Source organism: Streptomyces sp. SolWspMP-5a-2 (assembly GCF_900091845.1).
In the GTDB taxonomy this organism is placed as follows: domain Bacteria; phylum Actinomycetota; class Actinomycetes; order Streptomycetales; family Streptomycetaceae; genus Streptomyces; species Streptomyces doudnae.
Map to the genome: position 1 here is coordinate 1 of NZ_FMCI01000005.1, position 40,770 is coordinate 40,770.

Annotated in this window: 47 protein-coding genes and 3 pseudogenes; 26 read left to right on the forward strand and 24 right to left on the reverse strand. The window is 70.1% G+C overall.

From position 1 onward, the window contains the following. Positions 1 to 81: 81 nt before the first annotated feature. The 16 genes from GA0115242_RS00165 to GA0115242_RS00245 form a co-directional block, all read right to left on the reverse strand. Complete coding sequence (locus tag GA0115242_RS00165; protein ID WP_093823193.1) at positions 82 to 303, reverse strand: hypothetical protein; 222 nt, start codon at positions 301 to 303, stop codon at positions 82 to 84. Positions 304 to 340: 37 nt separating this feature from the next. Beyond that, on the reverse strand, positions 341 to 1,531 hold the full coding sequence (locus GA0115242_RS00170; protein WP_093823195.1) for a hypothetical protein: 1,191 nt from the start codon (positions 1,529 to 1,531) through the stop codon (positions 341 to 343). Further along, entirely contained in the window at positions 1,528 to 1,986 is a 459-nt protein-coding gene (locus tag GA0115242_RS00175; RefSeq protein WP_093823196.1) for a hypothetical protein, read from the reverse strand. Before GA0115242_RS00175 ends, GA0115242_RS00170 begins: the two co-directional genes overlap by 4 nt. Positions 1,987 to 2,023: 37 nt before the next feature. Further along, a complete protein-coding gene (locus GA0115242_RS00180) occupies positions 2,024 to 3,130 on the reverse strand; it encodes a hypothetical protein (RefSeq protein ID WP_093823197.1) in 1,107 nt (368 codons plus the stop codon). Positions 3,131 to 3,341: 211 nt separating this feature from the next. Next, positions 3,342 to 4,115 (reverse strand): hypothetical protein, encoded by a 774-nt coding sequence (locus tag GA0115242_RS00190; protein ID WP_161352889.1) that lies wholly within the window; start codon positions 4,113 to 4,115, stop codon positions 3,342 to 3,344. Between the two features lie 289 nt (positions 4,116 to 4,404). Then, a complete protein-coding gene (locus GA0115242_RS00195; RefSeq protein WP_093823199.1) occupies positions 4,405 to 5,175 on the reverse strand; it encodes a hypothetical protein in 771 nt (256 codons plus the stop codon). 29 nt (positions 5,176 to 5,204) lie between these two features. Next, positions 5,205 to 6,131: a hypothetical protein gene (locus GA0115242_RS00200; protein ID WP_093823201.1), complete on the reverse strand. Its 927-nt coding sequence runs from the start codon at positions 6,129 to 6,131 to the stop codon at positions 5,205 to 5,207. Positions 6,132 to 6,462: 331 nt separating this feature from the next. Next, on the reverse strand, positions 6,463 to 7,089 hold the full coding sequence (locus GA0115242_RS41360) for a hypothetical protein (RefSeq protein ID WP_237548513.1): 627 nt from the start codon (positions 7,087 to 7,089) through the stop codon (positions 6,463 to 6,465). 13 nt (positions 7,090 to 7,102) lie between these two features. After that, positions 7,103 to 7,675, reverse strand: a complete 573-nt coding sequence (locus tag GA0115242_RS00210; protein ID WP_093823203.1) for a hypothetical protein — start codon at positions 7,673 to 7,675, stop codon at positions 7,103 to 7,105. 11 nt (positions 7,676 to 7,686) lie between these two features. Then, positions 7,687 to 9,201 carry a VirB4 family type IV secretion system protein gene (locus GA0115242_RS00215; RefSeq protein ID WP_093823205.1) on the reverse strand — a complete coding sequence of 505 codons (1,515 nt, stop codon included), beginning with the start codon at positions 9,199 to 9,201 and terminating at the stop codon, positions 7,687 to 7,689. A gap of 28 nt (positions 9,202 to 9,229) precedes the next feature. Continuing rightward, on the reverse strand, positions 9,230 to 9,691 hold the full coding sequence (locus GA0115242_RS00220; protein ID WP_093823207.1) for a DUF6238 family protein: 462 nt from the start codon (positions 9,689 to 9,691) through the stop codon (positions 9,230 to 9,232). A gap of 100 nt (positions 9,692 to 9,791) precedes the next feature. Beyond that, positions 9,792 to 11,264: an SCO6880 family protein gene (locus GA0115242_RS00225; protein WP_093823209.1), complete on the reverse strand. Its 1,473-nt coding sequence runs from the start codon at positions 11,262 to 11,264 to the stop codon at positions 9,792 to 9,794. Positions 11,265 to 11,346: 82 nt separating this feature from the next. Further along, a complete protein-coding gene (locus GA0115242_RS00230; protein ID WP_093823211.1) occupies positions 11,347 to 12,714 on the reverse strand; it encodes an SCO6881 family protein in 1,368 nt (455 codons plus the stop codon). A gap of 36 nt (positions 12,715 to 12,750) precedes the next feature. Beyond that, a complete protein-coding gene (locus GA0115242_RS00235) occupies positions 12,751 to 13,443 on the reverse strand; it encodes a hypothetical protein (protein WP_093823213.1) in 693 nt (230 codons plus the stop codon). Then, a complete protein-coding gene (locus tag GA0115242_RS00240) occupies positions 13,443 to 13,757 on the reverse strand; it encodes a DUF6112 family protein (RefSeq protein ID WP_054100372.1) in 315 nt (104 codons plus the stop codon). Before GA0115242_RS00240 ends, GA0115242_RS00235 begins: the two co-directional genes overlap by 1 nt. A gap of 138 nt (positions 13,758 to 13,895) precedes the next feature. Further along, on the reverse strand, positions 13,896 to 15,017 hold the full coding sequence (locus GA0115242_RS00245; protein WP_093823215.1) for a C40 family peptidase: 1,122 nt from the start codon (positions 15,015 to 15,017) through the stop codon (positions 13,896 to 13,898). 483 nt (positions 15,018 to 15,500) lie between these two features. Between GA0115242_RS00245 and GA0115242_RS00250 the strand changes: the two genes are divergently transcribed. The 23 genes and pseudogenes from GA0115242_RS00250 to GA0115242_RS00360 all read left to right on the forward strand — a co-directional run bounded on the left by GA0115242_RS00250 (position 15,501) and on the right by GA0115242_RS00360 (position 32,213). Then, positions 15,501 to 16,256, forward strand: coding sequence for a DNA-methyltransferase (locus tag GA0115242_RS00250; protein WP_093823217.1), 756 nt, complete (start codon positions 15,501 to 15,503; stop codon positions 16,254 to 16,256). Positions 16,257 to 16,507: 251 nt separating this feature from the next. Next, positions 16,508 to 17,059, forward strand: coding sequence for a DUF4913 domain-containing protein (locus GA0115242_RS00255; protein WP_161352901.1), 552 nt, complete (start codon positions 16,508 to 16,510; stop codon positions 17,057 to 17,059). Further along, positions 17,056 to 17,541 carry a hypothetical protein gene (locus GA0115242_RS00260; RefSeq protein ID WP_093823220.1) on the forward strand — a complete coding sequence of 162 codons (486 nt, stop codon included), beginning with the start codon at positions 17,056 to 17,058 and terminating at the stop codon, positions 17,539 to 17,541. Before GA0115242_RS00255 ends, GA0115242_RS00260 begins: the two co-directional genes overlap by 4 nt. 18 nt (positions 17,542 to 17,559) lie before the next feature. Beyond that, the gene (locus GA0115242_RS00265; protein ID WP_093823221.1) at positions 17,560 to 18,258 is read left to right on the forward strand and encodes a hypothetical protein; all 699 of its coding nucleotides are present in this window, start codon (positions 17,560 to 17,562) and stop codon (positions 18,256 to 18,258) included. Between the two features lie 25 nt (positions 18,259 to 18,283). After that, positions 18,284 to 19,027, forward strand: coding sequence for a hypothetical protein (locus GA0115242_RS00270; protein WP_093823264.1), 744 nt, complete (start codon positions 18,284 to 18,286; stop codon positions 19,025 to 19,027). Positions 19,028 to 19,174: 147 nt separating this feature from the next. Continuing rightward, positions 19,175 to 19,528, forward strand: a complete 354-nt coding sequence (locus GA0115242_RS00275) for an SH3 domain-containing protein (protein WP_237548514.1) — start codon at positions 19,175 to 19,177, stop codon at positions 19,526 to 19,528. Positions 19,529 to 19,627: 99 nt separating this feature from the next. Next, positions 19,628 to 20,110 carry a hypothetical protein gene (locus tag GA0115242_RS00280; protein ID WP_093823223.1) on the forward strand — a complete coding sequence of 161 codons (483 nt, stop codon included), beginning with the start codon at positions 19,628 to 19,630 and terminating at the stop codon, positions 20,108 to 20,110. Further along, a complete protein-coding gene (locus tag GA0115242_RS00285) occupies positions 20,107 to 20,550 on the forward strand; it encodes a hypothetical protein (RefSeq protein ID WP_107461302.1) in 444 nt (147 codons plus the stop codon). Before GA0115242_RS00280 ends, GA0115242_RS00285 begins: the two co-directional genes overlap by 4 nt. A 10-nt stretch (positions 20,551 to 20,560) precedes the next feature. Next, complete coding sequence (locus GA0115242_RS00290; RefSeq protein WP_161352891.1) at positions 20,561 to 20,974, forward strand: hypothetical protein; 414 nt, start codon at positions 20,561 to 20,563, stop codon at positions 20,972 to 20,974. 47 nt (positions 20,975 to 21,021) lie between these two features. Then, positions 21,022 to 21,864 (forward strand): winged helix-turn-helix transcriptional regulator, encoded by an 843-nt coding sequence (locus GA0115242_RS00295; protein ID WP_093823224.1) that lies wholly within the window; start codon positions 21,022 to 21,024, stop codon positions 21,862 to 21,864. After that, on the forward strand, positions 21,861 to 22,376 hold the full coding sequence (locus GA0115242_RS00300; protein ID WP_093823226.1) for a regulator: 516 nt from the start codon (positions 21,861 to 21,863) through the stop codon (positions 22,374 to 22,376). The genes GA0115242_RS00295 and GA0115242_RS00300 overlap by 4 nt, the downstream gene beginning before the upstream one ends. Before the next feature lie 44 nt (positions 22,377 to 22,420). Beyond that, positions 22,421 to 23,608, forward strand: coding sequence for an MFS transporter (locus GA0115242_RS00305; RefSeq protein ID WP_202554773.1), 1,188 nt, complete (start codon positions 22,421 to 22,423; stop codon positions 23,606 to 23,608). A gap of 27 nt (positions 23,609 to 23,635) precedes the next feature. Then, a pseudogene (locus GA0115242_RS00310) lies at positions 23,636 to 23,827 on the forward strand (hypothetical protein); the annotation flags it as partial. A gap of 49 nt (positions 23,828 to 23,876) precedes the next feature. Continuing rightward, entirely contained in the window at positions 23,877 to 25,121 is a 1,245-nt protein-coding gene (locus tag GA0115242_RS00315; RefSeq protein WP_093823230.1) for an ATP-grasp domain-containing protein, read from the forward strand. After that, positions 25,118 to 26,265: pseudogene (locus GA0115242_RS00320) on the forward strand (MFS transporter). Before GA0115242_RS00315 ends, GA0115242_RS00320 begins: the two are co-directional and overlap by 4 nt. Next, positions 26,262 to 26,891, forward strand: a pseudogene (locus tag GA0115242_RS00325) (HAD family hydrolase). The pseudogenes GA0115242_RS00320 and GA0115242_RS00325 overlap by 4 nt, the downstream one beginning before the upstream one ends. 27 nt (positions 26,892 to 26,918) lie before the next feature. Further along, entirely contained in the window at positions 26,919 to 27,785 is an 867-nt protein-coding gene (locus GA0115242_RS00330; RefSeq protein WP_093823232.1) for a DUF317 domain-containing protein, read from the forward strand. A gap of 28 nt (positions 27,786 to 27,813) precedes the next feature. After that, the gene (locus GA0115242_RS00335) at positions 27,814 to 28,302 is read left to right on the forward strand and encodes a hypothetical protein (protein ID WP_093823233.1); all 489 of its coding nucleotides are present in this window, start codon (positions 27,814 to 27,816) and stop codon (positions 28,300 to 28,302) included. Positions 28,303 to 28,482: 180 nt separating this feature from the next. Continuing rightward, positions 28,483 to 28,875 carry a DUF317 domain-containing protein gene (locus GA0115242_RS00340; protein WP_237548515.1) on the forward strand — a complete coding sequence of 131 codons (393 nt, stop codon included), beginning with the start codon at positions 28,483 to 28,485 and terminating at the stop codon, positions 28,873 to 28,875. 33 nt (positions 28,876 to 28,908) lie between these two features. Further along, on the forward strand, positions 28,909 to 29,928 hold the full coding sequence (locus GA0115242_RS00345; protein WP_093823235.1) for an MSCRAMM family protein: 1,020 nt from the start codon (positions 28,909 to 28,911) through the stop codon (positions 29,926 to 29,928). A 131-nt stretch (positions 29,929 to 30,059) separates the two neighbouring features. Next, positions 30,060 to 30,404, forward strand: coding sequence for a DUF6233 domain-containing protein (locus GA0115242_RS00350; RefSeq protein WP_161352893.1), 345 nt, complete (start codon positions 30,060 to 30,062; stop codon positions 30,402 to 30,404). A 42-nt stretch (positions 30,405 to 30,446) separates the two neighbouring features. Further along, a complete protein-coding gene (locus tag GA0115242_RS00355) occupies positions 30,447 to 31,319 on the forward strand; it encodes an ATP-dependent DNA ligase (RefSeq protein WP_256089308.1) in 873 nt (290 codons plus the stop codon). A 162-nt stretch (positions 31,320 to 31,481) separates the two neighbouring features. Beyond that, the gene (locus GA0115242_RS00360) at positions 31,482 to 32,213 is read left to right on the forward strand and encodes a hypothetical protein (protein WP_093823237.1); all 732 of its coding nucleotides are present in this window, start codon (positions 31,482 to 31,484) and stop codon (positions 32,211 to 32,213) included. 118 nt (positions 32,214 to 32,331) lie between these two features. Here the strand turns inward: GA0115242_RS00360 and GA0115242_RS00365 are convergent, their stop codons facing one another. Together GA0115242_RS00365 and GA0115242_RS42385 are read right to left on the reverse strand one after the other, a co-directional pair. Continuing rightward, positions 32,332 to 33,120 (reverse strand): serine/threonine-protein kinase, encoded by a 789-nt coding sequence (locus GA0115242_RS00365; protein ID WP_093823240.1) that lies wholly within the window; start codon positions 33,118 to 33,120, stop codon positions 32,332 to 32,334. A gap of 36 nt (positions 33,121 to 33,156) precedes the next feature. Further along, positions 33,157 to 33,654 (reverse strand): restriction endonuclease, SacI family, encoded by a 498-nt coding sequence (locus GA0115242_RS42385; RefSeq protein ID WP_093823242.1) that lies wholly within the window; start codon positions 33,652 to 33,654, stop codon positions 33,157 to 33,159. 268 nt (positions 33,655 to 33,922) lie between these two features. Between GA0115242_RS42385 and GA0115242_RS00375 the strand changes: the two genes are divergently transcribed. The 3 genes from GA0115242_RS00375 (at position 33,923) to GA0115242_RS00385 (ending at position 35,509) form a co-directional block, all read left to right on the forward strand. Continuing rightward, positions 33,923 to 34,276, forward strand: coding sequence for a DUF317 domain-containing protein (locus tag GA0115242_RS00375; protein WP_093823244.1), 354 nt, complete (start codon positions 33,923 to 33,925; stop codon positions 34,274 to 34,276). Between the two features lie 105 nt (positions 34,277 to 34,381). Next, positions 34,382 to 34,672 carry a hypothetical protein gene (locus GA0115242_RS00380; RefSeq protein ID WP_093823246.1) on the forward strand — a complete coding sequence of 97 codons (291 nt, stop codon included), beginning with the start codon at positions 34,382 to 34,384 and terminating at the stop codon, positions 34,670 to 34,672. 15 nt (positions 34,673 to 34,687) lie between these two features. After that, positions 34,688 to 35,509, forward strand: coding sequence for a DUF317 domain-containing protein (locus GA0115242_RS00385; protein WP_093823249.1), 822 nt, complete (start codon positions 34,688 to 34,690; stop codon positions 35,507 to 35,509). A gap of 171 nt (positions 35,510 to 35,680) precedes the next feature. On the opposite strand, the gene GA0115242_RS00390 is transcribed toward GA0115242_RS00385, so the two are convergent. The 6 genes from GA0115242_RS00390 to GA0115242_RS41370 form a co-directional block, all read right to left on the reverse strand. Beyond that, positions 35,681 to 36,373: a hypothetical protein gene (locus GA0115242_RS00390; protein ID WP_093823251.1), complete on the reverse strand. Its 693-nt coding sequence runs from the start codon at positions 36,371 to 36,373 to the stop codon at positions 35,681 to 35,683. 79 nt (positions 36,374 to 36,452) lie between these two features. Further along, positions 36,453 to 36,896 carry a hypothetical protein gene (locus GA0115242_RS00395; protein WP_161352897.1) on the reverse strand — a complete coding sequence of 148 codons (444 nt, stop codon included), beginning with the start codon at positions 36,894 to 36,896 and terminating at the stop codon, positions 36,453 to 36,455. 212 nt (positions 36,897 to 37,108) lie between these two features. Further along, positions 37,109 to 38,851: a relaxase/mobilization nuclease domain-containing protein gene (locus GA0115242_RS00400; protein WP_093823255.1), complete on the reverse strand. Its 1,743-nt coding sequence runs from the start codon at positions 38,849 to 38,851 to the stop codon at positions 37,109 to 37,111. Next, complete coding sequence (gene mobC, locus GA0115242_RS41365) at positions 38,848 to 39,225, reverse strand: plasmid mobilization protein (RefSeq protein WP_237548516.1); 378 nt, start codon at positions 39,223 to 39,225, stop codon at positions 38,848 to 38,850. Before mobC ends, GA0115242_RS00400 begins: the two co-directional genes overlap by 4 nt. A 601-nt stretch (positions 39,226 to 39,826) precedes the next feature. After that, complete coding sequence (locus GA0115242_RS00415) at positions 39,827 to 40,018, reverse strand: hypothetical protein (protein WP_007491133.1); 192 nt, start codon at positions 40,016 to 40,018, stop codon at positions 39,827 to 39,829. Further along, positions 40,015 to 40,182, reverse strand: a complete 168-nt coding sequence (locus GA0115242_RS41370) for a hypothetical protein (protein ID WP_237548517.1) — start codon at positions 40,180 to 40,182, stop codon at positions 40,015 to 40,017. The genes GA0115242_RS00415 and GA0115242_RS41370 overlap by 4 nt, the downstream gene beginning before the upstream one ends. Between the last annotated feature and the right edge of the window lie 588 nt (positions 40,183 to 40,770).

The following is a 40,770-nucleotide window of genomic DNA, read 5'->3' on the forward strand; positions in this document are numbered from 1 at the left end:
AAAGAGGTCGGCCGCTCTCGGAGGGGATCACGGGCTGTGCCGACATCGGCGAGCGGGCCTGCCGGGGCGTACCGTCGGCGCTCACCGGCCGGCCGAGGGCTCGGTCCAGGGGCACGGGACGGCCGGCGACGAGCAGCTGGCTGGTTGCCGGGCAGCCCCGTACGCCTGCTCCGTACCGGGTTCCGTCGCTCGGCAGGCGCAGCCGGGCGTTTCTTCGAAGCCGTCCTGGAGCAGGATCCGCCGGGCGGCGGCGTTGTAGCCGGTGGTGGTGATCTCGCCGGTGATGGTGTGCCGGATCGGCATGAACGGCTCTGCTGCTCCTGCGGGCAAAGCGGATCTCCTAACGGTGGCGGGCGGTCTTGCTGGCGCAGGGCGGCGGCGCCGGCGGTGTGGTGTCCACGGCCGGGCGAGGGCGGGCGCGCAGCACGGGGGTGCGGTGCGGAGGCAGGACGGCGACGGTCGCACCGAGGTCCTCGGCTGCCTCTTCGACTTCGCGGGTGAGGAACTCGATCTGCCGGCCCAGCGCTGAGAGGCGGGCGGCGATCTGGCGGCCCTGCACGGTCTCCAGGGCGCTGGCGAACTGGCCGCTCGTCTCCAGAAGTTCCTGCAGGCGGACCATCGGGCCGGCGGCGTAGCCGCGCTGGACAGCTCCCAGGAGAGCGTTCGAGGCGTCACCGGCACTGTCGCCTTCGACGACGTCGCGGATGAGGTCCTGCAGGGACAGCTCCGGGGCCGGAGCCGGACGGTTGAACCGGGAGATGTCCGAGCGCAGCACGCCGGGCGGGACGGGAGCGGGCAGGGCCTTGCACGCCTCGTACTCGTGGGCGAAGTGCCCGATCACCTGCCAGCCCGGTACGCCCGGGTCGCCGCGCAGCGCGACCACGGTGGAGTCGTCGTCCTCGACCAGGTTAGCGAGGGTGATCGGCTGTCCGTCGGCGGCATACCACGACTCGGTCAGCTCCAGCGCACCACGTATCTGTGCGGCCCGGGCCCTGTCGGTCCACTGTTGCTGTTCCTCGTCGGTCAGCGGAGCCTGGTGGTGTCGGCCGTCGCGCTGGTCGGCGAGGTTGCTGGCGATCGGGCTGTGGTCCGCCCAGGCAGTGAGGTGCGGCCACAGGGCCGCGTGCTGAGCACGTTCTGCTGGAGACCCGGGCGCGGTCGGCCGGCCGAGGGCCCGGCGGATCTCGGCGGCGGAGGATGCCAGGCCGTCCAGGACGGCCCGCCACCCGGTCAGGTGCCAGGCGGGCGGCAAATCGTCGAGCGCGAGTCGGGCGGCATCGAGGAGAGCCTCGGCGTGCGGGGCGAGGTGGGTGGCGTACGCCTCCAACGCCGCCTGGTCACGGTGGGCTTGTGCGGCTGCGGCGGCGTCTGCGTGAATGGTGCGGCCGTGGCGGTCGCGTGTCCTGTCGAGGGCGGCATCGGTCTCGCAGTCGATGACGGCCATCCGCAGCCGGAAGTCGCGTGCCTTGCTGGCCAGTGCGGATGCTGTCGGCAAGGGGCTGTCGGGGGCCGGACTGTTCGTGTGGGTCATCGGGACCGCCCGCCGGCCGCGACTGTGAGGTGGACGGTGGGAGCGTAGGTGGGCTTTGGCGGGATCGGCCGGGCCGACGGAGGGGAAGTGGTGGGTGGCGTGAAGCGCTGCGTCGTTCGGCCGGCGGCGGCTTGGGCGGGCTGGCTGCAGCGCTCCTGCAGTTCGTTGGAGCGGACAGGGCGCCGAGGGCCGGTGGAGAGGGCCGGATCGAGGCGGATGTCGGCCTGCACGATGTAGCCCCGACAGCGCAGGTCGTGGTCGGCCTGGCCGGTGCGTCGGGGACCATCACGCTCGGGCTCGCTGAGGCGGTACAGGCCCGGTTCATCGGGGACGGGCTCGAACTGCTCGCGCTCCAGGAACCAGTGGGCGAGGTGCTGGGGAATCAAAGAGGTGAAGGAGGCGACGAAGCCGTGTTCCTCGTGGTCGCCGAAGGAGAAGTGGGTGCCGGGTTGCAAAGGGGCGGAAGTCTCCAGACGTTGTCGGGTAGAACGGTCAGCGGTTACGGTGCGCCGGCCGGGCCGCAGCGAGGGGGCGGGCTGGGGCTGTGACGGGGAGGGCCGGGCGGCGGTGGGGTGCGCTCAGGCGGGCTTGGCGCAAGAACGCGTCGCCGTCGGTGAGCCACGTCTCGATCGCCGGCCACGCGCGTGCTCGGCGCTCCTGCTCCGGTACGGCATCACCGTGGACGATCTCGTCGAGCAGGGCTTGGGCATCGCTCACGGCGTCGGCCAGACGGGAGAGGGCTGAGGCGTCGTCGGGCCACGGGCTGTTCGCGGGCCGGCACCGGTCGAGCAGCGTCGGGGCGTGGTCGACGACGGTCAGGAAACGGCGCCAGGCGTGGTCGAGGAACAGCTCCGATGAGGCGCCGAGGGCGCCGGCGCTCAGCGGGGTGGCGTCGATGTAGCTGCCGGAGGCGCTCGTGGCCTGCCAGGTGTCGTGCTCCGAGCGGATGTCCCCCAGCACACCGGCGATGGCCGCCGTCTGGCGGGCATGGACGGCCTGCTCGTAGGCGGGAAGATACCGGGCGGTGAGGGCCTGGGCAGCCCGCCCGGGAAACGGCGGCAGGACGATGCTGCGCGGAGCGTGGGGATCGCCGTAACCCTCTTCGAGCCCTTCCGGCGAAAATGCGCCCACCAGGTAGCCGAGATGACTGCCGGGCCGCTCGACGACCAACAGCATCGTGCCCTGCGCCACGTCGGTGAGGACCGCGGCGTAGGGGATCCGTTCGCTCTGGACGGCGCGGCCGAGGTCGCCGCTGTCCCAGATCCACGGGACCAGATCCTCCTGCCAGGCCGGGTGCGCATAGATCTCGACCGAGGCGCGCCACTGGCCGGGCAGCAGGCGCGCTAGGTCACGGGCAGCGTCGCCGATAAACCGGCGGCTGCTCGTGTGCACGCTGGCGCGGTGCCGCTTCGCGCACGTGACCAGATCGACCACGGTGGTCTGGGTACCGTCCGCCGGTAGGTGCCAGACCCCGTCGTCGTCCCGCTGGAAGCCACTCTCCGCGAGGGCGGTGTGCGCCCACGGATACTGCTCGCCCGAGGCGATGGCGACGATCCCCGACTCCCGGCTGTGCGACAGGACGATCTGCGCCTCAGCCACGGACCAGGTCCTCGCCACCGAGCAGGAGGAGCGGGAGGTGGTTGCTGGGCACGCCGTCGAGCTGGACGTGTATGCCGCTGTACCCCGTGCCGGCGGTGGGGCGGGCGATGAAGGAGTGTGTGGACAGGGAGTTCTCCGGAGCGAGCAGGGGGCGGGGGATGTCCTCGGTGGCCGTCGAAGTGGCGGGCGGGTGCGGCTACGCGCGGTGTGACTAGGAGGGGACCGGAGGGCCGGAGGCGTCGGTGCGGGCGCAGGTGTAGCCGATCAGACGGGAGGGCTCGGCCTTCGCGGGGACGGTGGCGGCGTCGTTGCACACGAAGGTGTGCAAGATGGACATGCGGGGCGCGTCGTGGAGCCAGGCTCGGTCTTCCTTGCCAGGGTTGATCTGCAGGCCGGAGTGTGCGACGGCGTCGGTCTGGGTGTGCGTGTGGGAGAAGAGAACCAGCGCGCCGCTGTCTTCCGTCTTGAGGGCGTAGGCGTCCGTGAAGCGGTTGTCAGCTTCTTCGAAGACGCTGGTTCCCTTGTCACCGAAGCGTGTTGCGGCATCGCTGTGGACCTTGACCTGCCGCTTGCTGGCCGCGGTCGGCGTGAAGACCTTGCTTCCGGTGTTCGTGCCTCCGGTGGCGAAGTTGTCTAGCACGGCAGTACGCAGAAGGTCGGCGGCCAGGTGCTTGTGGTCGTTGGCGGCGACGGCCATCGCGTATCCCTCGCGGTCAAGGGCGATGTTGGGCAGCCTGTGGCTGTCGAGGTCGACTACGGACACCATCTCCCAGCGCTTGTGCTGGGGCTGTTCGGCGAACACGGCCAGCCGGGAGGGGGCCTTGCCCTTCTCGCTGGAGAGGGCGGCGGCGAACCAGCCATCTTGTCCGTCGGCTAGGCGGGGGATGTACAGCTTGGCGCTGGCGAGGTCGTAGGACCAGGGCTTGTACGGCGCGCGGTCCGCCGCGGGGAGCCCTTCGGTCTCGGTGTAGTCCGAGACGGACATTGCGTACAGCGGGCCGTCCTCGACGGTGTCGAGGAGGACGCGGTTGCGGTCGGCGTTGGCCTCGTTGTTGATCTTCGAGTAGTGGGTGATGACGGCGCGGGCCTGGTCGGTGCTGAGCGCAGGAGCCAGCTTCGGCGTGCTGCTGACGCTGGCCGTCTGCTTGGCGACGGCAGCATCGTTGCCGGTGGCACAGCCGGTAAGGAGCAGGGTGACGCAGGCGGCGCCTACAAGCAGCTGCAGAGTGCGGCGGGTGATTCGGATGAAGACTCCAAGATCTGGGGAGGTCGGGTCAGTGTTTACGGTGGAGCGGGGACATGGTCTTCGCGGCTGCTGGAAGGGCGGCTCTGGTGGTGGGCGCCGACTGGCGCAGGTTGACGCCGATGCCCTTGGCTGTGAGCTGCTGGACCACCGCGTGGACGCGAAGGGCGCGACCGGTTTCCCCATAGGCGGCGGGTAGGAGGAACGCTGCTTGGTGCGGGTCGTACTGGAAGCCGAAGGCGTACAAGGTCATGCGGGCATCCACCGGCACGTTCTCGTCCGGTGCGCCGAGGGCGCCGTCGCTGTAGAGGGTCAGCGTGAGGATCTGGTCGACCTGTGGCGGTTGGGGCCGGTGCGGTGGCTGGGCCTGGTACGCCGCGTTGTTGAGGACGGCTTGGAGGGCTTCTACGTAGCGGGGCAGCAGTCGCCGGGCGACTCGTGCTGCCGCGCGTGCGGGGTCCTTGGGAACGGCGATGCCGTTGGGTTCCTCGACTCCGGCGAAGTGGTGGGGCTTGATGTGCGTGCTGTCGGGTGTGAGCGGGGCGACGAGGAACTGGTGCAGATAGCGGGGGCGGTCAGCTACGTACAGCCTCTGGTCGGCCGGCCCGTGGAGCACGGCGTCGTGGGTGAGGACGTACTGGCTGACGACATAGTCGACGTGACCGGTGTCCCAGAGCTGCTCGGTACGGGGGAACTGGTCCGCGTACTGCGCGTGGCACTGGTACTCGCTGGTCCAGGTGCCGGTCAGGCGCGCGGCAAGGCCGGCGGCGAAGGCGGCCAGGTCGGTGCGGGGTGAGGTCATGTGTTCCTGGAGGGAAGCGATGGTCCGGGTCAGCGCGCGTTCCGCGGCTGCGCCGGCGGGAGCACTCGCGGGGGAAGGGACGGTGTACGGGCTGGCCTGGAGGGCAGTCGCGGCGCCGACGCGAGCGGGGTGAGGGCCCGCATCCGGTCCTCGGCCACGTGCAGGACCTCTGCGAGGTTGCGGATCTCGGCGGCGGCGTCGGCGAGGTCGTAGGACAGGTCGAAGCCGTCGTCCTCTTCCGCTTCCTTGGCCTTCTCTCCGGCTGCTTCAAAGAACTCGCCGATTTGCGCCAGCAGGCCGTCGGTGGGCTCCAGGATCTGGTGCAGCAGGGCAGCGGCATCCGCATGCGACTCGGCTCCATTGAGCCGGTCGGTCAGAGCGCGCAGCGCGTCGCCGTAGACGTAGATGGGAGCGTTGTCGGGTGTGCCGGGGACGTCACGGACCTGGGGCGGGGGCGTCGGCTGGGCTGAGTGCACGTGAGGGCTTTCGCCGGGCAAGACGGGGTGCGGCAGCAGTCCGAGCTGGGTCAGGCGGTGGTTGATCGTCTCGATCAGGGGCTGGGTGCTGCCGCCGTGGCGGGCTTCGGGGCGTTGGGGAGCACCGGGGTCGTCGGAGGGAGCCGAGTCGTAGAGGACCTCGGACAGCGACGGGTCGTCGGGGTGCTCGCGCGTCGCGATCCAGCCCTCGGGGTCTCCGGGCGGGCGCTCGGAGGGCGGCTCCTGCGGCGGACCGATGATCAGGTAACTCTCGTCGGGGAGCGAGACGCGCACGATGTAGGCGCTGAGGCCGAACTCGATGTCGCACTGCAGGCCGCGCGCCCGCAGCGGCGTGGTGATGTGCGCGTGGCGACGCCACAGCTCCTGCCACCACGGGGTGTCCACGTCGCGGTGGTCGGGGAGCGGTGCGGGCGAGGTGACGCGGTGGGAGTCTGGGGTGCTTGCTTCGTCAGCGGCCATAATTCCCCCTGCGGGAGGAGGCGGGCGATCGGTGGGGTGGAGAAGTCTGTCCAGCGGGGGTGACTCCCGGCTCCGACTCCTGGCTGAAGCCGAGTACGTACTCGGCGTGGGCGGTGATCAGGTCGTTTTCCATCTGGGCATCCTGTGCCACGAGGCAGTCGACTTCGGCTCGGCGTTGTTGGTATTCGGCCCATTCGGTGGCGTTGGTGTGAGGCGGACGTTTCAAGATGGCTTCGTGTGCAGGCGGTGGCGGTGCCGTGTCGATCAACAGTGGTGGTCCCTGGGGATCGCGTGGCGAGAGTCGGGCGGAACTGGAATTGCAGCAAGAGAGCTATCGGCGGGGTGAGGTACCGGGGGACGGAGGAACGGGCGGGACGCCTGCGCTGGCCCCAGGCTGGCCGCCGGTCGGTGTCGCGGGGGCTGAAGCCGGGTCGTAGGCGGCGCGCAGCCTGCTCAAGCCGGCCTCGTCGGCGAGGGCCAGTACCGACAGCGCCCGGCTGGCCGCCGTCATCAGCAGGTTGGAGGGAGATCCCTTGGCCGCACCGTGGTTTTCCCGCCGCCACCGGGCGGCAGCGACGAGGTAGTCGCTCACGGCGCGCAGTGCAGGTTCGACGGCGTCCAGGAAGTGATCGGTGACTGCTTCGGTCTCTGCCGGAGTCTGAGCTGTGGTGAGAGCGTCCAGGTAGGGGGTGAGGTCGGGCGTCGGCCAGGGCTGGTCCGGAAGTGGATGTGCGGCGCGGAAGGTCTGCGCGTCGCGTCGTGCCCACCGCTTCAGGTCGCCGCGGGTGGCGAGGTGGTACTGGGCGGAACGGATCTGGTCGGCGTCGCGGCCGACGTTGTCGTAGAGATCGAAGTCAGGGTGGCGGGGGATGATGCAGGCGTCCTTCGGGCTGGTGCGGGCAGCAGTTGTTGCGGTCGAACTGCGCTTGCACGGATATCTGTTGCGCGCACATTTCACGGCTCCGGCGCGGTCAGCGGCGGAGACCGCCAGGCTGGGACGGCGGAGGCTCCGGCGGTCCCTCCCGGCGGGTCGGCGGCGCGAAGAAGCGCTGGACGCCGAGGTGGTCGTCGAGTTCCCTGACTGCGTCGCGAAGGGATTCCGAGGCATTCCGCAGAAAAGCGCGCGCTGAAGCGTGGTCGATGACCATGCGATTCGTGAGGTAGTGCCGGTCTGTGGGGTTGGCGGTCCGATGCCGGGCCAGGGCGTTCTCTGCGGTCTCGGCAAAGTGCGGGGCTGCGTGGCTGGAGATGGTCGCCGCCAACGCGAGGTGCTTCAGGACGGTCCGGCCGGTCTGGGTTGTGTGGTGGGGGCTCTCGGCGAAGTCAGCGGCCAGCCGAAGGACTCTGCGGGAAAGGTCCTGGGCGTCGGTGGCATGCTGGAGCAGCGCGGTGTAAGACGGCGCGGCCGGGACGCGCCCTTTCTCGTCGAGCAGCTCCCACCGCTGGGCGGCGTCGTGCAGTTTGTCCTTCACCGCGTGGAGTGTCTGGATGAGGTGCAGCGCGTCGTCTCGCGGGATCAGGTCGTGCGGGAAGTCGGGGTTCACGGTCCTCTTAGTCAGTGCATCCGGGCGTCGGTGTCGACGAGCGCCAGTTCGTGGCTGTGCAGGAGGTGCTGCACGATGAAGGATCGGCCGGCGACCTTCCACAGGCCGCGCCCTCGGTTGAGGTGGGCGATGGCGTCCATCTCGACGGAGGTCAGGCCGAGCAGGTAGGCCGCGGCGTGGAGCTGGTCGGTCTCCTGGCGGTAGATGATCCGGGTGGAGCAGTCCGCCAGGAGCCCCTCGGCCAGGGCGCGGCCCTGTGATCCGGCGTCGCCTGCGGTAAGCAGGTCGGACAGCCGGTGGATCACCATGAGGTTGGCGATGCCGAGGGCGCGGCTGAGCTTCCACTGGGCCTGCATCCGCTGAAGGAGCCCGACGTGCCGCATCAGGCGCCATGCCTCGTCATACACGATCCAGCGCTGGCCACCGCCAGGGTCGGAGAGCGCGGATTCCATCCATGCGGAAGCGCAAGTCATCGCGAGGACAAGGGCAGTGTCGTCTCCGGAGCCGCCGAGGCGGGACAGGTCGATGGTGAGCATCGGCGCGTGCGGGTCGAAGGCGACGGTGGAGGGGGCGTCGAACATGCCGGCCAGGTCGCCGTGGACCAGGCGCCGCATGGCGTGGGCCAGGTCGCGGGCTGCTTCGCCGAGCTGGCCCGACATCATCCCGGCGGCCTCATCGAGGTCGGTCGGGTTGTTGAGGGTGACGGCGATGTCGCCGAGGAGCGGGGTGCGGTGGGTGTCGGCGGCGCGGGTGACGACGGCGTCGAGGGCGACGTCCAGGGCGGTGTGCTCCATGGGCATCAGGTCCCGGCCCAGTACGGTCCGGGCCAGGGAGCCGAGTAGGAGCAGGCGACGCTTGCGAATCTCGCCGACCCAGTCGGCCTCGGCTACGCTGTCCGGGCGCGGGGCTGCGTCCAGGGGGTTCAGGCGTCCGGGCAATCCGGGCCCGAGGGCGACGGACCGGCCGCCGAGGGCTTCGGCCACCGGCGTCCACTCGCCCTTCGGGTCGCACGGGACGTAGACGCGGTACCCGAAGGCGACCGACCGCAGCGCGAAAGACTTGGCCAGCGCGCTCTTGCCCTGGCCGATCACGCCAGCGAGCAGCAGGTTCGGGTTGGTGAACCCCTCGACCTTGCCGTACAGAGCGAACGGGTCGAAGACGAATGACGCCTCGGCGTGGACGTCGCGGCCGATGTAGATGCCCTCGGCGCCGAGTCCGCCTTCGGCGAGGAAGGGATAGGCGCCGGCCGCGACGGCGGTGGTCATGCGGTGGGCCGGAAGTTTCAGCCGGTTCCCGCGGGCGGAGGCGGGACCGGGGCGTCCGCTCGGTGGGTAGAGCGGGACGGGCATCTGCTGCTCGGGGAGGGTGCTTTCGCTCTGGTGGGCGCTGGCTTCGGCACGGGCTTTGGCGGCGGCCTCGGCGAGCTGGCGGCGTGCGGCCTTGCGGCTGGCGCGGTCGGTGCCGTGGGGGGTGAACAGCGGGCTGGCGGACGCGCGGCGGGCGCGACGGGCGGGCCGGTGGCTCATCGGGGGCCCTCGATTCTGCGGGTGGTGCTCATCGCACGCAGGCCGTGGCATGCGGGCGGAGGTCGGTGGGGGTGGTCTTGCGGCGGACGACGCGTCCGGCGGCGAAGTGGCGTTGGCAGATCGTCAGCACGGGCGGGCCCTCGGGGAGCCGTTCCGGATGACAGGCGCTCGTCGCGGTGGTGACCTCGGTCGTGCCGGGCAGCAGATGGAAGGCGGCGTGGACTTCGGTGGTGACCTGCCAGAGCCTGGTGTGAGCGGCTGCCAGGTGGCGTCCGGCGGCCGGGTGCGGGGGCCGGGTGTGGTCGGCGAGCAGGTCCAGAAGCTGGAGCAGAGCGGTGAGGTGGGCGTGCAGGACATCGAGGTGCACCCGGTCCACGGGCCGGGGCGGGTCTGCGTCCGGCGGCGCCAGGGCTCGTGCGTGGTGGCGGATGCCGGCGCTCGCGGCGCGGAGGTAGGGGTGCGCGTCGTCGGGGCGCGGGGGAGAGGTCAAAGGTGGTGGTCCTTCCTGCCGGTCGGCAGGGCGGCGACGGGTGTTCCGTCGCGGGTGATCCGGAGTGCAGTGGGCCAGGGCGTGCACGGGAACTGCTGGTTCACAGGGCGGTGCGGGCGAGCGGGAGCGCGGAGAGGGCGAAGGCGTCCGGCTGCTGGTAGTTGAGCCTGCGGAGATCGACTCCGGAGGTGACGGCGTGCGTCTCGATCTGAGCACAGGCGGCGTCCAGGAGGGCGTCGGTCTCGGCGGTGACGGTGACCAGGCCGGTCAGGGCCACGTCCGCGTGCCCGGCGATGAGCTGGCGTTCGCGGGTCTTGACGTCGGCGTACTCGACGGAATCCTCTTCGGAGTCGACCTGCCCGCGGCGGGCGCGTTCGTTGGCGTCGGCGATGATCGCGGCCTTTTTGCGCTGGACGTCCCTCAGAGCGGACTCGAGCCCCTGCGGCACATAAACAAGGGACAGGGTGCGGCGCACGCCGGCCGTGAACATGATCCCGTGCAGGAACCCTGCCCCCATCTCGGTGCGCGGCCAGTTCTCCACCCAGTAAGTCGCGTGCCGCGCGCTGTCGGTGGCGAGGCGGTCGTACTCCTCGAACTGCACGACGGGACCGGCTGCTGCGGGGTCGGCCTCAGCGCGGCCGGTCTCGGACCACTGCTGGAGCGCGGCGAGCGCCTTTGGGTCGTAGGCGGTGCGGATGACGGCGGCGATCTCCCGCGCGCTCAGCCATCCGGTGACCATCAGGCCGGCGTTGCGGGCGGCCTGGGCGATGGACGCGGTGGTCTGCTGCATGACGGTGAACGCCCCGGGCAGCCCTCCGCCGGCCTGGTTGATCAGGCGCCGGGCGGCCTTGAGGTCTAGGGAGATGGCGAGGTAGGTCTCGTGCGGAGCGGCGGCCGGGCCGGCCGAGGCGACCAGTTCGGAGTAGATCTGTCCGGCGACGGGGGTCTGGGGCTGCCCGTTCTGGGTCCAGTGGCGGGTGAGCGTGTCACCGCTGTCGGGCACGGTGCGCTCCAGCACCTGCACGGTGGCGACGTGCCCGGTGCGGGCGATACCTGCCAGCGCGCGCCCCCAGCTGCTCACGTTGTGGTTCTGGGTGGCCGGGTCGAGGAGGGCGAAGGCACGGCTGGTGACGCGGGCGATGGCGGTCAGGGTCTGCTGGTGCGGGTCGTGGGCGGCTGCGGCTCCGTTGGCGGAATCGCCGGGGGTGACGACTTTGAGGGAAGCGGCGGTGCCGGGCAGATGGAGGAGGCCGTCCTGCCGGGGCCTGGTGACAGGCTGGGCGAGCCAGAGGGTCTGGCCGGTGTGGCGGCGGTGCGCGTACCGGGTGACGATCGGTGCCCAGTCGATGAGGGAGCGGCCGTGCCGGCGGATCGCGACGAGTGCACCGGATGCCGCCCACAGCGGTGCCAGGGCAACGGCGCCGAGCAACCCGGTGGAGATCACCGTCATCAGCAGCAGGGCCAGTGTGCAGGAGACGAGGACGAGCTGGGGCAGGGAGAGGCCGAGGAGGATGCCGCGGCGGCTCCGGTGAGGAAACTTCACCGTGACCGGGGCGACAGAAAGATCAGACATGGGGGCGGATCCTGGAGGCGCGGGTGGAATTCGGGGGCGGGAGGTCGTGTACACGTCCCGCCCCCGAAAGTCGGGCGGGGGATCAGAGGCCGGTCGGAGGCGGCGGAGCCGAGCCGCTCGACGCGGCGTCATGCGAGCCGGAGGACGGGGGTGCGCCCTGCAAAGGCGGTGTCGTTGTCGGCGGAGTGGTCTGCCATCCGCCGCCCTGGCCGGACGCGGCATTTGCGCCGGATCCGCCGGGTCCGGGGCTGCCTCCCACCTGGCCGCTGGTGTCGTCGGAAACGCTGGTCGGCGCGGGCTGGACGGCCTTCTCCAGGCCGGACTTGACAGCATCACCGCCGGGTGAGCCTCCCGTTCCGCCGCCCTGCGCACCGTCCTTGCCTTCACCGCCACCGCCGGTCGGGTTGGCGGCGACGTCGCCGGGGAAGCCTCCGCCGGCATCGGGACCCTGCGGTGCGGCGCCCGCTCCGGCTGCGGCACCACCGGTGCCGGCGGTGGCCGCGGCTGCGGCGGCCTTGCGGGCGGCCTTCTCGGCGTGCGCCTTGGCGATCTGGGCCCCGGCGCCACCGGCACGGTGGATGGACTCGCCGTCGGTGCCGTCGGCCGCCCAGTGCACGAATTTGAAGACGGCGTACGGGCACAACAGCACCAGGACCATGATCACGATGCCGGACATGACGTCGGCGAGCGCGGCGATGCCGTCATTGGCTTCGGTCTTGCCCATGGCGGCGATACCGAGGACGAAGATGACGGTCATCAGGACCTTGGAGACGACGAGAGTGGCGGTGGCTTCGATCCAGCCCTTGCGCCAGCGCCGGGCGACTTCCCAGCCGCCGCCGGCGGAGGCGAAGACCGCGAGGGTGACCATGACGAGGATGCCGACCTTGCGGACCATCATCACGCACCAGTAGAGGAAGGCGCCGATGGCGGCGCCGAGCCCGGTGACGACCGGGACGAGCCAGCCGAGACCGGACAGCGCCCCGATTTGGCTGACCTTCACCACGCGGCGCACGGCCGATTCGATGTTCAGGTGTGCGGCTTTGAACAGGCCGTCGCTGACGGCGTCCACGACCTCGATGGCGACTGTGGTCAGGGCGATGGCGCAGAAGGCGAACAGGACTCCGGACGCGGTGCCCGTGAATGCTTGGGTAAGGGCTTGCCCGTCGCGTCTGATGGCGGCCCGGACCAGTTGTGCACAGAAGGTGGCGACCAGCAGGACCAGGCCCAGCGGCAACAGCATTTCGTAGTTGTCGCGGAACCACCCGGCGTTCAGATCGACCTCGGTGGTGGTGGTGACGGCTTCGGCGGCCAGGTCGGCTGCGGCGGCTGCCAGTTCACCGGCGGACTTCGCCATCCAGTCACCGATGGCTTTGCCCGGGTCCGAGGCGAAGTCCACCGCGTCGCCGACGGCGCACAGTTTGTCCGCCAGGGGGAAATCACAAAAACCCACGAGGAGTTACTCCTCCTTTCGTGTCTCAGGCGCGGGTCACTGCGTGACGCTCGGTGCGATGGCGGCCAGGGTGCAGTCGTGGTTCGGGCGGCACTGGACGGCCAGGGTCACGGCGCGTTCCTCGGCTCCGCCGCCGCCCTTCTTCCAGCTGAGGGTCTGCTTGCCGTTGACGGTGACGACGTAGATGTACGCCTCGGTGATCGCGGACGGATCCTCGGCCAGCGCCTGTTTGAACGCGCCGGGGTAGTGGCCTTCGGTGATGTGGGCGGTGGCGTGCTGGTCCTGGTCGGCCATCCGTGACCACAGCACGGGGTCGGGGACCTGGCCTGCGACCGAGGTCCAGTCGGCGTACTTGGTCTCGGTGGTCATCCAGGCGCGCATGCCGGCGAGTTGCTGGTCGCGGCTGGTGTCGCGGGTGTCGTAGGACCAGAGCATCTGGGCCGCTGCCTTGGCGTAGGCAACCGGCTCGGCGATCTGCGGCGGCTCGGGCACCGACCCGAACCCGGAGGAAGGCTTGGGAGCAGCCTCGAAGTGGGACGGGCCGCCCGTGGGAGCCGGTGGCGCGGCATCGGGAGTCTGCTGGCCGTTGCCACCGCCGGTCAGCAGGGCAACGACCCCGGCGAGGGCAAGCAAAACGGCGACAACGGTGGCGCCGATCGCGATGCGCTGGTTCGTCGACCAGCCCGAGCCGTACGAGGACAGCGAAGCGGAGGGGAAGCGTTTCCGCATCAGTGGACCTGCGATCCCAGGCCGGAGAAGAAGGCCACGATGCCGTTCGCTGCACCCAGACCGAGGGCGGCGCCGGCGGCGACGACGGCGCCCTTCTTCCCGTTGGCCTCGGCCTGGTGTCCACCGGTGTGGTGGCCCCAGGCCCATACGCCGAGCGAGACGGCGAGGGCGCCGACAACGGCGATGATCCCGAACATGTTGATGCTGTTGACCACGTTCTTCAGCACGGCGAGGCCAGGCAACCCACCGCCTTTGGGCGTGATTCCTGGGTCGTAGGCGAGCTGGATGACGCGGTCTGCGAGAGGGACGGACATAGGTGGCGCAAGGCTCCTTGCATACGCGGGCCCGGCGAGGCCCAACCGGAAAGTGAAAGCGGAGGGAGAGGCGAGCGAAGGGCACGGAAGTGGCCGCGTCAGCCCGGCCCGCCCGGGCTGACACCGGGCGGGGCGGCGTCAGAGGACGCGGCGGACGGCGAGAATGTCCCAGTCCTTGATCGGGGTGATCCGCACCGGCTTGGTGGTGCGCGGAGCCTCGATCACGAGGCCCTCGCCCATGTACATGCCGACGTGCTCAGGCCGTGCGGCGGTACCGCGGCTGAAGATCAGGTCGCCAGGCTTGAGGTGAGCGGGCGAGACAGCCTTGCCTTCGTTGACCTGCGTGTATGTGGTGCGGGTGAGCGTGATGCCAGCATGGGCGTACGCCTGCTGCATCAGGCTGGAGCAGTCGCAGCGGCCCATGGGGTCGGGGCCGTGCGCGTTGGTGCAGGATCCGCCCCACTGGTAGAACGTGCCGAGCTGGTGCATCGCCCACTCGATGGCCTTACGGGCCTTCGCGTCGGCGTCCTTGGGGATCGAATAGCCCTTGGGGACGCTCCCTTCGGGGATGCGGCCGAAGCCGGAACCGTCCTGGCCCGGCGCGCAGCCGGTCGTACTGGTCGACGGCTTCTCGTCCTTGTCATCCGTGGCATTCCCGGCGCCGGGGAAGGTCTTGACGACGGCGGCCTGCAGCGCGGTGGCCAGGTTCTCCCACTGCGCGTACGCGTCCGGCAGGCCAGACTTCTGCACGGCTTGGGCGGCCTGGGTGACGGTCATCTGCTGCCAGCCGTCCACCTTGAGTAAGTGCTTGAAAAACTGCTCGCTCGCGTAGGTTGGGTCGCGGATCTGCTGGGCGCTGCCCCACCCCTGGGACGGACGCTGCTGGAAGAGACCGAGGGAGTCGCGGTCCCCGTAGCCCAGGTTGCGCAGCCGGCTCTCCTGCATCGCAGTGGCGAGCGCGATGATCTGTCCCTTCTTGGGAACGTCGAGCGAGAGGCCGGCGGCCACGATCGTCGCCGCGTTGGGGACCTGCTCGGCGGGCAGGTCCAGGCCCTCAATGGCAACGTCCTTGCCGGACGAGCCGTCGAGAATCTTGGTGACCTGCTCGGCGACCTTGTCGCTGTCGATGTCGGTCAGGCAGTTGCTGAAGGAGCTGCTGCTCTGTACGGCTTCGGCGGAGGAGGCGAGCATCATGCCGGTGCCGGCGAGCAGGATCGGAGAGAGGAAGACGACGCCGATGCCGGCGGCGAGTGCCTTCAACCCGAGCGGACCGCTCGCCGGTCAGCGGGCTCGGGCATGGATGGGTGGTCAGACGTCATGAACGAGTCCTTCGGGATGTGGTGTCCGGCGTGTCGCGTGCGCGAGGCGTGGTGGAAGGGCGCGGCAGCCGGGGTGGGCGATCGGAGGCGGGCAGGTGCGGGGGAGTTGCCGCTCGCTCTGCGCGGCCGTGCTGTGAGCTAGGTGTGGCGAGGATGTAGCCAGCGGCGGTGTGCGCCGGGCGGTTCAAAAACAGTAGGTGCGGATCGGCGGTTGACCAAAAAGCTCGGCGTGAGGTGCCGGAAACCGGTACATCGATAAGGGCTTCTTGGTCGTCGGCGGATTCGCCTCTACAGTTTTTTGACTCCGCCTCGCCCTCCTCGGTCTGCGGCCACGGGCTTCTGTATGCCCAGTTCCGGCCCGCGAGGACGTTTGCGCGAGGGGGTGTTTCACTCCGCGATTCCGCACCCGAATAGGGGTTCCTCTTTGCCTTTTTCCCTGCACCAGGGCGACGCTCTGGCCGTTCTCTCCGGCCTACCGGACGGCTGTGTCGACTCCGTCATCACCGACCCGCCGTACAACAGCGGCGGCCGGACCGCGAAGGAGCGCACCACCCGCTCCGCGAAGCAGAAGTATACCTCCGCCGATGCCAAGAACGACCTTGCCGACTTCACCGGCGAGAACATGGACCAGCGCTCCTACGGATTCTGGCTGACGCAGATCATGACCGAATCGCACCGGCTGACGAAGACCGGCGGGACCGCGCTGTTGTTCACCGACTGGCGCCAGCTCCCCACGACGACGGACGCGATCCAGGCGGCCGGGTGGCTGTGGCGGGGTGTGCTGGCCTGGCACAAGCCGCAGGCCAGGCCCCAGAAGGGCCGGTTCACCCAGAACTGCGAATTCATCGTCTGGGCGTCCAAGGGGCCGATCGACGGCTCCCGGAACCCGGTCTACCTACCGGGTATGTACTCGGCTTCGCAGCCCTCGGGGTCCAAGCGCCAGCACATCACGCAGAAGCCGGTCGAGGTGATGCGCGAGCTGGTCAAGGTCAGTCCCGAAGGCGGCACGGTCCTCGACTTCTGCGCCGGCTCCGGCTCCACGGGCGTCGCCGCCCTGCTGGAAGGCCGGGACTTCATCGGCGTGGAGAAGACCGAGCACTACGCGGCGATCGCGGCCGACCGGCTCACCGAGACGATCCGCGCCACCCTCACCAAGGACGACGTGGTTCTCGCAACCTGAGCCGCGTCCTCTCCTGCGGCCAAGGCAACCGGCTCACCGCTGAGCCGCCGGCGGAGCACCGCCGGAGCGGACGTGCAATTTCACTGCCCGGTCCGTGCAAGGACGCCTTCGTCTTTCTCCCAACCCGTGTCTCGTAGGAGGCTGAACTTTCAATGTCTGAATCCGCAAGGCCCTCTGACGATGGGGAGTTGGAGCTGGTTCGTATTCCGGATCCGCAGTTGGAGGGAATCGAGGCGAGCGTGCGGCGGCTCATGGAGCAGTCGGCGCAACAGGCTCAGCAGCTCGACCACCTCGCATCCGCGCCGGCGCCGAGCGGATCACCGTTCGCCGCGTTCGGCGTGCCGGGGTTCGGCGGGCCTCCGGCCGCCGCTCCGCCGGAGCCCCGCCCGATCCTTGAACTGGACGGGGAGGAACGGGAAGACGAACTCGACGCCCTCTCAGACTGGGTCGACGACTTCTTCCTCCCGGTCTACGGGGCGGAGGTCACCACCGCGGCACCTTGGTGCCTGCAGTGGCAGGAACACGACGACGTCGTGGCCTGGCTCCACGCCCTGTGGCTCGCCTACCAGCAGCACAAGGACCCCGAAGCCGGGCTCTCCGGCCTGTTCGTGTGGCACCGAGACTTCCTCGCCCACGCCATCGCCGCGATCCGCGCGCCGGGCGGACCGCTGTCGGCCTGCATGACCTCCCCCGACCGGCCCGCGCACCGTCTCCTGCCCGGCCCGCCGCCGTCCGTGCGCACCGAGACGGCGGCCACGGCGGATGGCACCGGCACTGCCGAGCCGGGCGAGCCGACGTCATGACCGCGGGAGCGGGACAGCCCGCCTTCGGACTGAGCTTCGACCCCCGCGCGCTGACCGACCTCCTCCAAGCCCCCAGCGATATCCGCGACCTCACCCTCGCCTACCTGCAGGAAGTCGTGAACGCCCAGCGCTTCGGACAGCGCCTCGACGGCGACCTGGAGGGATTCCGGAAACTGTTCGTGGACGGCCGCAAGGACTGGCGCGTCGTCTACGGCGTCCGCCCGGCGCCCGCGGAATCCGCCCACCCCAAGGAGATTCACGTCGTCGCGGTACGGCCGCGTGCGGGCAACGACGTCTACGACGAGGTCGGTCGCCGCCTGGGGATGACCCGACGGCCACTGAGCGCTCGGACGCACGCGGCCCGCTCGCGTTCCCCGCAGCTGACCACCCGTCCTCCCAAGCCCCGGCCCGGTCCGCCGCCTGCCGCACTGCCGGGCCTGCCCCGTCCCGCACCCAACCCCGCGCACCATCCCACCCGCTGAACGCACGGAGCGCCACCCATGCCCCCTCAACCCGCGCCGACACCCACCCGGCGTGCGGTCACGCAGCTCGACCACCGCCTCGAAGCGGTCACCGGCCACGACATCGACACCCTGTGGACCTACCGCGACCGCGGCGCCCTCGACGAGCCACACACCCAGCTGGTCGACCGGCACCGCACCCTGGCCAACGCCCAGATCGGCGTCACCTTCTACCTCAAGCTGCTCAACCGTCTCACGAGCGGTGAGTTCCCTGTCGACGGTGCCCTCTTCGCACGCATCGACCGCACCGTGGACCAGCTGGAGGAAGCCGCCAACGCGCGCGACGCCGCCGCCCAAGAGGCGCTCGCCGCCCTGGAGCCCATCGAGGCCGCCGCCGCAGCATCGACGCCCGACGAAGGACGACTCTCGACCGACGACCGGGCGGCACTCCTCGCCATCGCCGGCGGTGCCAAGCTCCACGAACACCTGCTGACAGGGCGACTGTCCGTGACCGCCTCCTCCGGCACCCGCATCCCCTATCCCCAGATGCAGCAGCTGGAACGCGCCGGCCTCACCGTCCGGGACACCAGCCACCCTGTGCACGCCGGCCAGCCCGTCTCCCTCACCGACGCCGGACGAGCCGCACTGTTGGACGCCCGCCGGACTCCTGCAACACATGCGCCGACGAGCCCGGCTCGCCCCGGCGCCCCGCCGTCCACTCCAGCGAAGCGGCGCTGAACTGCACCGATCCACCGAAAGGCTCCTGTTGCCCCCCACCGAACCGGTCCCGAATCGGAAGTCCACCCCCCGCGTCGACTTTGAGGTGGACGACTTCGACTCCGACGAGAAGCGATACCTCGACTTCTACCGCACGGTCGGCGTTCACGAGGAGTCGCTCGTTCCCCTCGCCACCCATAACGACGGCCCGAACAGCTACTACGTGCTATTCGACCGCTCCGCCACCTGGGGCCACCCCGGCATGCCCCAGGTGCTCGCCGTGCATCTGCAACGGGACCACGAGAAGCGCATGTTCAGCTTCGAGCACGCTCAGCTGCCGCTGCCCGCGATGGCGCAGTCCTGGCTCATCCACCGCGGCTGCCCGCCCGACGCCATCGGCCTCCACCCCGAACTGGGCCCGCCACCGGCGGACGAGGCCACGCGAGCACTGGAGCGACGCCTCGTCGGCGACGGCGACCACTACGCCATGGGCTACTCCTATACCAGCGACGACCCGGACGACATGGTCATCGTCGTGGTACTGCGTGCACAGGACGAGCAAGTCCCCAGCCCGTTCCGCGTGGTGGTCGAGGAGGTCGATACCGAGACGTGGACGCACACCTTGCGGGAGGGCGGCTTCGACACGGCCGGAGAGGCCCTGCAGTGGTGCGACGACCGCCTCACCGGCAAGGCCGGGCCGCTCCCGCCGGTCCGCCCGGCAGCCACCCCCAGCCGCCCGGCAGGTGTAGCGAAGGTCCCTGCCCCGCACCCGCCCAGCCGCTCTCGCTGAGCGCTGTTCCAGGCGCGGGCGGCGCAACATAGCCGACGATCGCCGGTTAGCCAAACCGCCGATTCTCCGGACTCTTATACAGCCGCCGGGACAACTCCCGCGGCCACTTCCCCGCATTCCCTGTGCCTTCACGGAGGTTTCTTCCGCATGCGCTCCATCCGAATCGCCATATCCGCGGCGATGCTCGGCGCGCTCGCGCTGCCGGCGCTGTCCGCCACGCCCGCCAGCGCCGCGACCGTACCCACCGCACCAACCGCCACCCCTGCCGTTAGCTGCTACAACCTGCCGCCGCTCCCGTACGCGCTGCACACCAAGGCAGTGACCATCCGGTCCAAGGCCAGCTCGAAGACCACCGCGCTCGGTGTGCTCTACAAGAGCCACAAGTTCAGCGTGTCCAAGAAGAGCAGCAACTGGCTCTACATCACGGACAAGACGACCGGCGTCAAGGGATGGGGCTCCGGTACCTACGTCTACCGCGACGTCCGCATGTGTCTGGACTGACTGACCGGATCCAGCACGTCCCGCCCAGCGGCGGGGCACCGAGTACAGCCGCCCCTCACATTCCGCAGGCACCGGCCCATCCAGAACAGGAGATCCCTTTTGACCGACGGCATATCCGATGAGTCTGCGGATGTCGTGGGCGTGCTGACCGAACGGATCGAGGCCCGCTTCGACATGGGCATGGACCAGTTGAAGGCCGCGGTCGCCGCCGCTCCGACTGCGAGCCCCGACGCCACTGACGTCGTCAAGTGGCACGGCCTGCTCGTCGAGGCCCAGTCCGTGCTGGAGCGCGCAGAGTACGACCTCCTCGCCGCCCTTGAGACCCAGCCCAGCGAGGTCGACGACCCGACGATGGGCCTCGCCCATCGGGTGAACGCCGCCGTCACCACGCGCGACGGCCGGGCCACGGTCGTGCGGTGGCTCCTCGACCCGGACGCCCCGGGAAAGAAGGACCTCGCCGCAGAGCGCCTGGCCCGCCTCCGGCCCCGAAGCGGCCCGGCGGTGCAGACCAGCGCCCCCAACCGGCCGGCAGGGACACTCGCACCGGCGTCGGCGTGGCGGCCGGCGAGGTCCGCCCGATGAGCCGGGACAAGGCCAGCACCATGGACAGCGACCTGCAGAAGGTCTTCGGGAACCCGGTACCCGAGCTGTATGAGGCTGCTGCCGGCCACGATGCCTCACCCGAGCTAGCCCGTGCCCTGGAGCTGCGCTCGTTCCTGGCGCTCACCGAGGAGCAGGTCGCCCGCGTCCGCGACCGCGTCCACGCCGACATGGACCCCGAGCGGGACATGGGCGAACTGTCGGCGGACAAGCTCCGCTTCGACGCGCAGTGGCTGGAAGCAGCAGTGGAGGCCCGCGACGGCTACCGGGCAGCCTTCGGCGAGCTGCTGCGCATCATGCCCCCGCCTGCAGAGCAAACCCGGCCCGCTCGCACGGCACAGCTCAAGGCCACCGCCACCCTGCCCCCGTCTGCCGCCCCGGCACCCCAGCGTGCCGGGGCGGCCCGGGCCCGCCGACCGTGAAAGCCCCCGATTGCCCCACCTCACGTCCACCGACATAGCCGACCGGATCGAGGAACTGTACGGCGCACCGCTCGCCGACCTCGAAGCCCATGCACAGGACCAGCCACCCGGCATGCTGTCCGCCCTGCTCGGCATGCACGGCGCCCTCGCCCTGGCCGAGCGCAGCATCGAATTCCACCGCGACCAGCTGGCCCGGCTCGTCCACCCCGAGCGGCAGATCGGCCCGCACGAGGTGTCCCACCTCCTCGACGGCACCCGCCGGCTCGCCGAAGCCGTCGCCGCCCGCGAGGCCCAGGCCACATCGGTCGCAGCCGTCCTGCAGAGCCTGGCCCGCGTCCCGGCCCCGACGTCTGCCTCTCCGACTCCCGCGCCGCCTGCTCCGGCCGCGCCCCTTATGGCGCAGAGCGCGGCGCACAGCCGCTGATCCGACCCCCAGGCGATTCCCCCTTCTAACACCCAGGAGTTCCTCCCTTGGCCATCACCGCTCTGCCCCCCGATGCCGACGCCGACATCGCCCGGGTCACCGAGGCCCTCGCCATGATCACCCCGCGCTGGAACGTGAGGATCCTGCTGGCCCTCTCCGGCCCGCCGCTGCGCTACAGCGAGTTGGCGACCAAGGTGTCCTGGCTGCAGAACGGCCAGCTCCACCCCAAGTTGAAGTCGTTGTGCGACGCCGGTCTCGTCGAGCGCACCGAACACACCGCACGGCACGTCACCTACGGCCACACCGAGCGAGCCACTGCCCTGCTGCCGGTCCTGCCGATGATCGTCACCTGGGCCGAAGAGCACCTGGAGAAGGCGGAGCGCCCGCTGGCCGCGATCGAGCAGATCGAAGACAGCCTCACCCTGCTCACCCGGCGCCATGCCGCCGCCACCCTGTGGGTGCTCAAGTCGCGTAAGGAGGTCAGTGGCCGGGTTCTGGCCCGGATCGTGATGCCCAGCAGCGACTGGACCAACATTTATCCGCCGTTGCGCCAGCTCGTTGCCGACGGTCTGGCCGATACCGAGGGAAACGGCCGGCCCTATCGGCTGTCCGCCGCCGGCGACGCCCTGGGCCCCGTCCTCGGCACGCTGTCCGCCTGGTCCGCCGGGCACCCCCTCGACCAGGCAGCCAGCCACCCCGTCTGGGGGCAACCGCAGGCCAAGAGCGCGCCGAGGCCGTGGGTCAGCAGCCCGTCACGGCCGGCGCCCGTGGCGCTTCCCCCTGCTCGGGCGGTTGGGTCGTCCCCGGTGTGGCACCACCGCGACCTCTTCTCGCACGCTGCCACCGGCCGCCCGACGGCAGCCATCCCGGCGGGAGGCCCGCGCCGATGAGCACTTCCTTCCCCCCTGCCGAAGCGCGCCAGGTCATCGACCTGCTGGCCTCACGCCCCTTGATCCGTCTGATCACCGAGATCGACGACAACGGTGCCATACCGCCGCGACGGCTCGCCGGCACCCTGCCCGACCTTTCCGCGCACCAACTGCGCAGTGCATCCGACACGGCCCGCGCCCACGGCCTCGTCCGGGTCGCGCCCGGCGCCGGTCTGGAACTCACGGACTCCGGGATGGAACTGGCCGACCTGTACGACGCGCTAGCCCGGTGGGCGCGGCGTTCTTCGGCCCCCGCCGCCGTCTGCGAGTTCAGCAGCCGCATCCAGCACGTTCTCGGCCTGCTGGCACCCTCACTCACCCCCGGGAACGCCGACCGCCCCGCACCCCTGCCCAACGCGCACCCGATCAGCGCGGAGGCTGAGGCGGACCTAGCGCGCGTCCGCACGCACCTGAGCCAGTGGCTGGTCGGCAACCCCCAGGTGACCAGGGCCGAGCCCGAGCGGGCCGCGTGAGCGCAGCGGTCACACCCCGGCACGCACGCCACACGGCCGGGCTGATGAGCAGCATTTACCTGCCGCGCACGGCGGACGCGTTGGCGTTCGCGATGTCCACCTACGGCATCCCGTTGCTCGTTCTGGCCACGACTGGATCCGCCGTACTGACAGGGGCAGCCTTCGCCCTGGAGTGGATCCCGCGCCTGGCAGCGTTCGGGTGGGCCGGGTCGATCGTCGACCGACGCGGCGCCTCGGTGGTCTTCCACCTCGCCTCCCTGGGACGGGCGCTGGCTCTCGCCACCGGCGCTGTCCTGCTGTACCTCTACCCGTCCGGTGCTGCGGCGAGCGTGACGGTGATGGTGATGGCGGCGGCGACCGGTGTGCTCACTGAGTTCAGCTACATCGCCGTCGAAACTGCAGGTGCCGCCGCCGGCCGCCGAGCGGGACCTCGGGCTCACCGTGTCCAGGCTGCCCTGCTCGGCATCGACCAGACTGCGACCTTGGCCGGACCGGCGCTCGCTGGCGTGCTGCTGCTCGCCGGGCCGCCGTCAATGCTCGCGATGGTCACCGTGCTCTCGCTGCTTGCCGCGCTACTCGCCCTGCGCACCCCGCCCTCACCCGTGGCCCCGGCCCGCGCGCCGAAGGGCCGGCCCGGCGCCGGGCTCGTCACCGGGTGGCGCACCATCCGCGCGCTCCCCACGCTCGGCTGGTTGGTGGCCGGGCTGACCCTGTCCAACCTGTCTATCGGCCTTCTCCAGGCAGCCGGTCCGGTGATCGTCGTCCAGCACTTCGGGCAGTCCACCACGGCCGTCGGCCTGGTGTGGTCCGCCGCAGCGGCGGCCACTTTGGTGGCCGTCACCGTCTGTCGGTTCGCGTTGGACCGCCTGGGACTGTGGCCGGTGGGAGCAGCCTGCTCCGTCATCGCTTCGCTCGCCTGTCTCGCAGCCGCCCTGGCCCCCGACTACCTGTCCTACCTGTTCATGGTCGCGGTCCTGATGGCAGCCGACGGCGGCTTGGCGGTCGTCCTGCGCACGCTGCGCTCCCGCCTGATCCCCCCAGAGGCATTCGGCAGCACCCTGTCGGCCACCATCCTCATCCTCCTGCTGCCCTTCCCCCTCGCCGGCGTTCTCACCGCGCTCACCCCGCCCGAAGCGCTGGGCCACGTCATCACCGCCTGCGCCGCCCTGCAAACACTCGGCCTGTTCTGCGCCTTCGCCCGCCTGCGCACCGACCCTGTCCTGCGCGCCTGACCCGGCTGTCCCCAGCCCGTGAAGGACGCCGCACGCCGACTGGCCGCCGGAGCCACCCGGATCAGCCTCAAGGACCTCTTCGAAGACCTTCGCCGCCAACTCCCGTACGGCGTCGCCGGGCTGAACAACAACTTCACCGCTCTCTACGCCCGCCGTCTGATCGACGAACACCCCCACTGGGTCGACGCGTTCGAGCTGCGCCGTCGCCGCGCCGCCTGAGACACCCCCTTTCCCTGCCCTGCCGTCCCTCGATACGGAGAATTACCTCTTGCCCGCTCGCCCTGTTGTACTTGTCGTCGCTCCCGGAGATGAGAACTACCGCGGCTACTGCCTTGAGCAGGTCGCCGACGCCTACAGCGTCGTGCTGCTCACCGGCACCGAACCCTCGTGGGAGAAGCCGCACATCACCGATCACACCGTCGTGGACCTCAGCGATCCTGGTGCGCTGCTGGCAGGGGGCCGGGCCCTGGCCGCACGCCACGACCTCGCCGGTGTCATGACCTGGGACGAGTGGAGTGTGGTCCCGACCGCCCGACTCGCCCGCCAGCTCGGCTTGTCCACCACCGCACCCGAAGTGATGCACGGGTGCCGCAACAAGGCCACCGCTCGGTCGCTGTTCGCCCGCCACGGCGTGCCCTCGGCCGCCTCGGTGAGCGTGCGTACCCGCCAAGAGGCCGAAGCCGTCGCCGAACGGATCGGCTATCCCGTGGTGCTGAAGCCTGCCTCACACGCGGGTGCCATCGGCGTGCGCCGCGTCGATGACCGTGATCAGCTCACGGCCGCCTACCAGGCAGCCGAACGGACGGCCAGCCAGGGGACCGAGAGCACCAGCGTCCTCGTCGAGGAGTTCCTCGACGGGCCGGAGATCTCCGTCGAGTGCGTCACCTACCGTGGCGCCACCACGGTGGTGGCGGTCAACCGGAAGACCCTCAGTCCCCCGCCGCACTTCGAGCAGTTGGCCCACAGCGTGGACGCCGCCGACCCGCTCCGGGAGCGCGTCGCGCCGGCCGCTCGGGCGGCGATCAACGCCCTCGGCATCACCGACGGCGTCAGCCACATAGAGATGCGCCTCGTCGACGGCAGACCCCGCCTGATCGAGGTCAACGCCCGCCTGGCCGGAGACATGATCGGCCACCTGGTGCGTCTCGCCACCGGCATCGACCTGCCCCGTGCCGCCGCCGACATCGCCTGCGACCATGCCCCCGACCTAACGCCCACCAGGTCCTCGGCCGCCGCCATCCGGCTCCTCTACCCGGACACCTCCGGCACCCTCACCCACCTCACCTACGACGGACCTTGCCCGACGTGGCTGGACCGGCTGCAGTTCCAGCGCCGCACCGGCGACCAGCTCCTCCTCCCCACCGACGGAGGAAACCTGTACACGGGGCGGCTCGGCTACCTCATCACCACCGCCGCCACCAGCAAGGAGGCGCGTGCACGCGCTCAGCAGGCCGCTCGCGCTGTCACCGCGGTCCTCGACCGGGCCCCCGGCACCCGCAGCACCGCGGCGTGAGCGTGGTGTCTGCGTCCGACCGGCACAGCCGGGCGCTGCTGACCGGGTACTTCCTCGGCCTCGGGGCCATCATGGCGGTGTGGGGCGCCCGGATGCCCGCCGTGCAACAGGCTGCCCACCTCGGCACGGCAGGGCTGGCCCTGGTCCTGCTGGCCGCCGCCGTCGGCATGGTCGCTGGACTGCAGCTCGGAGGCCGCTACGCCCGCCCGGTGCGGCTACCAGCCCAGCTCACCAGTGGGTCCATCGCCCTGGCCGGGTGCCTCGTCCTGGTGGGGCAGGGCGAGAGCCTGTCCGCGTTGCTGGCGGCGGCTCTCGTGTTCGGTCTCGCGCACGGCGTCCTCGATGTAGCCGACGCTGCGGCCGTCCGCTGCCAGAACGCCTTCGGCCGGCCCATCATGTCTGGTCTTCACGCCGCATACTCCCTCGGCGCCCTCGCCGGCGCCGCCCTGGCCGCCCTCACCGCCCAGGCCCCGCACAGCACACTCTTCACCGCAACAGGCGCCCTCCTGGCCGGGGCCGCTGTCGCAGCGATGCCGGTCACCCGAAGCCTGAGCGGCGCAGACCGCCCCGCAATGCACGCTGGCGCCGGGAAGCTTTCCCTGCTTCCGTCGCCGGGAAAGCTCTGGCTTCTGGCGCTCTTGTCGCTGCGAGCCTGCTGGACGAGGGAGCCGCCGCTGACTGGGCCGTCGTGCACCTGCACACCCTTGGCGCCCCCACGGCCACGAGCGCCACCGCGTTCGCGCTGTACAGCGCGGCCATGGCGGCCGAACGGCTGACCGGAGACCGGCTCGCCGCTGTCTTCGGCGCCCCGACAGTCGTACGGGCCGGAGCCCTTCTCGCCACGGCCGGACTGACCATCGGCGTCATCGGGAGCAGCAACCCACTGGCGCTGGCCGGGTGGGCGGCCTTCGGACTCGGCCTGTCCACCACCGTTTCCTCGCTCATCACCGCGGCCGGAGCCGGAGGCGCCAAGGCCATGGCCACGGTCACCGCCACCGGCTACCTCGGCCTCCTCGCTGGACCGGCCCTCATCGGCGCCCTGGCCAGCGCCACCACCCTGCCCACGGCCCTGCTGCTGCCCGCCCTCCTCGCAGCCGCCGTCGCCGCCCTCGCCCACCGCGCCCTGGAGAACACCACCCCTTGACACCCACCACTGCCCACGCGGGCCTGGACGCCGTCATCCTCGACTACAACGGCGTCATCGGCCTGCAACCCACCACCGACCAGTGGCTCCGCCTGGCCCGCACCGCCCTGTGGCCCGAGGACGGCCTCCCCGCCTTCTAACACGCCTTCTGGACCGCCCGCACCGCCTACGACGCAGGCCACCTCAGCGACCTCGCGTACTGGGCCACGGTCCTCGACCACCACCCCGGCGCTCGCAGGCTGCGTGAACTCCGCGACGCCGATACCGACATGTGGACGTCCAGCGACGATCACGTCATCGATGTTCTCCACCAGGCCCACGAGTCCGGGCTGCCGCTGGTCTTGCTGTCGAACGCACCCCGCCACCTCAGCGATGTCCTCGACCGCCGCCCGTGGCGCCGCCTGATGACCCACGCCTTCTACTCGGCCCGGCTCCAGGTCTGCAAACCCGACCCGGCCACCTACCAGCACGCGATGAACGCCACCGGCGCCGCAGACCCCGACCGCGTCCTCTTCGTGGACGACCGAGACGACAACTGCCATGCAGCCCGCCACCTGGGCCTGCGCACCCTGCACTACACCGGCCACCCCACCGACCTCGCAGCCGCCCTGCAGCCCCCGAACTGACCCGCTTCCTCCCCCCTCAGGATTTCAGTGCCCCACGACGACCACGACACCATCGACGGCGACGTCTACGTCTCCCCACGCCACCTGGCCCGCTCCACCGCGGTCAGCGACCCCGGCCTTGACCCGCTGCGCGACCTCGGCTGGGACCTGCACCACGACCACCTCGGCAACGCCTACCTCACGGCCCCCGACGGCAAGGTCCGCCTCGGCTACCTCCCCGAAGGCGACGACGACGGACTGTGGCGCATCAACGCCTACAAGGACGCCTTCGGACCACCGGCCTGGGGCGTCTGCTTCAACGACAGCGCGCCCACGGAGTTCGTCACTGCCTTCACCACCGCCCTCGCCGAGGCGTACCGGCAGGGCCCAGACCGCTACCTTGCCCGCCCGCTTGCCGGAAGCACCGACCGTGACCCGTTCCAGGCCGTTGACCCGCTCATCAACCGAGGCTGGTGCTTCGACCGCCCGGATCTGAGGACCTTCGCCATCACCGCACCCGACGGGCTCGCCACGCTGGAATACACCACCGGCGACCTCGACCCGGCGATCGAGCTGGAAACCCGCGACGCGCGCTGGCACCTGTGGGCCGGCACCTCCTCAGCTCGGCCCTACTGGTACGCCACGGCCAGCACCGACACCCCCGCAGCCCTTCTGCGAGCTGTGACCGAGGCCGTGGCCGACCCCGCACCCCTGCCTCGATGGCGGGACGACACTTCCAGCTACGTCAAGGACCACGCCCAGACTTCCCCGATCCACCCGCCCTCTCCGCCGACGCCCACCCCGCTCGACGTCCGGCGGGCCGCAGCGTCCCGCCGCCCGGCCGCGCTTCCCGCGGCCAGCGTTCCGCGCTGGAGCACCACCAGCCGACATGCCCTGCCCGGCCAACGCCGCTGACTCCACTCAACTCCGACCGGAGACCCTCGTGTCCCTGCAGGCTCCCGAGTTCTTCACCGAGCTGTGCCTTCCTTTCCACGAGCACGCCGTCGTGGGCAACACCTACTACGCCGCCCCCGTGCCGGGCACGCCGCTGCGTTTGCGGATTGACTTCACCCGCACCATCCACGCGGACACCTACGGCGGGCTGCGTGTCGCAGTCGTCCACCCGGAACGCGGGGAGATCGACGCGGTGGCACTCAGCTTCGTGGACCACGGAACCTTCCACCGCCGCGACGAAGCCACCAACACCCCTCCGAACACCAAGCAGTACGGCACCTTCGGCACCTACCACCGCCCCGGCCGCCCCCCGTGGGACGGAGCCGTCACCACCGGGCTGCGCGACGCCATCGAGCAGTACACGGCCGTCTGGTTCCCCGGCGCCTGGGCTGCCTCCGCGCCCAAGCGTGCGGCCAGCCCCACGTCGCGCAGCACTCCAGCTCCGCCGACCGTCCCCGCCGGGGCCCGCACCCGCTGAGCCTCGTCCCGATCCCCGCGCCACCTACTCAGCAGGAGCATCTCCTCGTGTTGCCCGACCCACCACGCGACCCCTTCAACAATCTCGACCCTGTCCAGACCTGAGAGTTCTCCCGCGTCACCTCGCCGGCCCCGGCCAGGCAGACCTGGAGACGATCTGGGCCTTCCCCTTCGACGACGGATGGCACCTTGTACACGCCGCTCCTCACCCACGGCTGGAGCCACAGCGTCAAAACGGACGGTACGCAGACCTTTCTGCCACCAGAGGGCCTTGGCGGTGTGCGTCACCGGTACGCCACCACTGGGTCCGACGGTCCGGGTCTGGCGGGCCTGGGGCGGATACCCGAGCGAGCCGCACTGGCAGGCCCAGTTCTCTGCCGGCGCGCCCACCACCCTCGCTGCGGCTTTCACCGCCTCGCTGATCTCCACCGAACCGCTGCATCGGGCCGTGAAGCAGATCCCGTTCCACACTCGTCGTCACCTCTACGTCGCACCGGCTGCAACCCCGCAGCCGCCCAGCCATCTGCCGCCCGCTCTGCCGTCCGCACCCCACCCCGCCGGCCGCGCCCGCTGACCTCCCCCGACCGATCAAGGAGTCCCCTTCCTCGTGCACGCACATCTCGTCCGATCCGCCGCCGCCATCGCCGTCGCCGCGGCCGGCACCCTCACCTGGGCACCGGCCGCGAGTGCCGAGCCCACCGAACCGACCCCCTCAGCCTCCGCCGCCGAGACTCCGGCCGCGGACGCGGGCAGCGTCGAGATCACCACCAGGGACACAGCCGGAGACGCCCTGCCCGGCGCAGTGTTCCTGCTGCTCGACTCCGCCGCCCAGGAAGCCGGACACGGGAAGACCGACGCACAGGGAAAGCTGACCTTCTCCGACCTCGCGCCCGGCGTCTACCGGCTCAAGGAGACGGCCTCCGGCAGCCCGCTGCACGAGGTCGTCGCCGACCAGGACGTCATCGTCACCCCGGGCGCGACCACCCGGCTGACGATCACCGATCCGTTCAAGGCCGCCAAGGTCCTCCTGCAGGCCAAGGACGACAAGACCGGCAAGCTCCTGCCCGGCGCGACCGTGAACATCGGCACCGGCAGCTCGACGCTGCTCATTCTGACCACGGGAGCTAAGGGCACGGCCTCCGGAGAGCTGCCCATGTCGAGCCGGAAGGCCCAGTTCTGGGTCAAGGAGATCAAAGCCCCTGCCGGCTACGACCTGTACAAGCCCACCAAGACGTTCACCGCTGGTCCCGGCGACCCGGTGACCGTGACCGTCACCAACGCCAAGACCACCACGACCCCGAAGCCCGAACCCTCGGGTAAGCCCACGCACACGCCCACCGACACCCCCTCCTCCAGCCCAGGCAAGCCGAACAGCGGTACGGACAGGGCCACGCCGTCCGCGTCGGATAGCGACACACCGGAAACCGACACCTCCGCCATCGCCGCCACCCCGGTCGGCGACTCCACACCGAAGACGCCGGCGGGCTCTCTCGCTCACACCGGTGCTGACGCGACGCTGTGGCTGATCGGCGGCGCGGCCGTTCTGATCGCGGCCGGTGGAGGCGCCCTCGCCGTGGCACGCCGCAGTCGCACCGACAGCCACACAGAAGACAACACCGGGAGCTGACCGCACCCACCCTTCTTCACTACACGGAGCCCCCGCAGCCCTAGCTGGACACGCTGTTCGCGACCGCCAACAGCGTCCTCCTGGATGTGGGGGCCTCGGTGTTTGTGAACCGCCCCTCTGCAATCGAATGTGTGAGCGATACCCCGTCCTATCTGGAACTGCTGCAGTTCACGCGCCGCGTGGTCGAGCAGCAGGCGCGGGCGAGCCTTCGGCAGCTAGACCGGTGGATCGCGGACGAGGAGCGTCGCGAGGCCGAGCGACGGCAGGCCGAGGAGCAGCGACTGCCGCCCCCGGAGTGGCTGATCGAGCGGGGCCTTGACCGGAGCAGCCTGGTGGCGGTGCGCACGGGGGACTGCTGGGACCCGGGTAAGCGCCAGATGGCGGCGACGCGGGAGCAGGCACGCGACGCGATACGTCAGCAGGTTCCGGCGTGCTCGAAGTGTCGGCCGGACACGTGGCTGGGCCTGCTGGAGTAGTCCGGCGCGCGGGCGGTCCGGGCGGCGTTTGAGGGTGGCGGGGTGGAGTTCCCTGTCGACGTCGCCCTGGCCGAGCTGGTGTCGCAACTGCCGACCGGGCCGCGCTGGTGGTATGAAGTGAAGCTCGACGGTCACCGGACAGTTTTGTGGCGGCTGGCTGAGACGGTTCGACTTCAAGCGCGGTCGGGTCGGGACGTGACGACGCCCTGGATGGATCTTGCCGTGGCGGGGATGGCCCTGCCGCCTGGTGTCGTCCTGGACGGCGAGGCAGTCGTCGTGGTTGACGGGCAGGTGTCGTTCGAGGCCGCTCAGGCTCGGGCGGCTTCCTCGCCTGCACGGTCGCGGGAGCTGGCGGCGCGGCACCCTGCGCTGCTCATCGTGTGGGACGTTTTGTCGTTGCCCACCGGGGACGTGAGGGGTCGTCCGTATGAGGAGCGGCGCGCCTTGATGCTGGACATGGTGGCCGGGCTGCCGGAGGGGTCGCCAATTCAGGCAGTGTCGGCGACGGAAGACGTGGAGGTCGCCCGGGTTTGGTACGAGACGCTGACCGGCTCCGGTGTGGAGGGGGTGGTGGCGAAGTCGGGGCGGTCGCCGTACCGGGCGGGTCGGTCGTCGTCGTGGAAGAAGGTCAGACACGCGGAGACGATCGACGCGGAGGTGGTGGGGTTCACGGGGGCGGCGGGTCGGCCGCGGGCGCTGGCGGTGCGGTTGCCTGACGGCCGTGTTGCATTGTCTCAGCGGCTCGGGGCGCAGCTGGCCGCGCGGGTCGCGGCGGCGCTGGTGGCCGTTGCTCCGGCCGCGCAAGGTCGGGCGGCTGGGGGCGAGTCGTTCACGGCGGCGGAGTCCGGACTGCTCGTCGAGGTGCTGGCGGGGACGACGAGGCATGCCGTGGTCACCGTGACGCGCGTGCGGTGAGCTGCCGCGGACGAATCGGGAGGAATAGCTGGCCTTCAGCTCGGCGAAGGACCGCGGGTCCCAGCGCACGAACTCCTCGCTCCGGCGTGGGTGTGGGCACGCCACCTCTGAGCTGGGGCTCCGTTATCCACGAACGCGCGGACACCTCGTTACGCTGCGACCGTGACCGAGCCCTCCCCGCTGCCAGGCGACCCCTCCGAGCTACACCTGCGCATCTCCTACGACGACGGACTCTGGGACACTCCCCAGGCGGACACGCTGGAGTGCTGGAACGTGGCCGTCCTGCACCGCCGACGCGCTCATGGTGAACATCACGAGCCGGTCAGCTCCAGCGGGTGTACGACTGCTGATTGCTCCTCGTGCACGGTCGAGGACGTAGTCGTCGGCTCCATGACGTTCTACCGGGTGCACCTCGACCGGGGCCGCAACGCCTACTGGGCCATGGAGGAGGACTCGGAGGAACTGTACGAGACCGCGCAGGTCCTCCTTGATCCCGAGACGGGTTCTTTCACCGACGAAGTCAGCGAACAGTTGGAGTACGTCGGCTCAGCGCTGCTCGTCATGAATCGCGTGACGCTGGATCCGCCATGGCGCGGGCACGGCCTGGCGGCCGTGCTTGCCTGCGAGGTGATCACCCGGCTCATGGCCGGCTGCCGGGCCGTAGCCTGTTCGCCCGGCATCACCGATCTCAGGAGCCAGCGGCTGACGGCCAGAGCCGAGTGGGACCGCGTGAACGCCAAAATCGCCCAGGGGTGGGAGAGCCTGGGTTTCCGTCCCTACCGGGACAATGTTTATCTTCTATCTCCCGCCTCGCAGGATCTTGAGGAGCAGCGCGGCGCATTGCGCAGACATCTTGCCGAACTCGGTGGTTCCTGGCGGGCGGGCGCTTCCTGACCAGCCCGCCAGCGCGTGAGGCGAGCTGCCTGCTAACCCAGCGCCCCTCTCGATCCGCGGGCAGCCGCGACGGCTGGCATCCGCTCAGTGGGTAAACGCGTGGTCGCAGCCCGCAGGATTAGTCGGCTGCTGGAACATGAGAACCAGAAGTCGACCTAATGGGAACTTGTGTCTCGCGGGTGACGATTTCGAGGAACTCGGTGACGGACTCGGGCCGCATGGCGGGGTCTTCTCTCGTGGCGGTCTCTACGACCGCACGCCATGCGCCGCTCTCCGGTAGGAGGGGAATATTCGCGCGGGGGCGCTTTCCTGTGATTGCCCACCCGACGAATTGGCCCAGGCTGTATATGTCTGCCTGCGGCCCTGCGCTGTGAGCGTCGTCTTCCAGTTCGGGGGCGGCAAACCCAGCTGATCCCAAAGCTACACCCATCCTCGTCCTCTGAGGGTCGGTCGTCATCCCTCGGGGACGCCTAACAATGCCCCAGTCAGCAACCACCCACCGGCCGTCCAGCAGAAGAATGTTGGCCGGTTTGATGTCACGGTGCACATAGCCTTTTTCGTGTGCTACCTCAAGGACCGAACATACGGATTGCAGGAGAAGGGCCAGCGCGTCGTCGTTCCGTAGGTCATCACGGTAGTCCAGGGCCGTTCCCTGCGCATACGGCATGACGAACCAGCTATGATCTGGCGCGTGGTCCAGAATGGGCATGGCATGAGGATGACCGCTCAGGAACAGTCCGACTTCAATCTCCCGCCTCATTCTGGCGACGCGGCGCTCTAGCGGTGTGCGGAGCTTCTTCAGGGCTACCACGGATCCCGTTGACTTGTCTCTCGCCCTGAAAACCTGAGCTTGGCCGCCATCTGTAGGGATGGGAGCGCACGCGTAATTTTTGCGCACGCCAGCCATATGGCGGGCAGTGAATTTCGGCTTCTTGTCGTACTCTTAATGCTCGGAGCAGACTTTCAGGAAGGCCATAAGTGCCAACTTGCATTCCTGCGGGTCTTGCCGATAGAGAAGTCTCAGCGCCTTATCGACCCTGTCGAAATGCGTCCCCTTTTCCGCTTCAGGTCGGGGTATCTCGTCCCAATGGTCGCAGAGGAAAAAGGGCTGGTTGTTGAAAGGTTCCCTTCCTGCGGTGTGCAGGTCGAAACCGAGTTCCACGGAAGCGGGTACAAGTACGCGGTGGCATAGGGTTCGAGCCGAATAGGATCGAGCATTGTGTGTCTGCTGCTTGGCAGAGCGAGGGTCAACGGTCTCGTCGAGTGTTCGAGCGAGGAGTGCGGTACCCAGTGCGGGGGTGTAAGTGCGTGGCGCTTCTTCCTGGCGCAGTGAGCGCGAAAGGTGCAGCCACGCCTCTGGTAGCGAAGTTGCTTCCATCGCTTGCCTAAACGCCTCGTCCAATGTCTGGCGGGCGATATGCGGGTCGAACCTGACTGCCATCTTTTCCCCCGGGTCGATCAGTCCTAGTCCTTCAAGCGTTGGGTTCGCCGCTACCGAATCCCGCGGGCCATGTTATCCATCTGCCAGCATCGGGCCGCATCGCACTGGTGGTGCCGAAGACCGTCGCCGCCCGGTGGCTTTGCTATCGATGGACGGCAGTTCGCCGGGGGCAGACAGGAAAGATCTCGGAAAGACTGGCCAACGTGCGCGAGAGCATGTCAACGTAGACGACCTTGCTAGAAACCCCAGGTCAGAGAGGTGATTGCTCGTGACCGTAGCCCCTGCGGGCCCCGGTTTCTCCACCACTGTCGAGGCCCTGCGACTGCGGGAGTGGCAGCTCGGCTCCGGTCAGCCGGCTCTGGTCATGGACCAGTTCTCGGCCGAGGACTTCCACCTGATCGTTGATGATCGCGCGGACGTGCACGTCAGCTCCAAGGACGGCCGGTTCTACCTCGGTTGGTTTCCGCACGGCCGACCCGGCACGGACGGCGAGGGGTGGAAGATTGCTGTCACCGGCACTGCCCAGGTCCGCGGCTACCACCTGTCGTTCGACACCGAGACGCCGGCCGACATCGTCGCCGCCACCGTGGCGAGGGTGCTGGAGACCTCAGGCCGCCTCTGACCGCGCGGCCACCGATACATAGCGCCCGTCCTATGAGCGCTGGCGGTGCCGTAGGCCGGCCCGGCTTCACCGCCCCCGTTTTCCTCGAACCCCAGGAGGCTGTCCGTGACGTCCACGGAGATGACCGTCGGCGATCTCATTGATCTGTTGTCCGGCTGCGACCGGAGCGCTCCGGTCCGCCAGGCCATGAACCCGTTCTTCCCGATGGCGCACCGCTTGGCGCAGGTCCTGCAGTCCGTCGACGAGACCGGCCGGACCGTTGTCTACCTCGCCGAAGGGCGGGACGAGGACGCACAGCTCGGCCACCTTCCGCCGGAGGTCGCCATCGCCCTGACGTGGCAGGGCCCCGTCCAGGCGCCACCGCGCCGCCCTCGCCGCCGTGCCGGCGGCAAATAGACCCGCACCGAGCCCTTGGAGGCGCCCCTGTACCCCGACCTTCCGCCCGACCCGTCCGCCCCGCGCGGCGGCCAGCCCGCGTTCTGGGTCGGCCCCCGGCACCTAGCCGGTGACGATGGACGCCTCTACGACGTCGTCGCCGACGCGCTCGCCGGCCTGGGGTGGACGAGCCTGACGATCGTCCGCGGACGGCGCGAGCCGGACGAGGAACCGGAGGACCGCCAGGTTCTGCGTAGCACCGTCTTGCACATCAGCCCCGACGCCTTGCGTTGGGCACAGTGGGGGCTGGCGGACGAGCCGTTCCACCTGGGTTGGCTGCCGATCGCCTGGCAGATCTCCGCCCGAGCCGGGGCGAGCAGCCCGCTCGCCCAGTGGTCGGCCTACTTCACCCGTGACGTCCCCGGCGAGGCGGTGGTCGACTTCCTCGTCGCGCTCGACGCAAGCAACCAGCCTGCCTCGGCGCTCGCCGGACCCGAGCTGGTCCTCGACGCTGTCGCCGCCCACGGCTGGTTCCTCGACATCGACCAGCCCGAGGCGGCGGCGATGGACCCGACGTTCACCTCGCACATCAGCCTGGGGGAGGTGCCGCCCCTCATCCAGGACGGCGACCTACGGGCCCTGTCCGCCGAGGACGACGAGACTAGACCGGCCGGATGGCAGGCGTGGGCCGAGCCCGTACTCGGCGCCCCGCTGCTGTGGGTGGCCTCGTTCGCCGCCAGCGTCCCGCACGATCTCGTCGCCGCCTTCGCCGCCTCCCTCAGCTCGACCGCACCGGTCCTGCGGCGGGTCCTGCCCGAGGCCACCCAGGAGCGACTCCTGCGCGCGCCGGCCATCTAACGTCCCGCGCACCCCTCTCGACGATCGCAGTCCGGCATCCTCCCAGTTGGGGGTGCCGGACTTTCTGGTTTTCCGGGCGAAGTGGCCGGTCGGGTCGTTAGTGCTTAGCCCATAACGCACTGCTGCCCCCGACCGCGACGGTCGGAGGCAGCACCGTGACGTGCACGCAGGTCAGCTCGTGGCCGTGGCCTTGGCAAGGGCCTTGTCGAGGTGACGGTCGACGAGGGCCGGAGAGCCGGAAAGGACCAGCAGCAGGCTGCCGTCGCGGATCGCGGTCTGCTTGACCACGGTGCTCCGGCCCCCGGCGATGAACGTCAGAAGCAGGCTCCACTGCTCATCACCGCCGACGCTGGGCGCGGGCAGCTTCTGCGAGGTTACGTCGACCTGGGTGCCACCGGCGACGACCTGATAGGCCGGGCAGCCTGTCATGGCATCGAAGATCCGGCCGGTGCCGTCGGAAAGCTTCTTCACGCTGTCGCTGTACAGCTCCTCGGAGATCTCCGAGGAGCTGTAGCCGTAGGTGAAGTCCGCCTTCGCCTTGTGCGGGAAGGCGAGTGTGCCGCCAGTCGCCGCGTCACCGCCCAGCTCGCTCAGGGCCAGGCAGCCGAGGACGGTGACGTCATCGTGCTGGGCCGGACGCTCCGGCTGGGGAAGGTAGCCGCTGCCGAGGTCGCGCGGGTCGAGCAGGCGGGACTTGAGCGCGGCCGAGGAGAGCGCGGCCGGCTCCTGGGCGACCTCGGTCGGCTTTCCCGTACGGGAGGAGGCGGTTCGGTGCTTGGACCCGGGGGTGTCGGTGGAGCAGGCGGGCACGGCAAGGAGGGCGGCGGTGATGCCGAGTGCGGTGGTGGCGACGCGAACGCGCATGACGGAACTGACCCCTTGTTGCTAGGCGACGGGTGGTCAGTGCGGGCCCCCGGGCCCGGTGGGGTCGTAGGAGTGGTGGTCAGTGCCCGAGGTGGCGCATGCAGTCCTCGAACGTGGCGTGCGTCGAGTCCGCCGGCCCGGAGTGCCGGTTGTACCAGGCGGTGTCGATGCGCGTCTCCAGCTGCTGGTGTCCGGCCCTGCAGCGCAGCCAGATCTCACCGCGGGTGGAGAGGATGAGCCAGTCCCGGTACGCGCCGCACTCGGCGCAGGTGGCCATCTCGCCGTCGAGGACCAGGGGCTGCTTCCACGGCATCATCTTGCCCTCGACCTGGTCGTGGCTCGGCACCCGTAGCTCCGGCGGGAGGAAGTCGTCCACGATGGCGGTCGGCTCGGCGGGCTGCGGCTCGGGCGCCGGCACTCCGATGCCGGGCGGGACCTGTCCCTGCATTTGCGCGTGCAGCTCGGCGAACCGTTTCTGAGCTTCGCTCGGCCCCTTGGCCCTGCGGCGTATTCGGTGAAACACCCTGGCGTCCTCCTCTACCTCGGCACCTCGTCCTGCGCGTTTCATGATCGTGCCCCACGCCGTCGGCGGTTTCAATTCACAACGTCCACAGTCCCTTCGGCCAGGTCAGCACGGGTGTGGCCTCTCGGCTGCCCGGGTGACGAGGAGGCCACGACACATGTCTCGGTAAGGCACAGCGGCGATCCGGGGAGCCTGCGTGCCGTCTGGTGTACTTATCGGGCCTGACGCGGTGACTCCTCTCCGCTGCGCCGCCTGCCGGGCGTGGAGGGCCTGGTCGTCGCCCTGCGCGTCGCGGACCGGTTCGCTGCGGTGCTGGTCTCGGGAAGCTGGGAAGCATCGGCGGGCAGGTCGGCTGTCCGTCGCATTCGCCATACGAGCACGTCGCTGATGGAGTCCGCGGTGCCCAGTTCGCGCCGAGCGGCAACGTCGGACAGGAGGGCGGCAGGGTCGTGGCCGGCGGCTTCGGCTCCCGTGATAGTCGCGGCCAGGGCGTACCAGCCGGGTTCGGCGAGGATCTGCTCGGCCAGTTCCGGGAGCGCCTCGCGCAGCAGCGCGGTCTGCCGCTGGAGCATCGGCCGGCTCAGACGTCGGCCGCGCTGGTATAGCACACCGAGCGGCTGGGCCGAGGCGGCCTGGTAAGCGGTGCGCAGGTGTTCGGCAGCTCGGGTGGCGGCCTCGGCCTGCTGGGCGTGGCCCTTCCGGGCGTGCCAGTGCGCGGTGGCGGTGATCAGGAAGAACAGCATGTCGATCGCCATCGCCGTGGTGGCTCCGTCCTCACCGCGGCCGAGGGCCGGGCCGCCCTGGACGAGGTCGCGGGCGGCCTGTCGCAGGGCTCGATCGTGCCCGCGTACGGCGCGGACGTGAGAGCGCGAGGCCCGTTCGAAGGCCGTTGCGGCGTCGTGCAGTTCGCGGCGGGTGTGAGCGGCGGACGTCTTCGCGAGGGCGTCCAGGACCTCGCCGACCGCGGCGATGTGGGCGGCGGCGACCCCGTCCTCGCCGTGGTCGACGACGAGCACGGCCTGCCACACGGCCGATGCCGTGCCGCGGCGCGCGGAGGCCGGACTGCCCGGCCCCGTACGAATCGCTTCCTCCCGCCGGGCCGCAGGGACATCCTGCGCATCACCGGACCACCGCTCGCGGATGCGAGGCAAGGACAGGTCGGGAGCGAGGCGCGCGCCGGGGTAGAACACCGGCTCGCCGTCCTTGTTCAGGTCGTCGGGCAGGGCGACCTTGTATCCGAGCAGGTCACCGGAGGGCGCGGCGCGCTTGCGGATCAGGAGGCCGGCGGCGGCGAGGCGGTCGAAGAACTCCTCGTCGCTTCTCGCGCCGGCCACCGCACGCCGCACGGATTCCCGCAGTTCCTCGCGGGCGGTGCGCTCGCGGCCCTGGCGCTGGGCCTTGTGGCGCTCGGCGCTGGTCGGTCGTTGCGCTGCGGTCCCGTCCCCGGTGCTGAGCTGCTTGAGCCCGTGCTCGGCTTCGATCAGGCGGGCTTCGGCCTGGGATCGCTTGGCGTCGTTGTTGAGTCGGGGGCGCCGGCCGTCTTCGCGGACGAGCGTGGCGATGATGTGGATGTGGTCGTCGGCGTGGCGCACGGCTGCCCAGCGGCATCCCGCCTCGTCGGCGGCCGGAGCGATGCCGGTCGCGGCGACCATGCGTCGGGCGATCTCCCCCCATTGCTCGTCGGAGAGAACCGGGTCGTCGGGTGCGGCCCGGACGGATAGGTGCCAGACGTGCTTGGCCGGGCGGCGCGAGTCCGCGAGCGTCTGGACGGGCTGGTCCAGGAGCTGCTGCAACTGTCTCTTCGTAGCTTGAGGATCGCGACCGGGGTCGGGAGCGAAGCTGTCCCATGCCGCCACGAGATGCGGATCGACGTGCTCCTCATGGGTCCCTTTGCCGTAGAGGTAGATGAGCAGGCCAAACGTGTTCGAGCCACGCTTGTGGACGCGAGGGATCAACCGGTTCGCCTTTCGGTGTCGAGGTAGTGCTGGATGAAGGCGTCCACGCGCTGGGTGGTGCGCTGGACGGCGCCGAGTACGGCTTCGGCGTAGGGGACGTCGGCACCGGAGTTGGCGGCCTTAGCTACCTGGTTGACGTTGTTGCCGATGTGGCCGAGGTGCCGGCGCACAGCGAAGAGCTCGTTGTGGACTTCTCGTTGGGCGGCGATTTCCGCCGCCGTACGGTCGAGATCGTGGGCGGCTTTGAGAGCGGCGTGGGCGAGGAAACTGGCGACGCTCATGTGGCACACGGCGGCTGCACGAGCTAGGAGTTGGTACTCGTCGTCGTTCATGCGGCAGCTGGGCTGGCGTATGCGCTTGTTCTCGTCGCGCATGCGCTCACGCTGTTGCACATGCGGCTTTGAAGGGGCGGTGTGCGTGCAGTGCGCACTGTGGCAGGCGTGCTGGTCCTGCCCCTCGGGATGCGAGCCGCCCTCGGTCGCATCCTCACGGATCGGCGCCCCCCGGTGCCGTTCCGCTCCCGCCGCTCCAGGGGCGGGGAACGCAAGAGCATTGCTCCCCTCGGGAGCAATGCTCTTGCGATAACTTGCTCGCCCCGAGACCGAGTTGGAGCCGCGATCAGGTTCCGGGGTGGTGCCGTTCTTGGGTGCGTTCGTCATTGCGATTCGGGCCTCGCAGAGCGGGTGCGTTGCTGGATGGTTGCGGCCAGCGCGAGAACTTCGGCTGGGCTGGCAAGGACGCGAACCGGTCTGTTGGGACGGTTCTGGACGAGCCACTGCCCGGTCGGCGTGAGGACGACGGCGTGGAGGAGTTGCCGACGGATCAAGACGTCCGCCCAGGCACCGGTCTCGGCGGTGGTGGGCCCGGAAAGCGAGGGGGACGAGGAATCATGGCGTACCGCCTAAGCGGGGCGGTGGCCCGGCGTGGAGCCGGGCCACCTTTACGGATACGGGTCTTGTGCTGGGATTTGCCGGTTCAGCCGCATTCGGGGCAGCGTCCGACGTGGCTGTTGAGCGCGCGGGCCATCCGCTGTTTCGCCGAGGCTGCCTGCTTCGCGCTGGACTTCGCCGCCGGCCTGCCCGCATGCCGCTCGGAGTGGGCGAGCATGAATCCGATCTCGCGCTCGTACTCGGCGCGGACCGTCTTGAACTGGTGGCAGGTCTTCATCGGGCGGTGCTCCTCGTCGTCGTGATGTCCGCGTTCCGCAGCTCCTGGAGGACCAGGCCGAGTCGGTCGTTACCGACACCCGTCAGGCCCTGGCGGCGGATGATTTCGCGCAGCTGCACTCGGGTGATCGCGCCGTTGCCGTCCCGTTCGAGCAGAGCCGGCACATGGGGACGCACCTCACGGACAAGCTGGCGCTCGGATTCACCCAGCTCGCGTGCCTGGCGCTCCGTCTGCGAGCGGGACCGTGCACGCTTGTCCTTGTTCTTCGTCCGGGAGGTCCTGGTCGGCTTCCGGCGAAGAGGGACCTTGTGTCCTCGGTCCTGGGTGGTCTCGGTCCCGGACTGTGGGGCGGTCGGTCCTCGGTCCCCGGTGGTCTCGGTCCCCGACTTCGTGATGCCCGGTCCCCGATGAGAATGGGGGTCCTGAGCTGCCACTTCTCGCGCGCTGTGGTCGGTCCTCATGGCCGCTGCGTCCCGCGCTGCGGCTCCCGGTCCGGCGAGCACGGTCCCTGGGACCGCACCGTCTTCAGAGGGCTTGGTTCCCGCGAACGTTCCCGTTGCGTCGCCCTTGGTCCTTGCGTCGACCTCGGCTTCCGGGTTCTCGGGGACGGGGCCCCGAGGAGCCCTCGGTCCTCGGTCCGGGACCGGCTCGTCGGAACCGTCGGGACCGGGGACGGGGACCGGCACATCCGATGTCGGCTGTACGGGGACCGTGGCCGCCGATGCGCTGCTATGGGGCGGGGGGGGGGGGGG

Coding starts and splice junctions, on each gene's coding strand:
- GA0115242_RS00265 (WP_093823221.1), top strand. CDS start 17,560: ATGCCCCCTCAACCCGCGCCGACACCCACCCGGCGTGCGGTCACGCAG.
- GA0115242_RS00305 (WP_202554773.1), top strand. CDS start 22,421: ATGAGCAGCATTTACCTGCCGCGCACGGCGGACGCGTTGGCGTTCGCG.
- GA0115242_RS00165 (WP_093823193.1), bottom strand. CDS start 303: ATGCCGATCCGGCACACCATCACCGGCGAGATCACCACCACCGGCTAC.
- GA0115242_RS00200 (WP_093823201.1), bottom strand. CDS start 6,131: ATGGCCGCTGACGAAGCAAGCACCCCAGACTCCCACCGCGTCACCTCG.
- GA0115242_RS00190 (WP_161352889.1), bottom strand. CDS start 4,115: ATGTCCGTCTCGGACTACACCGAGACCGAAGGGCTCCCCGCGGCGGAC.
- GA0115242_RS00300 (WP_093823226.1), top strand. CDS start 21,861: ATGAGCACTTCCTTCCCCCCTGCCGAAGCGCGCCAGGTCATCGACCTG.
- GA0115242_RS00215 (WP_093823205.1), bottom strand. CDS start 9,201: ATGAGCCACCGGCCCGCCCGTCGCGCCCGCCGCGCGTCCGCCAGCCCG.
- GA0115242_RS00255 (WP_161352901.1), top strand. CDS start 16,508: ATGGAGCAGTCGGCGCAACAGGCTCAGCAGCTCGACCACCTCGCATCC.
- GA0115242_RS00390 (WP_093823251.1), bottom strand. CDS start 36,373: ATGCGCGTTCGCGTCGCCACCACCGCACTCGGCATCACCGCCGCCCTC.
- GA0115242_RS00285 (WP_107461302.1), top strand. CDS start 20,107: ATGAGCCGGGACAAGGCCAGCACCATGGACAGCGACCTGCAGAAGGTC.
- GA0115242_RS00415 (WP_007491133.1), bottom strand. CDS start 40,018: ATGAAGACCTGCCACCAGTTCAAGACGGTCCGCGCCGAGTACGAGCGC.
- GA0115242_RS00225 (WP_093823209.1), bottom strand. CDS start 11,264: ATGTCTGATCTTTCTGTCGCCCCGGTCACGGTGAAGTTTCCTCACCGG.
- GA0115242_RS00235 (WP_093823213.1), bottom strand. CDS start 13,443: ATGCGGAAACGCTTCCCCTCCGCTTCGCTGTCCTCGTACGGCTCGGGC.
- GA0115242_RS42385 (WP_093823242.1), bottom strand. CDS start 33,654: ATGGCAGTCAGGTTCGACCCGCATATCGCCCGCCAGACATTGGACGAG.
- GA0115242_RS00340 (WP_237548515.1), top strand. CDS start 28,483: ATGGCACCTTGTACACGCCGCTCCTCACCCACGGCTGGAGCCACAGCG.
- GA0115242_RS00195 (WP_093823199.1), bottom strand. CDS start 5,175: ATGACCTCACCCCGCACCGACCTGGCCGCCTTCGCCGCCGGCCTTGCC.
- mobC (WP_237548516.1), bottom strand. CDS start 39,225: ATGCGCGACGAGAACAAGCGCATACGCCAGCCCAGCTGCCGCATGAAC.
- GA0115242_RS00240 (WP_054100372.1), bottom strand. CDS start 13,757: ATGTCCGTCCCTCTCGCAGACCGCGTCATCCAGCTCGCCTACGACCCA.
- GA0115242_RS00275 (WP_237548514.1), top strand. CDS start 19,175: ATGCGCTCCATCCGAATCGCCATATCCGCGGCGATGCTCGGCGCGCTC.
- GA0115242_RS00365 (WP_093823240.1), bottom strand. CDS start 33,120: ATGGCTGGCGTGCGCAAAAATTACGCGTGCGCTCCCATCCCTACAGAT.
- GA0115242_RS00260 (WP_093823220.1), top strand. CDS start 17,056: ATGACCGCGGGAGCGGGACAGCCCGCCTTCGGACTGAGCTTCGACCCC.
- GA0115242_RS00170 (WP_093823195.1), bottom strand. CDS start 1,531: ATGACCCACACGAACAGTCCGGCCCCCGACAGCCCCTTGCCGACAGCA.